Source organism: Xylella taiwanensis, from assembly GCF_013177435.1.
GTDB lineage: Bacteria > Pseudomonadota > Gammaproteobacteria > Xanthomonadales > Xanthomonadaceae > Xylella > Xylella taiwanensis.
This window is the reverse complement of record NZ_CP053627.1, coordinates 2,615,740-2,673,410: the sequence shown is the minus strand read 5'-3', so window position 1 is coordinate 2,673,410 and position 57,671 is coordinate 2,615,740. Positions and strand designations below refer to the sequence as shown.

Here is a 57,671-nt window from a genome sequence, read left to right as displayed (position 1 = left end):
GCGTCAATCCTTTCCCACAGGAGAGGAATTCACTGACTGGGCCATTACGTCCGGTGATGATGGTGTATTCGAAGGTTATAGCGGTGCTTGAGCTGCCTGCCGGCGAGCCGGTTGGCTATAGTGCATGCTTCGTGACGGAGCGCCCGACCCGGGTTGGGGTGGTGGCGATGGGCTATGCGGACGGCTACCCGCAGTTTGCGTCAAATGGCACGCCGGTCCTGGTCGATGGTCGTGTCTGTCCGCTGGTTGGCCGGGTTTCGATGGACATGTTGACCGTAGATCTGACCGATCATGTGCAGGGGAAGGTTGGCAGCCAAGTGCAATTGTGGGGTGTGCAGCCGAGTGCGGCTGAACTTGCGGCACGCGGTGATGTGAGCGCTTACCAGTTGTTGTGTGGGCTCAAGCGGGTACGTCGGTGCTACCTGGGTGAGATGGGGCCAGTCTGAGTGTTGTTGCTGATGGAGCAGCTGTAAATTTTGCTGGTTACTGGTGGCAACGTTCACCACTGTTGGGTTTCTAATGGTGTTCAGACTGTTTTGGAGAGACGCTTTATACCGCCGGTTGGTTCTCTTTGCACCTGTGTTGCGAGCATACGTCGTGTGGTGATCGGTGGCTGATGTATCACGTTGCTTTACTACGGTGGTGGTGGTTGTGGTGGTGCGACTGGAGGAACCGTATGGGTGCAGCCTGTTGTCCGGGTTAAACAGCAAAGCGGTTGCCTGTTCAGGTTAAATGGGTGTCTGACTGGCTAGGTGACGTGGCGTTTTTACGATGGCGTGGGTGTGACCTGTCAGTGTCGGGTTTGACAAGGGTGAGGAGGTAGAGGTGATGCATTGACATGGGTTGAATATGTATGCTTGGGTTTTTCGGGTATCTTTGCTGTAGCGATCTAAATTGTTATGAATTTCGCGTGATTCGTGTGACATGTGTTGGAGGCCATCGGATCATGTTCTCGACTTGATATCGACACGGTGCGTGCTTGGATAGTGTGTCGCCCGGTGCAGATCAGTTCCGGAGTCAATGGCCGCCACTGCAGGTTTTACCTAGTACGGATTTTCCCTTGGACACACCGCTTCCGCTTGCTTCACACCCACTCGGCATTCCATCGGATGTCTACCGGGAGATGCTGCACACCCTCGACGCTGGCTTTTGCATCGTGCAGGTGGTGCTGGAGGACGATCATCCGGTTGACGGTATATTCCGCCTGACCAACATCAGTTTTGGTCGCCATCTCCGGCTTGGTTCGGTGGTTGGGCAATCCCTGCGCGACATCATGCCCGAGTATGAGCCGGAATGGATTGAGCGTTATGCTGGGATTGCGTTGACTGGGCAGCGTGTGCACTTTGAGGCGCGCGCGCGCGCGCTGCGCCGTTGGTACTCGGTAGAAGTGATGCGGGTGGGACCACCCGACGAGCGGTTGGTGGGGGTCCTGTTTATGGATATCACCGAGCACAAGCGCATGGAACGTCGGTTGGCTGAGAGCGAGTTGCGTTTCAACATTCTGGCGGATGGGTTGCCGATGCCCGTGTGGGTATTCGATGCACAGGGCGTCATGCGGTTCGTCAATACGGCTTATGGAGAATTCTTCGGTGTCGATCTGACCAGTGGCACGGTTCCAGGTTGGGATGCGGTGTTGCATCCGGAGGATGTGCTGATATTCGAGTTCAAGTTGAGTGCAGCACTGAAGAAACAGAGCGCCCTGCGTACGTTGGTACGGGCACGCCGTTACGACGGGCAATGGCGTTGGATTGAGATGAGCGCCACGCCGCGTTACTCGCACGATGGTCAATTTATCGGTCTGACGGGGACCAGCCCGGATGTGACCGAGCGTCGCGAGATCGAGCTGGCGCGTGAGCAGTTGCTCAAATCCGAACGCACTGCGCGTAACGAAGCTGAGAATATGGCGCGGTTGAAGGATGAGTTTCTGTCCACGCTCTCGCACGAGTTACGTACCCCGTTAACGACGATCCTGGGTTGGAGTGAACTACTGCTGCAGCGCATTGATGAGCATCATCCCAGCTATAAAGGGTTGTCGGTCATTGCCAGCAGCGCCAAGGTTCAAAAGCGTTTGATCTCGGACATGCTAGATCTGAGCAGCATGCTCCTAGGCAAGATGCAGTTGGAAGTAGAGGTGCTGGATTTAGTGGAGCAGATCCGAGAGGTGATTGGGTCGCATGAGCAGCTTGCCGAGAGTAAGGGTCAAACGTTGCTTCTGAGAGCGCCGGAGATACCGTGCTTGGTGTTGGGCGATGCAACGCGTTTGCGGCAGGTATTCGAAAATTTGCTGTCCAACGCGATCAAATTCACTCCAAACTATGGCTCCATTGATGTGGAGATCCATACGGATGGTGACTGTTTTCGAGTATCGGTGACTGATTCTGGTGATGGTATCGCTGCCGAATTTGTACCGCACTTATTCAGCCGGTTCCGTCAGGCTGACGGTACGACGACACGTTGCCACGGTGGGCTTGGTCTGGGGTTGGCGATTGTGCAGAATCTGGTGGACATGCATGGTGGCCATGTTGGTGCGACCAGCCCGGGACTTGGCAAGGGCGCGACTTTCACGGTGTGGTTGTCGCGTTACGTATGCGCTGTCAATGTCACCGATACTGCGACCTGCGATCGATGGGTTGAATGAGTAAGTGATCAAGGTGGGTGTATTGCAGGGCTTTCATGTCCCGGTTGTTCAAGATGAACCGGGCAGGTGTGAGTCATAGAGGTTGAAATAACCTCGCTATTTAATGCTGCTGCTGTTTGTGTTGTTGAATGGGTACGTGGCGCATGTAGGGTGAGGCGTTGCTATACAACATCGATAGGAAACCCGCGTTTATCCCTTAGTGTTGTTAAATCGATGGTGATGACGGGGTCAGTTTGCAGCATTGATTGAATGTCTTCGAATCCGTTTGCTTAACTGCCGGAGTGGGGTGTGGAGACAGGATTTGAATCGGTGCGCTCTACTGAGTTCATGTTGCTGTTGATCCACCTAGCCGTGTTGCTTTCACGGATCGGCGCGTCGTTCGCTGATATTAATGAGCGCTGGCGGATTGATCGGGATCACCACAGGAATATCTTCCCGTGTGAGTGTGGCCGTCATCGACATGAAAGTGCTGAGTGTCGATGGCGCTGCGTTGTTTGGTGGGTAGGTGAGTGGATCTTGCCTGCTGGCTTGGTGAACATGGATGTCGGTAGATCTAAATGGCCCATGTTGTAGTGAACTGAATATCGGTCATGAGTCAGCTTGAAGAATGGTGTTCAGGCAAAGAAGGATGCAGGGAAAAATCAAGTTTTATTTCGCAGGCAATGTTGAGGTTGGCGGCCGCCAAGATTAGAGTGTGCAAGTTGGTGCGGCGTGGAGCGTCATGCACGTGTAGATGGCGAACGTTGGTTGGATTTTATTGATTTAATGAGCCGTATCTGACGACTGGTTTGGCGTTTCCATATAACGCTGTGCACAAGAAAAAAGAAAGGCATCCACCCTTTCAACCTCGGAAAATGCTTTGGCTTTCTCTATGTAATGCGTGTTGGTGTTGGCTCACGCGATTACTTCCATATTGGCTTTAATGATGGAGGCGTGACACTCGTCATCTGGAAATAAGCGCAATGCTAAGAATCTGCTGGCTCATACTGTGAATCCAGGAGCTTTTGCGCTGTTCTGGCCGTTGGTCGGGGAGACAGGATTCGAACCTGCGACCTCTACGTCCCGAACGTAGCGCTCTACCAGACTGAGCTACACCCCGAAGTAAGCATTCAATCGTACGGGGATTCTAAAATATTGACAAGCACTTCGAATGATTCGGATATATTGCCGCAGTTTTTAAAAAGCACACTGTATCTATTGCTTGTTGTGCTCATCCGATGGAGTCCCTGAAAGCCGTTAAAAAACTATTTGAACAAGGTCATGCCGATGCAAGATACCCGCCTGACTTTGTTGGTATGGAGCACGTGCTGCTATCCAGTCTGCTATTCGGAACTTTGCAGGCTGTTGTGAGCCGCTCTAATGTGTTGTCAGCCACATGAGGATCTGTATCTGCGACAGATGGGGAGAGTCAGAAAAACAGGGTGATGAATACAGTTTGGAAGCAGAGCGCTATTAAGCTTTCGATGGTCAGCCGTGCTGGAGCAATATCGTTGCACGATGTGGAGTCAGAGCAGTGTATGTTGAATCGCAAAGCGATCCCGTTGCCGATCTAATGCTTTTGCTGTATCCGTTGCAAGCGTAAGAAGGTGGTCTCGCGTTACTCACTGCAAATGACAGTGACTCATAAACATTGAGCACTGCGGTGGTGTTTTTTCAATAGGCGGATGCTCCAAAAAACACCTTCAACCAGAACCATTGGTATTTGCACTCGTTTCCTTCGGTTTCTTAGGTAGATAAAGCAGTGGATCGACGGGTTTGCCGTTGTAGCGGATCTCGAAATACAGCATACGGCCCATCTCGGCGATTTGTTGGTTTGCTTTGACTGTTTGTCCCTCATTGACCAGGCGTTTACGATTATGGCCGTAAGCAGAGATCCACTGCTCATTGTGTTTGATGATGATTAATTCGCCGTAACCGACCAGTGCTGATCCGGAATACACCACCATGCCGTTGGCAGCGGCACGAATGGCTTGACCGTTGTTGCCGTTGATGCTCACGCCTTGTTTGGTGGTTTCGCCGGCGGCGAAATTACTGACGACAGTGCCATCGGCTGGCCAGGACCAATTGAAACCGCTGCTTGGCGGAGCGGTGCTGGCTGTCGTCGGGGATGGGCTTGAGTTTATTGGTTGGGGCCTGGTCGCTTGTGTGGGCGGGCGGGTGCTCGATACAGCGGTATCTTGTGGATACAAACGCAGTACTTGGCCCGGGTAAATGGTGTTGGATGAAGGCAGCCGGTTCCATGTGGCGAGATCTTGAGGTGTAACACCAGTGCGGCGTGAGATCGCGTACAGTGTGTCGCCCTGTTTCACAACCACAGTTTGGTCGGGTTTGACGATGGAGGTGGAGGGCGTGCGTGCGTTGTTTGTATTGTCGGAACGCATGACAGTGGCCGTGCCGCATGCAGTGAGCCCTAGCACGAGTGCTGCTGACAGGAATAGCTTCGATCTCTGCATTTACTTCTCCATCATCCAAACTTGGTCTTCCATACGGCCCAGCCAACCAGGCCGATCAGGATCGCGCTGGTGATCCAGCCAAAGGGTTCAATCCATCGATGCAGTAGGGTTTCGGCGCGTTTGCCGCCAAGTTTGATCGCACCAGCGACTAAGTAGACCCGCTTACCGCGGCCGATCAGCATGCTGCTCAGGAATGGCAGGAAAGGCACGCCGACAATTCCGGATGCCCAGGTGAATACTTTTAACGGGATCGGGGTGAAGCCGACCAACACGAGCAGCCAAAAGGCACGCCATGGCGACTCGAACACGAGATGTTGCAGTTGGTGTACTTGCGTATCTATCTTTTCAGTCCAGCCCAACCATGCGATCAGTGGTTGCATGGCCGCGAACGCAAAGTGGCCGAGTAAGTAACCCACCATGGCGCCAGTGAGTGAGCCGAGTAAACTCAGTGTGGCGAACCACAGTGCCTGACGTCGGTTGGCGACTGCCATCGGTGCCAGCATGACTTCTGGTGGTACGGGAAAGATAAATCCTTCGAAGAAACTGAGTCCTGTGAGTAATACGGGGGCGTAACGATGACGGGACCAGATGATCGCGCGATTGTACAAAGGACCGAATATTTTCATCGACGATGTCCTTAAAAAGTGGATTTAATCCGACATCCCTGACAGCAGGGATACAAATGTGACAGGTTCTAAAATCTCTTGGGTGATGCCACCGTGGATGGCTCGCGTGAGTTGCACGAGCGATTGTCCTGAAGCGGTGCCGACAGGAGCCACCAGGCGCCCGCCCACTGCAAGTTGTTCGACCAGAGTGCCGATCAGTGTGGGTGCTGCTGCTGTCACCAAGATGGCGTTATAAGGAGCGTGTTCTGTCCAGCCTATGTGCCCATCATCGTGCTTGCTGCGTATGTTCATGCCAAGCTGGCGGAAACGCTTACGTGCTTGACGCAGCAGTTTGCCGATACGCTCAATGGTGTACACCTCTAATCCCAGCGACGCCAAAATGGCGCTCTGGTAGCCAGAACCGGTACCGATCTCAAGTATCTTTTTTGGGGCAACGCGCAGTATAGCTTCGGTCATCCGTGCGACGACCCAGGGTTGCGAGATGGTCTGTCCATGGCCGATGGGCAATGCGGTGTCTTCGTAAGCGCGTAGTGCCAATGCTTCATCAATAAACAGATGGCGTGGCACCGTGCGAATTGCATTGAGTGTCCGTTCGTTTTGGATGCCGGATTCGCGCAGGCGTTCGACCAAGCGGTCGCGGACACGCTGTGAGGTCATGCCGATCCCCACGGCTTTCGCTTGCAGGCACAACCGTGCCGTCATGTTGGCCAGTCCATGTGTGCGGTGAGTCCGTCCACCCATCGGGTGACGTTCTCCAGGGCTTGGTAACGTGTCAGATCGACGTGAATTGGGGTAATGGAGATGTGTTTGGTACGTACCGCGTGGAAGTCGGTTCCTGGACCAGCGTCCTGTTCAGGGCCGGCGGGGCCAATCCAATAGATGGTACGCCCGCGTGGATCGGTCTGTGTGACACAGGGGGCCGAGCGGTGACGATTGCCAAGCCGGGTCACTTTGAAGCCTTGTATCTGCTGCCAAGTCACATCGGGGACGTTGACGTTGAGGATGGTGTCGGCTGGGAGCGGGTCGGTTTTCAGGTGCGCCACGATGCTTATCGCGGCGTGTGCGGCGGTTTCATAATGATGCGCTTCCTGCACTTCGTGGCGGAGAGTGACCAACGATACGGCAACTGCAGGTAGCCCGAGGAAGCGTCCTTCCATGGCTGCCGAGACGGTGCCAGAGTAAATCACGTCGTCGCCGAGGTTGGCAGCGTTGTTGATGCCGGAGACGACGATGTCTGGGTCGTAGTCCAGCAGGCCGGTCAGTGCCAGATGCACGCAGTCGGTTGGTGTGCCCGCCACACTGTAGGTATGCATATCGATTTGCTTGGCTCTGATCGGCACGTTCAAGGTCAGTGAGTTGCTGGCACCGGAACGGTCGCGATCCGGGGCAACGACCATCACCTCGTGTCCGGCATCGCGTAGGGATGCCGCTAAAATCTTGATGCCGGGAGCGTCGACACCGTCGTCGTTGCTGACAAGAACGCGCATTAATGTTGTCTTGAGTTGAAGGTCATGCTGTTACACGATCGGGCCATGTACCAAATTTAGGGGCCAACACCGCGATGCAGTGATGCTGTGTGTTTGGCACGGCTTTACATGATGCCTCGCACCCGGTTCCCAACGCTACTCGATCATGGACTAAGCTTGTGTTTGGAGCTGCTGGATGAGCCTCACAACGCCAATAAGCCCGCGTGTTGTCAGAGTGTGCAAATGCCTTCCAGGATTGGCATGTTTCAGGGATGCGCTGCATCGAATGTTTCTTCAGAGGCAAGATTCTAAACGTATCGTCGTGTGGTTGCTCAACACTGCCAGTATGGCGGTTGGCACTTCGGTGGGCGATGACTCAGTACTGTGGCAATGGCCTGGTTCCAGTGTCTGGACATTTAAGCCGTGCTTCCCAGAAGGTTGCTTCGTCTCCGCCACACCAGGACCAACACGAACAGCGTATGCATCGGTGCCGTGTGTTTCGCCTGTTGGCTTTGATACGCGCGAGCTGACTGCTGAATGGGATGGAAGAAAGGGAAAAACATAAATATCCCATCATCGTACCGTGAAGTTGCATCAAGCCGCTTACTGTGGAAGGAGACGTCATGATGGATGCTACTGAGGGAATCGTTTCGCGGCAATCGCAGAGCGTTTTTTCTGCTTGTTCTTAATGGTGCGGTATTGCTGAAGTGGTTGGAAAATCGCTCGATCAGATGCTGTGATGGGTGATAGAGCGCGGTTGTCGTCGTGTACTGCATTTGGGCTTAAATTTTCAGGGAATCACGGTTGGTTTCATTGACCTGTTGCAGTGATTCGACCGTATAGCGACTCACATTGTAGGTGTGATTGCTGGTAACTCTTGCAGCGTTCGAATCCTGCAACGATGTTAGTGTTGCTTTCAGAGTGCGCACGTGCCTCGATATCACATGTCATGTGTGGCGCCAAGCCTATTCGGCTCAGTGTATCGATCGTGCAGTGAAGATGGAGTGCTCAGACCATTGAGGCTGTGTCGCGAATAATATGCAGCGTTTCTGCTTTGACTGAGTGTCACTGCTGAGATATCCATCTGTGCTGATATACAGCGCTGCTTGGCGAAGCAAGGCGGAGTTCATACTGTCATTCAGAAATAGCGTTTCTATCTGCAAATAACAGTCCAATCCATGATCGCCGCTGCTTTCCAAGAGCACCGTGGTAGCAATGGATGGTGTATCGATCAACAGGAAGAAGCTTGGCAACGTTTCCTGCTTCGATCCACGGGATGCCCTACTCAGCGCAAGGCCATGCAGGGGGTTGAACATGCGTTGCAGGCCAAGTCTGAGCCATACGGAGCAGCGTGTATGACCTGCCAGTAGGTGAAGTCTGAATTGGTTGCGTGGCTTCTGGTGGTGATCGGAGGCCAATGCATCGTTGAGCGATCACGCGGTGGTCTGACGATTCCGGACGAACAGAAATGTCATTGCAGCGCATCTTTGCAACGGCAAGCCAAGTTGCAAACAGTGGTTGCCGATCGCCTCTGGATCGAGGCATTGCCCAAGGGTAAGGGGTTACGCCCATGCGTGTCCGTAACCCTGTGCCCGGCATGGGATGTTCATCAGGGTGGGTTGCATCCGAAAAGGCGGACCACGGCCACGCTCGAGAAGGGCATATCGTGCATTAACTAAATGCCAGCACGGTGTCTATGGTGTTGGAGTAGATATTGATCACTCGGTGTGCAGCGTGTCGCTGCGTCATGACGTGCTGCATTCACGGAGTGACTCGATGTTTTAAGGTGCCAGTCAATCCGATGCATGTGCAGCGCTAGGCTGACCTACCTATCCATTATTTATTTATATAGATCCATTGGCAGAACAGGTGCGTCGTGCCATCAGCCATTGAAGATTTAAGCATCATGCGTGTTCACACTCACTGATCTCAGGGGCAGCACCGAGCCCTGCATCGGATGGATGATTGGATCAGGTGACGTGAACGGTAACCGTCGCATCCAACATGAGGAACGAGGATAGCTAAAAGGAATGGCATCACTGCATGCACGGCATAGTCTGCGTAGAAAGAGGAGGTGACCATGTGTGTCTCGAATCATGGTGCCTAGACGCGGCGTGACACACACGGTGATGCCCCAGGTGCTGCTTCATCGGGGACCTGCGTCTCTTGCTTACCGTCTTACCGTTTTTTGTTTGAGTGATGGCGTGCAGTGAGAGTTGAACTTTCAAGCAGCGAAAGAAACGCTTGGAACGGCGATATACCGATGTAAAGAGACTGACCGATCTTTATGGGCATGTGCATCTTGTGTCATCCGTCTTTGGAGTCTTTCCCGCTTTTGGTTCGTCGTTCTTAGTTTTATCGTGTACCACGATGTATTGATGGCTGCTTCCGAAAGGTGTCGGATGGAAAGCACCGCTGTCCTGTCGTCGTGGAGTTCTACTGTTTCCGCGGGAAGCGTAATTCGCCCAGAGGGCTTGCCATGCGAAACGGTACTGATACCAGATGCAGATTGCGATTCAGTTGTACTGCGAAGTGCAGATGGGGAGCGGTGCTGAAGCCGGTATTGCCTGACAGTCCTAAGCATTGCCCGGTCGTCACACGGTCACCCTGGTGCACGGCGATGCCGTCCGGGGAGAGGTGTGCGTACACGGCCATGCTGCCGTCTTCGTGCAGGATCCGAACCAGGTTGCCACCCCCGGCATGGCGACCATTCGCGGTTGCTTCCTGAAAGCCAGTTTGAACTTCCATGACCAGTCCCGCACGTGCAGCCAGGATTGGGGTGCCCTTGGGCAGGGCAAAGTCCAGCGCATAATAGTTGGCATCGTCCTGGTGGCTGAACAGGCCGCCAAAGCCCTGGTCGATTCGAATGGGAGTGGTGTCGAACGGCACACGGTAGACGCTGCCATCGGCGTATCCGCTCGGATCCCCTGGAACGACCTCTAAGTGAACATCCACGCCCTGTTGCAGAGTGTCTTTACTCGGATACAGATAGGCCAGTGCAATGCACTGCCCTGGGCGCAGCAGTGCGGTGCTGGGTAATGCGGGGGCGGCCTGTAACGGGACTGAGCCAGTTGCGATCAAGCGTACTTGCGCCGGTCCTGCCAGTGGATTGCTTGCCTGTGCGGTGTAGCTATCACCGTTGCGGCGCAGATCCAGCCAGGCGTTGGGTGCGGCGGTGCATGAGGTGGTGGACACGGCGCTCCGTGGCCACAATGTGGTGCGCCAGTCGGGCCGATGTTGGGCCGTGACGGGTGTCGCAATCATCGCGATCACGACGACAGCAGGCAGGTGGAACCGAGGCGATGGCATGGTGTCGAGTGTGAACGCGCGCAAGAGAATGGAGGGATGATAGGTGCCGATTTCCAATCGAATAAAATATATCTTTCTATCCGTATGGAGCGATTGACATGAGTGTGGTGGGCTGGCATTTTGGCAGAGCCATCGAGACCGGCGGAGGGATAGGGACCGTGATGCTGGAGTAGTCAGTGAAGCGCGTAAAGCGCCAGGGTTTGGTGCCACATCCTGCGGGGACTTTCGTGTCTGCCAAAAGAGAGTTCGAACCGTGCCCTTTCCACGACGCACCCGAGTTTCCGCCAAGCTCGATGGCCGTTGCATTGCTGGATACCACCATGATCTCCGTAAACCATTCACCTTCATCCACTCCGTGCGCCTATACGTCCATTCCGGATGCCGACGGCCAGATTGCTATTCGTGGTGAGATCATGGTGACTCTGTCGATGTGCCATGCTGGATGGATCAATCTACGCTTGCGTTATGAGTTGATGGGCTGCGCTGATGCGCCGGTGGTGTTCGTACTTGGTGGTATTTCTGCACATCGCCACATTGCGGCTACTGCGCGCTTTCCGGAGAAGGGCTGGGTTGATGGGTTGGTCGGCGCTGGCCGTGCGTTGGATCCGGGGTGTTTCCGCCTGCTTTCGTTTGATTTTCTGGGTGCCGACGGCCAACTTGATGTGCCGATCGATACTGCTGATCAGGCCGATGCCATTGCTGTGTTACTGGATAGGCTAGGTATCACCACGTTGTATGGTTTCGTCGGTTACTCATACGGGGCGCTCGTTGGTTTACAGTTCGCGATCCGTCATCCGGGGCGTGTGCATCGAATGATCGTGGTGAGTGGCGCACATCGGGCGCATCCTTATGCGGCGGCTTGGCGCGCGCTCCAGCGCCGCGCCGTGGCGCTGGGTCAGTTGCAGTGTGCTGAGCACCAGGGTTTGGCACTGGCACGACAGTTCGCGATGCTCAGTTACCGTACCCCGGAGGAGTTTGGCGAGCGTTTTGATGCCGCGGCGGAACTGATCAATGGTCGGGTGCGTGTGGCGGCTGAGGACTACCTTGACGCTGCCGGTGCACAGTACGTCGCCTGTACCCCGGTCAACGCTTACCTGCGTCTGTCTGAATCGATTGACTTACATCGTATTGATCCAACGAAGGTGGCCGTGCCTACGGTGGTGGTTGCTGTCGAAGGAGATCGTTTGGTACCACTGTCCGATCTCGTCGCGCTGATTGAGGGCTTGGGCACGCGGGGCAGTCTGCGTGTGTTGCGTTCCCCCTATGGCCACGATGCCTTCTTAAAAGAAACCAATCGCATTGATGCGATCCTCACGACTGCGCTGCGTTCCACTGGAGAATCCATATGAGCATCCATGATACCCACCAAGGCGCGTGCCGCGTCGCCACTTCCGCGGTACGTGCTGGCATTGATTCCGACACTGCTCATGGTGCAGTGACACCGCCGCTTGTGCTTTCATCCAACTTCTCGTTTGAACGTTTCGGTCATAAGCGTAAGTACGATTACACCCGCAGTGCCAACCCGACGCGCGATCTGCTCGGCGAGGCGCTAGCGGAGCTGGAGGGTGGTGTCGGCGGTGTGGTCACGGCCACGGGGATCGGTGCGATTACGTTGGTGTTGAATACATTGCTTCAGCCGGGTGATCGCTTGGTCGTGCCACATGATGCTTACGGTGGTAGCTGGCGTTTGTTCAATGCGTTGTCCCAAAAGGGGCACTTCGAGCTCATCACGGTTGACCTGACCGATCCACGGTCGTTGGTTGAAGCGCTGGCAACACCGCCGAAGCTGGTACTGATCGAAACTCCCTCCAACCCATTGCTGCGTATTACTGATCTGCGTGAGGTGATTGCGGCGGCACATCGTGTTGGCGCGTTGACCGTGGTCGACAACACCTTCATGTCGCCGTTGTTGCAGCGTCCTTTAGAGTTCGGCGCCGATTTAGTGCTGCATTCGACCACTAAGTACATCAACGGTCACAGTGATGTGGTGGGCGGCGTTGTTGTCGCGCGTGATGCGGAGCGACATCAGCAGTTGGTGTGGTGGGCGAACGCGCTGGGCCTGACGGGCTCGCCATTCGACGCCTTCTTGACGCTGCGGGGGTTGCGCACGCTGGAGGCGCGTTTGCGTGTGCATCAAGAGAACGCCCATATGATTGCAGCGTTACTTGAGGGGCATCCTGTGGTGAAGCGCGTGTATTACCCAGGTTTAGCCTCGCATCCGGGACATGCGCTAGCGGGGCGGCAGCAAAAAGGCTTCGGTGCAATGATCAGCTTCGAGTTGAAGGGCGGGGAAGAGGCGGTGCGTGCCTGTGTCAGTGGCTTGCGCTATTTCACCCTGGCTGAGTCGCTGGGTGGCGTTGAGAGTTTGGTCGCCCACCCGGCTTCGATGACGCATGCCGCAATGACGCCCGAAGCCCGGGCTAAGGCAGCTATCTCTGACGGACTGCTGCGCTTGTCGGTGGGGATCGAGGCCAGTGAGGATTTGATCGCTGACCTAGTGGCTGGTTTGGGGCGTGCCCAGGCCGTATTCGACGGTGCGGAACGTCAATAGAGCAAGGCGTGAGTACGCGTATGCGGACCGTGTGTCCATCGGTGTCGGTGGTAGCTACTGCCATACTGATGTACACAGCGTCTCTGGTAGCGGTGTCATGAGCGGCATAGTGACGGTATGCGCTGCGCTGGCATTGTCGTGCTGATCTTGCTGTGACGCAGGTTCCGATGTGCTACGCGGTGCCATGCACACTTGGCGTAATCGGGACATGTGTTTTGCCGATGTTATTGGCAGCGTCATCCTGGTGATGCCGATACAGGGCTTGCTCTAGTGTGCATGCTGCATCGCGTCGCAGGTTTGGTCAGGATGCGGTGTTGGAATGTATGCAGGCTATCTGCGACGTGCGTGATGTGCATGGCATCCACGGCCCTGCCTGCATGCATCTGATCGTAGGTGTATTGCTTTAAAGTTCCGTCGTTGCAACGTCCGTGCGTCGTATTTAGCAACGTTATCTTTGGCTTGAGATGCGAGGTTTCTTCAAAGTGTCCTGGGCGTGATCTTTGAATGATGGATCGGCGCATCCAGGGATGGAGAACGTTTTGGATGGTATCTCACTGTATTTGTGGGTGTGTTGAGTCAGAAAGTGAAAGTAGCCGGTGGTGCGATGGGCGCGTGATGCGGTGCTTCGGACCTGTGTTGGAGCAGAACACGGTTGATACCCGGATGCTGCGCAGTGTCAACATACGACTTGCAGCGCTGGATCTCATGTTCATGTGTTGCACGATCGTCGCTGTTGCGTTGCATGCAAGATGTTGGTGAAGTCGTTGACCTGGCGTGCGCCATCACGTGTCATCTGGGAGTACCAGTTGAGCGTGTTGCTGCGCTTTTTCTTCGTCGAGCGTTGCTTTGCTTTTTTTGTTATGACGCATGACGACATGTGCAGTGGGTCGTGAGGCGAATTTCTCAAGGCACGATGTGCCATCTGCCAATCCACTGGCTGCTTTTGTTGCAGGATGTTGCGGATGCATCGCGCGTCACGGCTTCTTTGCGATATCCGGCCCATCTTGCTTCATGGCGCATGATCAGGTTGTACGAAACTTGGATCTTGGGGATGAGGAGCGATGGTTGTGTTTTGCATCAATCTCTTCAGCATGTCGCCAGTCAATTTTTTAAATGCCAGCGCTGTGTTTTCGTTGTGTTAAATCATGGAAGTTGATACGTGCTTTAACGGTTTCTTTGGTTGCTGAATACGGCGTTGTTTTCGGCATGGTTTGAGTTGAATGATGCATGCGGGGTTGATCAGGACATGCGGTTTTCTCTTCATCTGGAGAGGGCCTCTGAATGATCCAGGTGTAGCATGCCAGCGTGACCTGCATGACTGACGTGCAGGGTTTGGTGTCCGGCGTTGCGGAGTGACCGATCTATCTTCCCTGTGTTCGATCCGGTGCAGGTATGTGCAGGGTAGTGAGGCGGCTTGTTGATCCGTGTGGAGTGGATCAGGGCGGTGATGCCATGTGCTGACACCATGGTGTTATACCTTCCATCAGGTGTCGAAGGTAAGCTGCACGCATTGCAAATGGAGATGTGTCATGGGACACGACCATACCCATGTACCGAGTGAGATCCGTCACGAGCGCCCCTTGCGGTGGGCGCTGGGGCTGACGTCGGGTTTTCTGCTGGCCGAAATCGTTGCTGCGGTGCTGACACGCAGTTTGGCACTGTTGTCCGATGCTGCACACATGGCCACTGACACGTTCGGGTTAATGATCGCACTGGTTGCCGTTCGCTTGAGTCGGCGTCCGCCTGACGCGCGCCGTACCTATGGCTACGCACGGTTGGAGGCGCTTGGGGCGCTGGCTAACGGTGTATTGCTGTTTGGTGTCGGTGGTTACGTCTTGTGGGAGGCTGTGCAGCGCTTTCGTGCTCCGCAGGAGATTGCGTCCAGCGGTATGCTCGTCATTGCTATCTTGGGTTTGGTCATCAATCTGATCGCAATGCGTTTGCTGCATGCTGGCAGTGGTGAGAGCCTCAATATGAAGGGCGCTTACCTTGAGGTGTGGAGCGACATGCTCGGTTCGGTGGCTGTCATCCTTGGTGCGATCGTGATCCACGTGACCGACTGGTACTGGATTGATCCTGCGCTGGCTGTTTTGATCGGGCTTTGGGTGTTGCCGCGGACTTGGGTGCTGCTACGTGAGGCCGTCAACGTCTTATTGGAAGGTGTACCGAAGGGGTTTTCATTGCCGCCCATACGTGATGCGCTCAGTAACCATCCTGATGTGGCCAGCGTGCATGATGTGCATCTGTGGGCCGTGGGATCCAGTACGCCGTTGCTGACGGCGCATATTGTTGCCGCCCAAGGCAGTACACCGGATGCGTTGCGTCGCGTGTTGCAGGATCTGCTGCATGAGCGCTTTAGTATCGATCATGTGACGTTGCAGATTGAGATCGAGCATTGTGGTAGCGAGCCTTGCGAGGCAGGGCGGCTCTAGCGCTTCAATGGTTGACTGTCGTCGTGATTGCACGTGTGACGGGTGCCATCTTTTGGGGAATACGATGCCGTGTGCCGAGGCACTGTCTGAAATATGGACCAAGCTGCCTTCATCAGTGCTTGATACTGGAAAGTTTCAGAGAAACGCCTGGGACGACGTGATGCTTAGGGGCAAGATCGAAAAGGGGCTACTCACTCGGGATTTAGATCATGGCGAGCTTTTTTCAATCTCATGACGGGGTTGAATATCTTTGGATTTGACAAGGTATCTTTTTTTTAATTGCCCCGCTGGGGACTCAACCAGATGCCATGAGAGAAGCGCGAATATTATCGTGACGGCGGTCGAGAGAGCCAATGCACTCCACATGGTCAGGTGATCCCCAAATAGAAAAATGATGGTTTGTTGTACTGGGAACGCATAGAGGTAAACGCCATATGAGAGGTCCCCATAGCGTCCAGCGTGTCTGATGAATGGTGTCGCAGCTATTCCGAAACGGATCACCAATGCAGGGAGGAGTAAAAACAAGGCGGTATATTTTTGACCGATAGAGAAAAGTAAACTGCTGACTATGCTGAGAGCGAGCAATATTGATGTTGTGTGTGCAGTGAAGAACGATCGGAAGTAATACAGGCATATTCCATAGCAAAAAAATACGCCAAGTTGTAAGTGTAATTTCCAATCCGGGTTATTTTGTGCATCTTTGATGACGAAGACGAATATAGCCAATGCGGTGACAGCGATCAGTAAGAGAAAGCGATTGCGAAGTAAGCCAACGACGCCAAGTGCCATCAATATCAAATACCAACGGAATTCTATCGGTAGTGTCCATAAGGAACCATTGACTGCATTGGGAAATGGATTCGTCACGAACACCCCAGGAAGCTCGTAGCGAATGATCAATTTCAATACGCGGAAATAATCCCAGGTCTTATGGTTAATAAAATAGTGATTGATAGGTTCTGTCGAAACAATGGGCCCAAGAAAAAGGACTGTAATGCAGGTCACGACAATCAATGCGGGCCAAATACGCAACATGCGTTTTGCCAGAAATCGCCAAATGGATGGATCATGGTCCCAGCTTTGAGTAACTAGATATCCGCTGATCGAGAAAAAAATAACAACTCCCAGCTTTCCAAGATCAAAAGACGTAATGTTAGGTCCACTGTTCCCAGTTAACACCAATTGATGGCTAAACAAAACCATATAGGCTGCAACAAAACGGAGGAAGTCGAAATTATTCGATATGGTGTTTCTTGGCATACAGGATTGTTTTTTACGGGGCGGTATGATGCTGCACGATGACAGGAACTTTTTTGATGCTTCTGAATAGTTTAGATACTGATATGAATCAATCGATTTATTTTAGAAGCTATTGAGTACTCAATCTTCATGGCGGTTGGGCAGCGTCTGTCCGGTCATAGAGTAAGGATCATTCTCCCTCACCTATTTTGAGTTGTTCATGAGATCTGTTTCTTCCTAGCTATGCCGAGGGGAATCGTTTTTTAATGTCCATAGCGATGCTCAGGCTATGGAGATGGGTATGGCATCGTTGGCAGTCACAGCAAAAGGACAGGGCGCACGTAAGTGGGACTTGCTGGAACATGTTGGTATCACATCGGGGGAGTCAATCGGCTTTGAGACGCTGTCCGATGGTGAGTCTCAGGTGTGAGCAGTGCAATCGACCGAAATGGCTGACGATTTCTTCCACGTCTTCGACGGTAACGTGAAGAAGAGAAGAGATGAACAGCATGATCGCGGGTGGGTAGGCCAGTGCACTGGACCACCAATAAAGATGCCTGTGGATGTTAACGTGCTGGTGGTCCGTTTGGGGATGTCTTGCGCTACTTCATGACACCCCGCTGTACAGACGGACATCGACCATCTGGCTCGGTGATGGCCGAACCAGAAGGTGTTGTTTGAATGTCGATAGGCTGGTTGGGTGGGGCGGCGGGCATGTTGACTTCACTTTGGTGAAGAGACCGGCTTCTTGGGGAGATACAAGTCGGTGATGGTGCCATCGTAGACTTCGGCGCTCATGCCAATGGATTCGCTCAACGTTGGGTGTGCGTGGATGGTATGGCTAATGTCCTCGGCTTCGGCACCCATCTCGATGGCCAATCCGATCTCAGCCAACAGGTCGCCCGCATGCACGCCGACGATCGCTCCACCGACGATTCGGTGTGTGTCTGTGTCGAAGAGCAGTTTGGTGAAGCCTTCGGTGCGGCCGATACCGATGGCGCGACCGCTGGCAGACCAAGGGAATTTAGCGACGCCGATCTTCAAGCCTTTAGCCTTCGCTTCGGTTTCAGTCATACCAAGCCAGGCGATTTCCGGGTTGGTATAGGCCACCGAGGGGATCACGCGTGCGACCCATTCTCGACGCTTGTCGAGTCCGGTGTCACCCGCGGCGACTTCGGCGGCAAGTTTGCCTTCGTGTGTGGCCTTGTGCGCTAGCATCGGGTGACCGACGATGTCGCCGATTGCAAAGATATGCGGCACGTTGCTGCGCATCTGTCGATCGACCGGGATGAAGCCGCGCTCGGTGACGCTGACGCCCGCTTTTTCGGCACCGATGTTGTTACCGTTGGGTGTACGTCCGACGGCAACCAGGACTCGATCGTAGGTCGATGCCTTCAGTGTCGGTTGCTCACCCTCAGTGGCTGCTTCGAACGATACGGTAATGCCTTTTTTGTCGGTTTTGACGTGCGTCGCTTTGGTCTTCAGGTGTATTTGGATGCCCTGCTGCTTCATACGGTCAGCCAGCGGCTTGACCAGATCCTTGTCGACGCCGGGCATGAGTTGATCCATGAATTCGACGATGGTGACCTGGCTGCCCAGTGCGTTGTACACGGTAGCCATTTCCAGACCGATGATGCCGCCACCAACGACGAGTAGTTTCTTCGGTACTTCGGTCAGTTCCAGTGCGTCAGTGGAGTCCATCACGCGAGGGTCGTCCCACGGGAAGTTCGGTAACTTCACTGGGTGTGAACCAGTGGCAATGATGCATTGTTCGAAATGCAACCGTTGGGTCTTGCCGTCCGCACAGGTGATTTCCAGCGTCTTTGGCGAGACGAAGCTTGCTACGCCGGTCACGGTGCGTACCTTGCGTTGCTTGGCCATCCCTGCCAAGCCGGCAGTCAGCTTGCCGACCACGTTCTGCTTGTGCTCGCGCAGTGTATCGAGGGTGATTTTGGGTTTGCCAAAATCGACGCCAAATGTGCTGGCATGTGCGACTTCGTCGATGACGGCCGCGGCGTGCAGCAATGCTTTGGAAGGAATGCAGCCGACATTGAGGCAGACACCGCCCAGGTTCGGGTAGCGTTCAACGAGCACTGTATCCAGGCCGAGGTCAGCGGCGCGGAATGCGGCGGTATAGCCTCCGGGACCGGCACCGAGTACGACCATGTGGCACTCGATATCGGCATGTTTGCGCTCGGCGGATGCTGGCTTGGGAGCTGGTGTTTGGGGTGGTGGAGGCGGTGGTGACGTGTTGTCCGACGTGACCGTGTTGGTTGGTGAGGTGGCAGCAGCTGTGTCCTCGGTGTCCAGCAGCAGGATGACATCGCCTTGTGAAAGCATGTCGCCGACGTTGACTTTCAGCTCCTTGACCACGCCGTGACTCATTGACGGCACTTCCAGGGTGGCTTTGTCCGACTCCAGTGTGAGCAGCCCTTGATTCTTGGCCACGTTGTCGCCAACGGTGACAAGTACTTCGATGACCGGCACGTTGCTGTAATCGCCGATATCGGGAACCTTGATTTCAATCACCGCCATGTGTGTCTCCTGTTGCTCGGTGGGTAATTTCGGTCAGTGTCTTTTGGAATGCTTCGAGGAGCATATCGAGGTGTTTCCATGACGTTGGGGTGTTTTTTTATCTTTACTGTTCCGCGACTTCCATTGGCATAGAGGTTGACTTTGAGCGGTGTTCAAGGGGGCGTGTGACTGGGGCGTTGATCGTTGTCACGCATTCTGCTGAGCATGGGATACGCCATGCACGCCACAGTGTCCTTGAAAGGGTGGCATCGACCAACACGGCCTGTACGGTGCTCCAGTCTGTCGCCCGGCCGTAGGGATAGGGGGCTGTTTGAGGATTGTTTGCTGCGCAGGTCTCTGTTGGGACCTGGGTTGGAAATTTGAGCATCAACACATGTGCCATGTGGGGGGCATTCCTTTTGGCGTCATTGCTGGCACTGCATCACGGTATTTGGTGATTTTCTGTTCCCTGGTGTATTGATGATGATTCATTGGCTGCGTTGCACGCTGGGCTAAACTGCGCATGCATTGGTACGTTTCTGTTGACAGCAGCCAAGTGCAGGCCAGGTACGGTAATAACACGGGCTGGATCACAGCAGTACACGCCGCATGTCGGCGAGCATTTGGCTCAGGTAGGTGGTGAAGTGTGCGGCCAAAGCACCGTCGATGACGCGGTGATCGTAGCTCAGTGACAGTGGCAACAGCATTTTTGGCACGAATTGGGTGCCATCCCAGATCGGCTGGATTGCCGATTTGGATACACCCAGGATCGCCACTTCGGGTGCATTGATAATGGGAGTGAATGCGGTACCTCCGATGCCACCCAATGAGCTGATTGAAAAGCCGCCGCCACTCATGTCTGCTGGACTGAGCTTGCCGTCGCGTGCCTTCTTGGCGAGTTCGCTGGTTTCTTGTGCGATCTCTACCACACCCTTTTTGTCTACGTTGCGAATCACCGGGACGACGAGCCCGTTTGGTGTATCGGCGGCGAAGCCGATATGGAAGTATTTTTTGAGTGTGAGTGTTTCGCCAGTGGCATCGAGCGAGGCGTTGAATGTGGGAAATTTCTTCAGTGCGGCTGCGCTTGCCTTGATCAGGAAAGCGAGGACAGTCAATTTGATGCTGGTCCCGTTCTTATTGGATGCGGCATTTTCCTTATTAATTTGTACGCGAAGGGCTTCCAGTTCAGTGATGTCGGCCTGATCGAATTGGGTGACGTGTGGGATCATGGCCCAATTGCGAGCAAGGTTGGCGCCGGAAATTTTTTTGATTCGGGATAAAGATTGGGTTTCTATTTCGCCGAATTTGCTGAAATCCACATTCGGCCAAGTCAGTAGGGCGAGGCTACCATTCGCTGTGACTGGAGCGGGAGGTGTCCTGCTCTCAGGGATACCAGTACTTAAGCTGGTCTTGACGGATTTTTGTACGTCTTCGCGGGTAATGCGTCCGTGTTTCTCGCTGCCTTTGATCTGACTCAGATCTACGCCCAGATGGCGTGCAAGCAGGCGTACTGCAGGGCTGGCATAGGGCACCTTGGACGGTAGAACGGTGTTGGCATCGAAGGTGATCGGTGGGGTGCTTGGTGTGCTTGTCGAGGATGGTGGTGCGGCGACTGTATCGCGCGCAGGGCTGGAATTGGGTGGCAACACTGGTTGGCTTGGGGCTGGGGCAAGGGTGGTGCTCTCCCCGCTTTGAACCACTGCGACGACATCGCCCTGCGACAAGGTGTCTCCGACTTTGACATTGACCTGTTTGATGACACCCGCTACGGATGAAGGCACTTCCATGGTTGCTTTGTCCGACTCCAATGTGAGCAGGCTTTGGTCTTTGGAGACGGTATCGCCAACGGTCACCAGCATCTCTATGACCGGTACATGGTTGTAGTCGCCAATATCGGGGACACACACTTCGATTAAGTTGCCGCTGACCAGGGGCGACTTGCTGGGGGCGCTCGTGGTTGACGTGCTGGCGGCCATCGGTATGGTGGACCCGGCAGCGTCTTCGGTGACTTCAATTAATGCAACGACATGGCCTTGCGATAAGGTATCGCCAACCTTGACTTTGATTTCTTTGATCACACCGGCGGTTGATGAGGGGACTTCCATGGTTGCTTTGTCAGATTCCAAGGTGATCAGGCTTTGGTCCTTGGAGACGGTATCGCCAACGGCCACTAGGACTTCGATCACTGGGACGTTGCTGTAGTCACCGATATCGGGGACAAAAACTTCCTTGATTTCGGTCATTACAGTGCTCCGGCTACAAACATTAGGGATGTCTATTGTGGCTGGGTCAGGGCGCAGCGCCAACCAGTGTTGCTGGGTAATAAGGTCAAAAATTAAGTTCGGTGTCGGCCAGGAAAACTTTTCTATAAAAAAATTGCGCTGTTCTCCGTGAGCGCATCCGGTGTTGAGTGGTATGGGTGCTCAGTTTGGCTTCAGTGCGTCGGCTGGCTCAGCCCAGGAGGGGGTGCTGCAAGACGCTGTTGATGGTCATGGCGGTTGTACTGGCGTTGACGCCAGCGGTTTAGGGTGGTCGAACGCAGTTTCTTGTTTTCGATGGGGTTATCCGTGGTATCGATCGCAGTATAGAGGCTGCCATTCAATGCATCATCAACATGGCGTTTGGCTCGCCAGCCGATGCTGGGTAAGTTGAGGTCTGGCAGCGCATATATCGCTGCTTGAGCTGCGCTTGATGTGATGTATGTGCGCGCTTTGTGCTGATGTTGCTGTGTTTGCTTGGCGTGCATAGCACGCTCTTTGCTTTAATCATTGCACATGTCGCAGTTGGCTTGCGGCGTCGAGGATTTGGAGGACACGCAGATGGTCGATCTTTTTTAGGACGTGGACTTCATTGGATGGCTTGCTCGCAGGTGGTGAGGGATATCAGATGTATGTCTCTGTTGGCAGCATGCAAATGAAAAGAAATGCCTTGTTGCGGTACCGGAGTCGGCATGAATCAGGTGGCAGGTATCCTTGGAAGCACATGGTGATAGCGATTGTCTCACTCGGGTAGACAGATTAGGCCTGCGGGTACGTATATGTTGTCCATCATGTAAGGGTTGTTGCTGGAAATGCAGATCCGTGTATATGTTGGGCTGTATATGATCATCAGCGTATCGCCTGCACATTGCGTAGGCCAAAGGGGCGCACGAATCCAGCCGGTTGCCGGCCCCTGTTGGATGTGACGCGTAACAACAATATAACGAGACGGGTTGCATTCATCTGGTGCGGTAAGATCGCGTCGCGGCAAACTTTGCAGGAGCAAATGATTCGCTTCAGGGAGCAATTTAGCGAGATGACATGCTCCGGTTATGTATCATTATGCTTTTGATATTTTTGCTGAATTAATTTCAGTGTACAGTGTCACGGTTGATAAACATTCATCATTTGGATCGGAAGCGTTGCACTTCCCCATTCCAAGGGTGAAAATGAACAGTTGAGGAACTAGGAGAAACCTTCACCATGCGTAAAATTTCACTGATCGGCCTAGCTGCTATGAGTATGCTGGCCTTTACCCCGTCAGCCTTTGCGTGGGGGACGGCGTCTTCCAGCGACAACGCCTCCGGTAAGCACTGGGCACTGGTTGGCGGAGCGACGATTCTGCAACCAAAGAAAGGTTCCGGGCAGAATGGGATCAAGTTTGATGGCGATGTTGCACCAACGCTCAGCGCTAGCTACTACATTGATGATCACTGGGCAGTCGAGCTTTGGGGCGCTGCTAAAAAGTTCAATTACCGCACAAAGACAGCAACACTGGGTAAAGTTGGAAACTTGAGTCAACAACCGGTGGCGTTGAGTGCGCAGTACCATTTTGGTCAAGCGGAAAACGTGTTCCGTCCGTTCGTTGGTGTTGGTTACTCTCAATCTAAGTTGAAATTCACTCCGGAGGGAGCAAACGTTAGTACCTATACGGACAGGAATTTTACCCTCCGTGGTGCAATCGCCACAGCCGGTTTAGATATGAATATTAATTCAACTTGGTTCACCCGTGTCGATACGCGTTACATGCGTTTTGGAAAGAACTTGTTAGTTTCAGGTTCAGGTATCGATCAGAACCGCAGACTGGATCCCTGGTCTTTCGGTTTCAGTTTAGGCGCGCGCTTCTGAAAGTTGTAATGCTATCTAATGACAGCGTAATAAAACGGGCCCTTAGGGCCCGTTTTGTTGTGTGCAACGTGTGCTTTGCAGACAATTTTTGACTCATCTAGAACGCGGGTAACACGGCGCCGCCATACTTCTTATCGATGAAGCGTTTGACTTCTGGACTGGTCAGTGCTTTTGCCAGCTTTTTTACCCGTGGGTCGTCTTTGTTGTCTTGACGTGCGACCAGATAATTCGCATACGGAGAGTCTTTATTTTCGATCACCAATGCATCTTGAGTTGGTTTCAAGCCGGCACCCAGGGCGTAATTGGTGTTGATCAGTGCCAAGTCGACCTGGTCAAGCACGCGCGGTAGCATTGCTGCATCCAACTCACGGAATTTCAACAGCTTAGGATTGGCGAGGATATCGCGCTGAGTGGCCAGCATGTTGTTAGGGTCCTTGAGTTTAATCAGTCCAGCTTGATGCAGCAGGATGAGCGCACGGCTGTTGTTGCTTGGATCATTTGGGATCGCTACGTCGGCTTCTTTCGGCAATGCGTTCAGTGATGTATAGCGGCGTGAGTAGGCACCGAATGGCTCGATGTGCACACCAACGACGGCCATCAGATGAGTCTTACGGCTCCGGTTGTATGCCTGCAAATAAGGCTCGGTCTGAAAGTAGTTGAGATCGATTTGTTTCTGAGCCACTTGGTCATTGGGTTGCACGTAATCGTTGAACACATGTATGTCGAGTTGGATGCCCTGCTTGGCCAGCGTTGGTTTGACAAATTCCAAGATCTCAGCATGTGGCACCGCGGTGGCAGCAATGCTGAGGTGATTGTGGTCGCCGCCAGAAGGACCACAGCCGACCAAGATGAAGGCGGCAGTAAACAGTAGGAAATGCTTCATTGCATAGAGTCGGTTAAATGAAAGATGTTTGGAAATGCCCGCTCCACTGTAGCAGAGCGCATGTAAGCGATACTTGATGTGCGATGTGCAGTGAAGTTCAGCGCCTGCTGTAGTGCGCAACCAACCAATCACCGAACATCTGCATCAGTTGCACCACCATGAGTAGCGCAACCACAGTGACCAGCGCGACGTCTGTGTGCGAGCGCAGATAACCTTCACGGTAGGCGACGTCACCCAGTCCCCCCGAGCCGATAGCGCCACCCATTGCGGTGAAGCCGACTACTGTGATTACGGTGATCGTGGCGCCGGCAATTAAACCAGGACGTGCTTCCGGTAGCAGTACCCGCCAGACGAGTTGCCACGTGGTTGCTCCCATCGCTTGGGCAGCTTCGACGACGCCACGATCAACCTCGCGCAGCGCGCTTTCGACGAGGCGTGCGTAGAACGGTGCTGCACCGATCACGAGCGGCAGGATCGCACCACGAATGCCCAACGAGGTCCCCATGATCAACAGGGTCACGGGGATCATCGCAATCATCAAAATGATAAAGGGCACCGAGCGCAATAGATTCACGGATAGCGCCAGCATGCGATACACCAGTGGATGGTGGTGTTGTGGTGATGTATTGCACAAGTACAGTGCTATTCCTAAGGGAAGGCCAATAGCTAAGGTTGGTGGCAATGCGCCGCCTACCATGAGCAATGTATCCAGTGTGGCGCGACCGATGTCTCCCCACTTATCAGCGTCTAAGTTGACGAAAAAGCCAGGAACAGTGATTGAAGCCAAGATCATGGCGGTATTCATGTACGTAGTTCCTCAATATGTATGCCAGCAGCGGCAAACGCTGCTTGTGCAGCGACCGGGTCGCCGCCAGATAGCGCTACAGTCAGTTGACCGTAGGGTGTTTCTTTAATACGGTCGATACGGCCTGACAGGATGTTGTAGTCCACGCCAGTGTCTCGTGCCACGCGTCCGAACAGTGGCAGGTAAGTGTCAGCTCCGAGGAAGGTCAGACGCACGATGCGGCCGTTGACTGAGGCAAAATCGTCATTCAGCTTGCTTGCGTCGATGTGTTCGGCTTCCAGAACGAAGCTGCGTGTCGTTGGGTGCTGCGGATGCAGGAAGACATCAGTCACCAGCCCGGTTTCAACCAAGCGCCCGGCATCAAGCACGGCGACGCGGTCGCAGATGCGGCGGATCACATCCATCTCGTGAGTGATCAGCACGATGGTCAAACCGAGTTCGCGGTTGATCCGTGCCAGTAGCTGTAACACGGCTGTAGTGGTGTGTGGATCCAGTGCGCTGGTGACTTCGTCGCATAGCAGGATCTGCGGGCGTGTGGCCAGCGCACGAGCGATGCCGACCCGCTGTTTTTGTCCTCCCGATAGCTGTGCCGGATAAATATGGCTATGTGCTTCCAGACCGACCCAGGTCAACAGTTCAGCCACGCGTGCGTTGCTTTCGGTATCCGGCATACCGAGCAGTTTTAGCGGGAAAGCCACGTTGCCAGCGACGGTATACGAAGACAGTAAATTAAAGTGCTGAAAGATCATGCCGATCTCGCGACGCAGCGCGCGCAAACCGATACGATCCAGTGCGGTGATGTCTTGTCCGTTGATCAGCAGATGTCCGCCGCTGGGTTCTTCTAAGCGGTTGATCAGGCGGATCATTGTTGATTTGCCTGCCCCGGAATGACCGATGATGCCGAATACCTCTCCGGTGTGGATATCCAGATCGAGAGGCTGTAACGCGGTCACTTTACGACCATCTACACCATAGTGCTTGTACAGACGTTTAAACTGGATCACCGTGGTTGCAGCGATATGAAAGGGAATCAAGCCTATCAGGCTTGGTCGATCGTTGTTATTTCATAATGGTGTTGAGGTTATGCAGGCACCGCAGCACTGTTGTGTTGTCTGCCGTTTTCCTTCACTCATTCTCTGGTGCGATGTGCCATCGCGCTGCGATGATGTTCTGGGCGTCCATACGTACTACTTTTGCATGAGTGGTGTTGTGGCGTGATTATCAACGTTGGTGACCCTTCCGTACGTTGTTGCACATCCCAGTGAGATCTACACTTGAAAGTGATGCATTCCTCGCATACATTCCTCAATCAGCAGCTTTTAGTAGGGATGAGGTACATGGGAAAGCTCACTGCCGTCAAAGAGGATCCATGTCCCCAGGACAATCTTGAATATCAGTATGGGCATGGTCACCTTGAAGTCAGTGCTGAAGTAGGTGGCCAAGACAGGACTTAACTGAGGCATTGTTCCGCGGATATTGCGGTTGTGGTGACGGATCCGAACACCATGAGCACATGAATTTAATTGGTATTCGAGTCAAAGCACATAGAAAACAAGATGGTGTAGTTTCCCAGTCTCAGCCTTCGCAGCGTATTTCTGATACAGCGGCCATTATTGCTGGCTAGTCTGTAGCTGGTGTTCACAGACGTTGCTGGAGACGCTCCCAATACAAAATCCTAAATAAGATTGCCGGTGCGCTGTGTGAATTGGATTATCTGGATAGCATCCGGATGCGATCAGGGTATGTTGTGTGATCTGCCCGTTGCCAGGATTCATGCCTTGATGCATCAATTCTCTCACCTTTCTGGTCAATCAAGGGCTGTAAGGGACCAAAAATGGCAAAAGGTGGGGGCAGTTATTGATGTGTTCCGAGTGCAGTGTGTGGGTGACCGACCACATCAGACGGTGTTCGATCATGGCGCTGACTCAAAGATTTCACGGGCGATGGCTGCTGACAGGGAGGGCTGAACGACGTGGTGTGCCAATCTGGGATGCTGGCGACAGTGATTGGGAATCCTGTGTGCCGCTGCCAGTTGCAAGGACGTCACAGGAGGATGCATTGTTATTGCAGTTTCACCAACGGGGACGAGCCGGGTGAGTCAAGCGCTCGGAGGGATCCGCCAGCAGAATAGTGGTGGTGCCAATGCAGCACGTGGGTCCACAGTGGCCGGTGTCAGCGCCGTGAGGGGTCAACCAGAGCGACATTCAACGTCAGCGATTGGCCTCGCACGGCTCGATACTTGAGTAGGGTTGCGTTTCGTCTTGTGGCGTGGAAGTCACTTCACACGCGGTCATCAGACGTTCGGTCAGTTTGTACAGCGCGGTTGCTTCCTGTTCCAGATGGGTGAGGATAGTCGCTGGTAAGTCGTGCATATCATGAACTCCAATGCTGATTAGCACTGAACAAGCAAATTTCAGGCCAACTCATCGGCGGATCGTGTCAGCTTGTATTTGAGGCGTGTTGTACTCCGAGACGCAGCAACGTGCCTACATTGACGTATTGATATTGATGCTGGTCAGGAGACAACGGCGTCAGCCAGCGTGGCTAACACGAACAGTCGGCTGCGTCTTGCGCTTTTGAGATTCCAGAGGGCAGATTACAGGAGCCACTCTTTACCCGTCCGTTTATTCTTCGAATTAAAAACTTGTGTGGTAACGCATGAGGAGCGTGCGGGAGGCCAGAAAAACATTGGGTAGAATGGATCCTGGGCAGGCGACTGAATATGGACGCTTGGAATTTCAGATGGCTATCCCGATTCTGATGTATCACAACATCGCCAGGGTACCGAAGCAGGTGCGACATCTGCGCGGATTGTATGTGACACCGGCGGCATTCGCGCACCAGATGTGGTTGCTGCGGCGCCTGGGCTATACCTGTCTGTCGATGTCTGCGGCAATGCCGTATCTGCGCGGTGAGTGCTCAGGCAAGGTCATGGTGGTGACCTTGGATGATGGTTACCTGGATAACCTGCAGGCGGCGCTTCCGGTGCTCCAGGAGCACGGTTTCAGTGCAACCTGCTACGTTGTCAGCGGCAGTCTCGCTCGTTTCAACACCTGGGATGCGGAACTGCTTAAAGTGCGTAAGCCGCTAATGAGTCCCGCACAGGTCCGCCAATGGCATACCTCTGGGATGGAGGTCGGGGCGCATACACGTAGCCATCCCCGTCTCAGTGACTGCACCGCAGCGCAATTGCACCAGGAGATCGCCGGTTGCCGGGACGATTTGGAGCAGTGTATCGGTGCACCGGTTACCCAGTTCTGTTATCCATACGGTGATTTGACGCCGCCGGTGGTCGATGCAGTGTGCAATGCGGGCTATGCTGCGGCGACTACGACACGGCGTGGCCGCGTATTTCCCGGCCAACATCTGTTGACATTGCCGCGTGTGCCCGTGTCGTACCGTCACACGCTCCCTCAGTTTGCGTTACGTACATTGACCGGCTATGAGGATCGTCGGGGATGAAGCTATTGTTCGTGGGTACCTCGCGTGGAGGGGGGGGGGCCGAGAGTCATTTCGTCGGATTGGCGCGCGCGATGGCTGAGACCAATCACGAGATTGCTGCGTTGGTCCATCCGGACGGATTGATTGCACGTCAGTTGGAACATAGTCCTATCAGGCTGTTCCCTGCCAAGTTCCGTAACGTCATGGATTGGCGTGGCTACGTAGCGATCGAGCGCGCGCTGCGTGTGATCCATCCTGACGTGTTGGTGGGCGATTTTGGTAAAGAATACTGGCCTTTGTTGTTGATGGGTCGCCTTTACCGCTTGCCGGTGGTGCTGTTCCGGCATCGCTTGCCGCCGATGAACCGTTTCTCAACCTATTGGGTGCCGCGCTTGGCCGATCGGTTCTTCGCAGTCTCGGACTACGCGCACCGCCACTATCTGGCTGAAGGCATGCCGCCAGAACGGGTGCAGGTGTTGTATAACCCGGTGGATACTGACGCGTTTCGTCCGGATCCGACGTTGCGTAGGAGAATGCTGCACGAGCTGGGTTGGGATGAGGAAGCCATCGTGGTGGGTTGCTTCGGACGGATCCACGAAGGTAAGGGAGTGTTCGTACTTGCCGAAGCGATGGAGCTGGCCATGCAGGAGGAACCGTGCTTGCGCTGCTTATGGCTGGGCACTGGCGTGCACGCGCTGCGCTTAGCAGCCACCGTTGCCGGCAGCCGGTTTGCGTCGCAGCAGCGTATGTTGGACTGGGTGACTGATCCGGCAGGTTATTTCCAGGCGTTGGCGATGCTGGCGATGCCTTCTTTGTCGCCGGAGACGTTCGGACGTGTCTCCGTAGAGGCACAGGCATCCGGTGTGCCTGTCCTTGTCAGTGACGTTGGCGGGGCTTCGGAGACATTGCAGGACGGCACGACCGGGATGCTGCTGCCGGCCGGGGATGTTCATGCGTGGCGGCACGCGATCCTGGCATGCTGTGATCCGCAACGCCGCGCTGCGATGGCGGCAGCGGCGCCGGGTTTTGTACAAGCACGTTTCAGTAAGCGAGTGATCGCAGCGCAATTTGCCCGGGAATTGGAGCGTGTGATTTCTGAGCGCAATCAGCCGATCGCACCACTGACTTGACGCTCTAAGTGATCTCATCCAAATATCCCTATATATTGCCCTTTTTTATACTTTGTCTTGTATTTTGGTGGTGAATGTGTTGCTGGGGCATGGACCAGTGGAGCCGGTGCGTGTTTAAAACACATGACGAGAAAATGGTCACCATAACGTGAAGATGCATCCCAGCGGTAAAGTGTCCACGCATGCATTGCCGCAGTGCGATCGCGGTGTGGCCGTCTGTGGATGCATCTTCAATGTGTCCGTCTCTTCAACAGGTTGATGTCACGTGCCTGGAAGGCTTCCTCAAATGGCATTAAACGTTTGTTTTCTTCGAGGTTTTCACATCCCTACGGCCTGACGGTGCCATGACCCCTAGAATGGATGCTGCTTGAGCTTGCTTTGATGAATCACTGGAACTGGTTCAATGCTCAACAGGAATATTTCGTATCCAATTGTAATGAAAAAGATTCCGACACTAGAAGCAGACGTGAAAAGTGTTGCAACAGCGTATTTGTACTGCTGTTGGTTTTGTTGTAATGGGACGCTGCTGCATCCTGAATTCAGTGACTGAATCACGTATTTTTCAAGTGTTCTTGGATAGACCAATACAACGTGTCTTGAAGGAGGAGATGTCGATGCCAAGATATCCCCTTTGCCTGTTGTTATCGGCAGTCACTATCATTCATGTCCGGCAGCTTTCGTCATGTTTCTTAGCGGCTCTTAAAACCTTTGGGATCAATACTTAAGATGCATTCACTTGACCATCTGCTTCAGAACAACCGCAATTGGTCTCATCGTATTAACCATGAGGACCCGGAGTTCTTTTCCCGTTTGTCCAAGCAACAGTCTCCTGAGTATCTCTGGATTGGCTGTTCAGATTCGCGTGTACCGGCGAACCAGATTATCGATATGGCGCCAGGTGAGGTATTTGTACACCGCAATATCGCTAACGTGGTGGTACACACCGACCTGAACTGCCTGTCGGTGATCCAGTTCGCAATCGATGTACTCAAGGTCAAGCACATATTAGTGGTTGGTCACTATGGTTGTGGTGGTGTACTTGCCAGTCTGACTCAAGCGCGCTTGGGCCTGGTCGATAACTGGATCCGCCACGTCACCGACGTGGCCGAAAAGCACAATCCCTACTTGGATGCGGTCGGTGCACTTCCGATGCAGCATGCACGTTTGTGTGAGCTGAATGTGCTTGAGCAAGTGGTGAATGTATGCCGGACTAGCGTTGTGCGTGATGCGTGGAATCGTACGCAGCCGCTGACTATACACGGCTGGGTTTATAGCTTGTGCAATGGTCTGGTGCATGATCTTGGCATCGACGTGGATCGCTTCGACATGCTGCAGTCGTGCTATGCCGCCGCATTGGCAAGGATCCAGGCTGACCATGTCGTGCGTTGAAGCATTTTCCATAGAAGCCTTCCCCGAAGCCGCCGTAGGATGAATCGATAAACACATGCTTGGATTGGCATGCATAGCGAACGACTCTGATAACAAAGCGTTACAACATGATGATTTGATGATCATGTTGGGTGATCGTCATGCAAATACAGACATTGCAGTGTCTGTCTCATATGGTAACCATTGCAGCATTCGACCTTGCCTGTCGTAAATGATGGTACATCCAGACGCTAAGGCGGCATCGCCAGCAACGTCCAGACTGGTTGCAACCGTTTATGGTTCAGAACCATAGGCGCTGCGTTCGGGCACTAATGAGTTTCATGAATAGCACGCTATTCTGATGCAACATCACCCGCTTTCATCGAGCTCGATCGATGACACCCAGAGGATGTGCGATGTGTCGCAATCTCGGTGTGTGGAAGGCATAGGAAGGTGGTTTGCGTTGTCGCGTGCGTATATTGTATCAATACACCCTGAATCAGTGTTCAGGTGCTACACCGTATCGAGTGACTGGTAGCAGCATCTTTAGATTCATGCTGATGGTGATCTCTCCTCGCCTTCCTCACAAGAATGTTCCAAAACCATCAGGGAAACGGAAGGCTTTGTTGTACGACATTGCACTGATCGTCGCTTTGACCATTGCTTTTCTTGTGGTATCAGCAAGTTCGCTGGGTAGTGATGGTGTTCGTGGTATGCAGCAAGTAGCATCACTACTTATGAATGCATCCAGCGCCAACGGCGACACACTGAATGAGTCTGACACCCTGTCCCCATGTGCACAGCTCAGGGACGATCCCCCGCTATCGCTGAGCGAATTGAAAACCAGGTTGTTAAAGCTTGGCATCAATGCGGATAGATACGCTCGCACGACTGGTTTATCAATCGAGTCAGAACCAGCCGCGCTTACCTATGCTGGCCGTGACCGCTACAAACGTCCGTTATGCCTCACCATCAATGCAGCCCGTGCTTGGCATACGATGTGCCAAGCCGCTGTACGCGATGGTATCCTCCTTGATGCGATCTCCGGCTACCGCAGCTACGCTTATCAATTAGATATTTTTGAGCACAAGCTTGCACAAGGGCAAACGCTGGCACAGATCCTCACTGTTAACGCAGCCCCTGGCTTCAGCGAACACCATAGTGGTGAGGCTCTCGATATTGGCATGCCTGGGGAGCCCCCTGTCGACGAAAGCTTTGAACGTACTACCGCTTTTGCTTGGTTGCAGAGACACGCGAGGACATTCGGCTTCCACCTTAGCTTCCCTCGCAACAATCCACATGGGATTGTCTATGAGCCTTGGCATTGGCGCTGGCGTGCGGGTTGAGTATTCAACCCTGTATCGCTTATCGGCTCTGTGGAGTTGAGGTGTCGTGCGGTGATTCCGTGAGGGCGGTATCGCTGCCGTTGAAAAACGCGCGTACCGCAGCAATGTCACGGGTATGCGGAAACGATGGCAGCGAATCGAGAAATATCCGTCCGTAGCCTTTGGACAGCAGTCTCGGGTCACATAGCACCAGCACGCCGCGGTCGGACTCGCTACGAATGAGGCGGCCGACACCTTGCTTCAGTGCGATGACCGCCTGCGGCAATTGTTCATCGAAGAATGGGTTGCCACCTTCGTGGCGAATGGCTTCCAGCCGCGCTTCGAATACAGGGTCGTCCGGTGCGGTAAACGGTAACTTGTCAATCACTACCACGCTCAACGCTTCGCCTGCCACATCCACGCCTTCGCGGAAGCTTGCTGAACCGAGCAATATCCCATTGCCGGAGACCCGGAAGCGGTCCAGGAGTATGGCGCGCGGAGCCTCTCCCTGCACGAACAACGGCCACGGCCCGCCACGTAGCGCTGCGGCGGCCTCGCGCAAAGCGCGATGTGAGGCGAACAGTAAAAAGGCACGTCCGGCGGAGGCTTCCAACACCGGAGTTAATGTTGTGATCAAAGCAATTCCGAAACCGCACGCCGCTGGATTAGGCAACCCTGGAGGCAGATAGCATAATGCTTGCCGCGCCCAATCGAATGGACTGGGTTGCAGCAGGGTCATGGGGTGGCTCAGGCCCAGGCGTCGTGCGATATGTTCGAATGTGCCATCCACTGCCAATGTTGCTGAGGTGAACACCCAGGCGGCCATTGATGCTTGACGGTGTGCCTGCAATTGCGCTGACACATCCAGAGGGGTGCGCTGACAGCGAAAGCTACGTGGGGTCAGTTCATACCAGAGTACGTCGTTGTTGGGGGAGGTAGGTGGTTCAGACGCCGTGATTTCCACAGTCTCACCAAGCCAACGTGACAGTCGGGACAGTCCCTCCTGGGCACGTGCGGCGCAGGCATCCAAGCCGGGTGTGGCTGTGCGCAGCGGGACCAGCATGGATTGCAGACATGTCAGTGCAGTGACAACGGCCTCGAATCCGTGGCGCACCTCTGGGTTAGCGAGTAGGCGCCATTGTGTGCCGCGTGATGGTAAGCCTTCCATCGCCCCACGTAGCGTGCGCAATGTGTGTTCCAGGCGCCAGACGGAATCTTGCAATGTGGCTTGGGCACCAGCGACCGACCGTGCTTCGACCATGCAGTCGCGTACCAGTTCTTGTAACGGGCGCATGCCGAAACTCTCGCCAAAGAAGTTGGCAGCCAGTCCTGGCAGTTGGTGCGCCTCGTCAATGATAAATGCTTGTGCGCCGGGCAATATCTCACCAAAACCCTCCTGTTTGAGCGCTAAATCGGCCAGCAACAGGTGATGGTTGACCACGACCACGTCTGCAACCTGGGCGCGCTGACGCGCTTGTACGACAAAACATTCGTCCCAGAATGGGCAGTCCGTGCCCAGACAGTTGTCAATCGTGGAGGTGACCAGCGGTAATAGCGGTGAATCGTCTGGCAACACGTCCAACTCGGCGATATCGCCGAACAGCGTGTGGTCGCTCCAGGCGACGATGTGCTGGAATTGAGCGGCCTGCTCTGCTGTGCCCAGGTGGGGCTCACCGCAGGCCTGCTGTAGACGGTATTTACACAAATAATTGGTGCGGCCCTTAAGCAATGCACTGCGTAGGTCAACACCGAGCGCAGCGCGTACCCGTGGCAGATCGCGATAGTAGAGTTGTTCCTGTAGCGCGCGGGTGCCGGTGGAAATGATGGTCTTCAGTCCTGATAGCAACGTCGGTACCAGGTAAGCAAAGGTCTTGCCAGTGCCGGTGCCTGCTTCAGCCAGCAGTATGTTGCGTTGCTCAAATACCTCGCCGATCGCTGCGGTCAGACGTTGTTGCCCCAGACGCGGAACAAATGTATCGATCTGGCGTGCCAGCACACCACCATCGCTGAGTGCCTCAATGCTAGTTTGGGCAAGCAGGGACATCGCTACGGCACAGGATCAGGAAATACGCGGGAGAGCGACATTGTGGCGGAGGACAGGGGAGTCGCATCAACGTCCGGGAACACCATGGTAGACCAAGCGTACCTATCTGTTGGTACGGTTCAGTAACGTTTGATACCTGGCACAGTGCAGCGTTCAATCTGTGCGTATGCCGAGGATGCATTCTCTGTCTCGCCACGCGCCAGTCGTGCTTGCTCGATCGTGGCCCAGTGGCGGCGGCAGAGCGGACCGGTCTTCGAGCCGAGTCGGATCGCACGCTCGGCGTAGTGTTCGGCACCCGCCCAGTCACCTTGCAGCAGGGCGATCTCGGCACGTTCCTGCAGCATTGCCGGATCGTTGGCGACGAGTGCCAGTGCGTGGTCAAGCTCAGCAGCGGCTGCAGCCAAATTGCCGGCCTCGCGTTTGACTTTTGCAGCCTTACGCAGGTCGTCAATTTGCAGGTCATGGAGCGGCTGCACCAACAACTCGGTGTCGTCAACGCTCGCAATTTTGGTGACTGCAGCCAAACGCTGCGCTGGAGTTGTGGTGTCCGCAGGTGTCGGTGTCGCGGCTGGTGGTATCGACGGTGGTGGTGTGCTGATACAAGCAGCAAGAGCCACAGTCATGATGATGATAATGAGCCAGGTGCGGAACCGAACATACGATCTTTTCATTCTGTTGATTGCTCAGGAGGAGGCGTTGTGGGGGGCGGTGCTGGGTCCCCCTTCTGCTTATCCAGCCCGAACCAGTTGCGCCAGCCGACATTATGCCCGGCCTCAGATGTTCCACCAGCACCAGAACACGGTGCATAAGCCGGAGCGAAGCCGGCCACGAACGGAAACCGACGCGCACCTGGGCAGTTTGCGTCTGTGCTGCCAATCCCCATGGGCTCGACCGACTGCCAATCCAGCCCTTTGCCGTTGACCTGTAATCTTGTGCTTGGCAGTTGCGAGAAGATGTTCGACCAGACGCGCATTGCACCAGTGGCACCGTATAGGCCAGTTTGCTCGTTTTGGTCGTTACCGACCCAAATGACAGCCAAGTGGTTCCCGGTGTAACCCGCGTACCAGCTGTCGCGGCCATCGTTAGAAGTCCCGGTCTTGCCGGCAGGCGACAGCCGGCCCAAGCCGTCGCTGAGCAGTTGTCGAGCGGTACCGCTGTTGACCACTTCCTGTAGGGCGACGCTGATCACGTTGGCGGCGACGGAGTCACCGGGCTGTGCGGGTGCCGGTGTATTGTCATAGCGCTTGAGCAGTTTGTTCTGCGGATCAAGGACACCGCGTACGGCGTGCAACGGTTGGATTTCACCCCCTGAGGCTAGGAACTGATAGAGCTGCGTCATCGCATAAGGACTCTGGTCGGTTGCGCCAAGGATAAGCGATGGATTGGCGTCGGCCTTTAATCCGGCCAGAACGTTAATCAGTTGAGCCACACGTTCTGGGCCGACTTGCATGCCGATGCGTACGGTTGCTTGGTTGTACGAGTGTGCCAATGCATCGATCAAGCGCACCGTCCCGTGGCTGATGTTGTCCGAGTTGCTTGGTGACCAAATACGCCCATGCGCCAGTGGCACACTGACGGGTGTGTCTTCCACCCAGCTGGATAAGGACCAACGATCCGGTGAGGCCAGTGCCAGCAGGTAGACGAACGGTTTGAGCAGCGAACCTACTGGGCGTTGGGCTTCGAGTGCGCGGTTAAAGCCTGACTGAGTTGCGTCGCGACTGCCGACCACGGCCAGTACGTCACCGTTATGCACGTCGGTCAGTACCAGTCCGGCTTGCAGCGGTGGACGCTTCATGCCCTTCACCCTCTCCAGTCCATTAAGGGTATTTCGCACCCCGTTTTCAGCGTAGGTCTGCGCCGCGGGTGACATGCCAGTGAGGACGGTCATGCCAGCTCCACGCAGCACGTTCTCGGGATAGTCGTGGGCGAGCTGGCGGCGCACCAGGTCGAGGTACGCCAGGAAGCGGTTGGCTGCAACCAGCCCAGGTTCCTTTGGTACACCGAGGGGTGATGCCTGTGCACGCATGTATTCAGCATCGTCGATCAGCTTGCTTTGATGCAGCTTGCCAAGCACGAAATTGCGCCGCGACAGCGCGCGATCAGGGAAACGGCGTGGATCGTAGTACGACGGCCCTTTCACGAGTCCGATCAACAACGCCACCTGCTCAGTGGTCAGCGAGCCGAGCTCACGTCCGAACCAGAACTCCGCGCCGGTGGCGACACCATGCACGGCTTGGCTGCCACGTTGACCAAGGTAGACTTGGTTGAGATAGGATTCCAGGATAACGCGCTTGGAATAGCGTGCCTCTAGGATCAGCGCATACAAGATTTCATTACACTTGCGCCGCAAAGTCTGTTCTTTGCCAATACCAAGCAGGCCGCTACGTGCCAGCTGTTGCGTCAGGGTGCTGGCACCTTGGCGAACGCCACCACCGGAACGCAACATCACCCAGAGTGCGCGCACAATACTGCTGACGTCGATGCCGTGGTGATGTTGGAAATCACGGTCTTCCACCACCTGTAAGCCGGTGACGAGCAGTTGCGGAACCTCTTGTAACCTGACCAAACGGCGTTCTTCCTGCTTCTGGCCGTACAGTGTGGCAATCCGTGCTGGGTCCAGCCGCCCACGCTTGATGGGTTTACGTGTATCTGGGTTCCGCAGTGCGGAGACTTGGCCGTTACTCAGCGTGATCATCAGACGGCGTGCTGGTATCTCACCATCCACGTCAACGTAGCCACGGCTGGAGACAGTGAAGCGGCCATTCTGTTGTTGATAAGTGCCTGGCAACTCACCACGGTTGTCGTCACGATAGGAGGCTGCATCCAGTTCGATCTTCAGCGTGGGTGCATCTAATGCTATGCCCGGTTGCAGCACCAAGGGCCGCGCATAGACCCGGGTCGGGATCTGCCAGCGCAGCTCGCCAAAGCGTGCGGTCACCTGCTGATTAAGGTAAAGCGTGTAAGGGATCAGGAAGCCCAGGGCAAGCGCCAAGCCTGCCAAGCCACAAGCGATCAGCCAGCCCCACCAGGGGGAATCCCCCTGCATGTCGCCATTTGCCGCTTCGTTGAAATCATCTTCTGCGTGGTATGCCACGGGTATGTGAGAATGAGAATTCCAGGGAGTCTAGCTCAACACCCACATGTCTGTTGACACTGTCTCACGTAAGCATGATCGGATTCCGTTTACGCGTTTTCTCGGCGTTTACCTACCGTTTCAATGGCGACGTCAGTGCGCCAGGTTACATCGCGTCCGTATCGCACTGTATTCCCGCCGTCTTGGGCCGTTGATCCGACGGCGCGCTGATATTTCTGCCGACCAGTCAGCACCGGCTAGTGTCACTCCTGTAGTGCCTGTCAGTGCAACGCAGGGCTCCAATGACCGCTATATTCTGATCATTGATACGGTGCCGCCGCGCCCAGATTGCGACGCAGGCTCATTGCGCTGCCACCATTTGATGCGTTTGATGGTGTCCCTCGGCTACACGCTGGTGTTGCATTGCGAGGAACGCCTGCCCAGCGCCGCTGAGGTCACGGAATTACGTGCGATTGGTATCGAAACCACCCCTGTCGCCGGTGGCTTCCCCTCCTGGCTGGTCACCAACCCGGAACGTTATTGTGCCGTTGTCGTCTGCCGCTACCACCTTGGTCTGTTTTGGCTGCCGTTACTACGTGCACTATTGCCTCACAGTCTGTGCATCTTGGATACAGTTGATTTACATCACCTGCGTGAGCAACGCGAAGCCGAGTTGCGTAATCTTGCTGGTCTGCGTGCTGCCGCAGCCATCACGCGCCGTCGGGAGTTGCATGCGATGAGTCATGCTGATCTGGTTTGGGTGGTCAGTCCGACCGAACGCGAATACTTAGCCATGTCGTTGCCAGAGGCGCGTATCGAGGTGGTACCGAGCATCCACGACATGGTTGAGAATATCCCTCCGTTCATGTCCCGAAACGGTTTCCTGTTTGTCGGCGGTAGCCGTCATCCACCGAATATCGATGCAGTTCGCTGGTTGCTGCGCGAAATCTTCCCACGCATCCGCGAGCTTCTGCCTGACGCACAGTTGCACTTGGTTGGTGCCGGGCTGGCCGAAGCGATACGGAGTCACGAGCCAGTATGTCCTGGAGTCAACTTCCACGGCCATGTGCCACAGATAGCTCCTTTGCTTCATGCATGCCGGGTCAGCCTCGCTCCACTGCGCTTTGGTGCCGGTGTTAAGGGTAAGGTCAGTGAGGCGTTGGCATACGGCTTACCTGTTGTAACGACACCTAGCGGTGCTGAAGGCATGTATCTGCGTTCTGGTATAGATGTGTTGATCAGGTGCAACGCGGAAGGTTTGGCCATGGATGCGGTGTGTGCTCACGAAGATCCGGAGTTGTGGCAACGCCTGTCAGACAACGGCCAACGGATCATCAAGCAGCACTTCTCGCTGAGCAGTGCGCGCGCTGCATTGGCAGTCATGCTTCCCCATTGAAGGATCAGGCCAGAATTATTTATGTCACTGTTACGGATCAATGCGTGGCTTGCTCGCAACGGTCGTCTCAAGCGTCTGATCGTGCGCTTGCTCTCCTTCGTTCCGCCTGTGGATGTCTGGCTCAGACATCGAGTGCATGCTCGCACGTATCGTCGTGCGTTGCTCGACATCGGTGAGGCCGATGTGCCGGAGGTGGCTGTATCGATCTACCGTCAGTTGCTCATTGCAACAGGGAAGGACGACCGTCCGTGAAGTTGGTCATCGATTTGCTTGGTGCGCAGACGCGCAGCCATCTGCGCGGTATCGGCCGTTATACCCGTGAGCTGACGAAGGCACTGCTGCGCCAAGCCAGCGAGGCGCACGACATTCACCTCGTGCTGAACGCGCCACTGGAACAGACCATTGATGCATTAATTGCCGAGTTTGGCGCCGTGGTGCCACGTGCACGCATCCACCTGCTACGCCTCCCGCACCGTACGTCTGAACATCTGACTGGCAACGCCTGGCGTCGTTATGCTGCCTCACGTTTGAGCCGCTATGGTCTCAGCTGGTTGGACGCAGACGCGGTTTGGCACAGCAGTGTGTTTGAGGGGTACGACGAGGATGCGGTGCTGCCAGATGCGCCACTGCCTGGGACGTACCGCGTCGCCACTCTCTACGATCTGATTCCGTTGCAGGATCCGGAAGCATTCTTGCAAGGACCGCTGCCCAAGGCGTGGTATGCGCGGCGCAGTGCTTTTCTGTCCAGTTGCGACATGCTGTTCTGCCTTTCCGAATGGACGGCGCAAGAGGCAGTACGGCGGCTGCATCTTGATCCGGAACGTCTTGTCGTGATCGGTGGTGGTGTTGACTCAAGTTTCCGTCCGCTTGGATTCGATGCTGAGCAGCGTGGCGGGCTGCTTGAGCGTTTCTCGATCACCCGTCCTTACGTGCTATACAACGGTGGCTTGGACCAGCGTAAGAATGTTCCTGCTTTGCTGCGTGCTTTTGTGCTGCTACCAATCGCGTTACGTCAACGCCACCAGCTGGTCATACTCGGTGACGATCGTGAAGTCCGCCGGTCGATGGTTGCGTTGTGCCGGCAGCTGGGGTTGCATCAGCAGGAGGTGGTGTTCACCGGACGTGTCAGCGATATCGATTTGGTTGCGCTCTATGGGCAGTGTGCCTTGTTCGTGTTCCCATCGCGTTTGGAAGGTTTCGGGCTTCCTGTGCTGGAGGCGATGGCCTGTGGTGCGCCCACATTGTGCAGTGATGCGACGAGCTTGCCAGAGGTGGCGGGTCGCCAGGACATCCTGTTTCCGCCTGATAACCATGTTGCCTTGAGTGCACGCATGCGCCAGGTGCTTGATGATCCAGCGTGGTTGCAGTCACTGCGTGACTATGGTCTGCGCCGTGCGGCTACATTCACTTGGGATCGTGTGGCGCAGCGTGCATTGGAGGGCTTGGCACGATTACAAGTGCGATCTTCCGGAATGCCGTCTCGCCGTGTCAGTGGTACACAGAGCGACACAGCGGTAGCCGAGACGTCACCGACTGCTGAGAGGCAATTGGTGGCCGATCTGGCGGCATTGCCCGGTCACCCGGAACGTAACGATCTGGCTCAAGCGGCGTTCTCAATTTGTTCAATGCGCGTTGCACCACAGCCGCCACAATGGTTGGTCGACGTCAGCAACATTGCCCAAACTGACATCGGCACCGGAACGTACCGTGTCACCCGCAGCATCCTGCGTGAATGGTTGAACACACCGCCGCCGGGGGTCTGCATCGTTCCAGTGTGCTTACGCGACGGTCAGTATCACTATGCACGGCGTTTCGCTGCACAGTTACTTGGTGTCGTGTCAGACATGCCGCAAGAAGGAATCGTGATGGTGTATCCCGGCGACGTATTCGTTGGTCTGGATTGGGCACCGGAGGCGATCAACGCCGCGCGTGCACGCTTGCAAGACTGGCGCCGGGCTGGAGTGGCGACCTGTTTTGTAGTTTATGACCTGCTGCCGATGACGTTACCTGACTGCTTCCACCCGTATTCGCGCAAGCTGTTCGAGGAATGGCTGCATACGGTGGCTCATCTGGCCGATGGGATCGCCTGCATTTCGGCCACCACTGCCGATGAACTGTCCACGTGGTTGCAGTACACCATGATTAACTACCAGTTCGGTGTACGGCCGCAGGTGATGCATTTTCCACTCGGCGTCAGCTTTCCCGAAGTGTCCACGTCGCAGCTGGCGATCCGTGAGGAGCTGCGTGCAGCACTGGCGATGCGTCCTACCCTATTGAGCGTCGGTACCTTGGAGCCACGCAAAGGTCATGCGCACGCGCTACGGATTTGTGAGCAACTCTGGGAGGATGGTGAGGACGTGAATTTGGTGGTGGTGGGCCAGCGTGGGTGGTCCGAGCAAGCGTTGGTCATGCGGCTGACCCGGCACCTTGAGGCAGGTCGTCGGCTATTCTGGCTCAGTGATGCCACCGACGTGGAGCTGTCCGCACTTTACATCCATGCCACTGTCCTCTTAGCACTTTCCGACGGTGAAGGTTACGGCTTGCCGTTGTTGGAGGCAGCGCATTTCGGGTTGCCAATTTTAGCCAGGCCACTGCCTGTGTTCCTGGAAATCATGGCTGATTATCCACATTACTTTGATGGCACTGCTCCGGATACTTGGCCGGCGACAGTGGTGCAATGGCTTCACGCGCCAAACAGACCCACGCCCGACCGTGTGCGTATTGCTTCCTGGAGGCATAGCGCTCAAAAACTGGCGGATGTGGTGAGTACCTGCCGTCTCTTACTTGATCCAGATAGGCTGGCTGTCGCTGTCGGATGAAATGAAGGGAGGGGCATGCCGATGCGACTTTAAGCAGCTTTAATATGCTGCTGGTGCATTGTAAAGGCGATGTGCGTGAGCCGAAGTCACCTCACGTTGTGCCCGCTTGGATTAGAGAGTGGTCAGGGTGTTTCATGAAACGAAAGCATGAAATATTGCTGGTGTCTTTCCTGAGTGCGTTGGCGATTGTTCTATAACATTGGTATTTCCTTCGAAAACTTTGATGAAGACACATTGGACGAGTGCCACCGAACAATCACGGTGATGCTGCGGGATATTGCGGATGACCGTATTGTCGACGATCAGCGATGACACACGTGATCAGTTCTGTCTCTTTTCTCGGTTGGCTGAATTTATAAAAGTTTTCAGGTTCAGCAATGCTTGGGCTAGAGGCTTGAGAAAGCGCTGTTTTTACGGTTGATGTGCGTGACTGGTTGGAACCCCCGCAGTGTGTGCAGGGAGAGGCTTTGCGCCCATATGTGCTTCAACACGTCATGTCTGCTGATCGTATCGGGTGCTATATCGGGGCGATGTGCTGGAAGAGAGCCAGTGCGTGGTATCCGCAATAGGGCAGTGGTGTGTGCAGGCAAAATATTAGTTTTAGCATGAGGTGGCTGCGGACTGGATACAACTCGCCGGTGAATGGAGAATATTCTCCATTCACCGGAAGAGCGGATATTTCTGCTGGGAAATGATGCGCGTCCTCGAATGACAAGCAGCCCCGATCTGGATAGGTCCGGCTGTATTGAGCATTTCTGAAATTTCCCGTGCTGATACCTGACGCTGAATTCAGGTCAGTGTTAATGAAATCGGTAACAGAGGGTCTCCAACGGATGCCACGCTGTCTGTGGTGAGCAGGAAAATAGCGAATGCTGATGTAGGCAGGCTAAGCAGCACGTATTGCCGTTGTACATTGAGGGAACACGATTTTTTCAATTTAAGTTGGTTCGCGGCCTGATGGTGGTGGTCAGTCAAGGGTTTGAACATTGAATCTCACTCGGCTCTTGATGAAGAGTCGATGCCATTTTCTTGCCTATCAGCAGCTTAAGTTTTTTCAATGTCCCCAAAGAAACATCCTCGGACGCCCATCGTATTTGTGTCAGATGAGGTCGTTTCCCCAATGCCCGTGACGAAGGAATAGCAGCTACGCATTGAGGGTGATCGGATGCGTTAGCCTCTATAGAGTGTATCTACTCACGGACATGCTGGGAGTCCATTGATCTTTCGCAAGCTCCTGTCAAATAGCGACTCTGGAAGGAAGCGGCGCAGGGTGCGTACTTGGCTAGCCTGCTGGCCAGCGTGATAGCGACGTTTGGGAGTGGTTGCCAATGCTGCTTTCACCACTGTTGCGGCGACCACTTCGGCAGAATCGCCCATGTGCACCATCTTCCGCATGACGGCTTCCATTCGCGAACGTTCTACGTCGTAGCAGGGAAGCGGCCTGTCAGGCCGGGTGATATTTTCCTCAAATGATGTACGTGTAGCGCCTGGTTCGACGAGAACGACTCGAATGCCGAACGTACGCAATTCGTGGTCGAGTGATTCGGAATAACCTTCTATCGCATGTTTCGTCGATGAGTACAGTGCGTTGTAGGGAGCAGGGATCAGGCCAAGTACGGAACTGATGTTGATGATCCTTCCCTTCTTCTGACGGCGCATGACTGGCAATACGGCGTTGGTGACGCGATGTATGCCGAACACATTCACATCAAATAGCGCCTGTGCTTGAGTGGCAGAAGACTCCTCCGTCGCGCCGAGTAAACCGATGCCGGCATTGTTGACGAGTAGGTCGATACGGCCTGTTTGCTGCAGCACCTCTGCGACGGTCTGCTGTACGGATGCTTCGTCGGTGACGTCGCACTTGAGCATGGTGATGTTGTCACAATCTGTGGGAACTTCCTTGCGGCTAGTCCCGAACACGCGAAAACCGGCATGCTTAAGGGCCAACGCTGTCACCTGACCAATACCAGAAGAAGCGCCTGTGATGAGAGCTACATTTGTGTTGTTTTTGTTCATAGATGTGGTTTCCTTGAGGATAAACTTGGGAGAGACTATGCTGTTACTATCATTTCGATAGTAATATTAATATCTCCAAACACAAAAGTCACTATCGAAAGAGTATGAATAATCGGAGCGTCTTTGATGACCCTTGTCCAATTGCACGCAGTCTTGCTCTAGTCGGCGATGCTTGGAGCATGCTGATCCTGCGGGATGCCCATGCCGGCCTCACCCGTTTCGACCAATTTCGGAAAAGCTTAGGTATTGCTCCCACGATCCTGACCCGACGATTGGCAGCGTTGACGCAAGGAGGACTGCTAGAAAAGCGGCGCTACTTGGAGCACCCACCTCGCGATGAGTATCTATTGACTGTCGCCGGACACGACTTTTTGCCAATTCTTTTCGTGATTGGCGCGTGGGGACGTCATCACTGTGGTGGAGGTAAGTGGGTGCGTTTTCTGGATGCCCAAACGGGTACAGAAATAAAAGCGGTTGCTGTGGATGAGGTTACGGGTGCAAAGATCGGAACTCGCCCGATACGGATCGTCATACCAGATAGCGATCAGGGTCGAACCGGCACATGACAAGTGGCTAACGATCCCATTGGAATAAAAGTGGGCAGTTTCATTGCCACTCTGCGATGCAATCTCTTTACCTACCGATACGAAAGTTTCAGTCGGATAGCGCACTCAATCCTGGATGCAATGAGTGTACTTGCCTGGAGTACGAAGGCCGGCAAGCCTTCCACTGTGTCGGGCCTCATCCTTTTCCAGCGATGTCAGGGAGTAAAGCTAAGGGAGCGGTGGCCAGTACATTGACATTGCAAAGCATCTTTTTTGTCGATCATTTCGGAAAACACAATGATGTGTTTGTTGATTTGCTTGAGCTGGATCTGGTGATGATGCATCTGTTGATTGTTGAGAAATCGCGTGTGGAACACCGCCCAATCGGATTCAAACGCTGTCCGATCTAAGCAGTTTGCATCAGACTCAACACGCCGGCATTCGGGAAGCGATGGACTTGATCGACCGCGAATGCCTGTTTGGCTTGGGCTGTGGTTTTGTAGATCTGTTAATGCTTGCCTCCACGTTGATGACACCGGGAGTCCAATTGTGGACGTTGGATCAGCGGCTGTGCGCCTTGGCAAAGCAGTTTAGCGTGATGTACCAGCCTACCCTGCACTGATCCTGAAGTGGTTGCTTTGAAGGACACAATCCGCACGTGTCGGCTTCAGGTACATTTCGATTCGACGTTGATTCTGAGAAAGTCGGTGCGGTCACCATGTCGATTGCTGGCCGTCGTGAGAGCGGCGTATACGGCGGTCTTTGCGGCCTTGAGAGTGGCGGCAGTTCATTTCTTGTCGATCGGTTTTATTACCTTATTTGGTTTCGCATTGATCATCATTGGGCGGCGGCCACCGTTGCACTCCTGAGTCTTAACCGACACCAAAACCGGCTTGCAAGTTGAATACCAATTTTCGGCGAGTGAAGGTGGTATCTCTGTTTGTACATCAAGGTTACCGAAGAACATCCCCGATCACGTAGGGCTTCGATGTCATGTACTAAACGGGACATTGACCTGCCAAGCTGGTCAGTTTCCCAGGCTACATCAAGGTGTTACCGGAATGCAGATATGCCGCGTATTTTCTAATTACTGTAATACTGACCTTTCCGTTTTCTTGCTGTTGAGCACCTCAGTAAAAACGCGATGACATTCAGCCTTACTGAGTGCTTCGATCTGGATTACCACGCTTTGATCGCCGGTTGAAATACGTCCACCGAAATCAGGCGTCCCGTTATTGGGTCTATCACTCATCAACAAGTGCAGCACACCCGCGTTTCACGATAATCTCAAAATCAGTCTTAAAAGGTTAAAGACGGGATGAACCTGTAGCCGGTCCGCGCCAAGAGATGCGACTCATCCAGAGACAGCCACCATATTGTCGGCAATAGCATGCTCCACACCCTTACCAAGAGGTTCCAGATTGTGTGACATGCGCCACAAAATAGGGGCCGATGCTATCGGCCGCAAGCAGAAGTCGACGCTCAAAATTTACGACCACAACATGCCCGCCGGCGAGAAGATGTCTGTTGAATTTTCTGGAGCACCAAATTCTTGCAAAAAATCAAAGGGACTTGATTTCTCGCCTAATTTCATGATTTTCTTTAAAATTTTACCACTTTGAAAGTGGTGGGCCGTCAAGGATTCGAACCTTGGACCTATTGATTAAGAGTCAACTGCTCTACCAACTGAGCTAACGGCCCGAAAATCGATCAAGATGCTACACCATGATAGTATACTTTGTTGCTGATGCAACAGACTGAGAAGCAAACCCAACGCTGATGTTTCGGTTCAATGCGTTCAGTGGGGTGGCTGAGGGGATTCGAACCCCCGACAACTGGAATCACAATCCAGTACTCTAACCAACTGAGCTACAGCCACCATTGAAACTGCTATCTACCTGCCACGTTCGCGCTTCTATGGCGCACCCGACAGGACTCGAACCTGTAACCGCCGGCTTAGAAGGCCGGTGCTCTAATTCCGATTGAGCTACGGGCGCTTGGAACTGGAGCCCCCACCTTACTTACCCACATTTACCCACCATGCATACCAACCATACATAGCTAAGCAACATGGTCGGGGTAGAGGGATTTGAACCCCCGACACCCTGCTCCCAAAGCAGGTGCGCTGCCAGACTGCGCTATACCCCGGTAAAATGACCCTTTGATTCACCAAAGAGGGCTTAATATCCCGAACATTATCATGAAGTGATTCGTTTGCTGTCAACGCGCCATTGTGTTCGCTGCATCCGCTATGCTTACAGGGCGTCGTCACGATAGCGACGGATGCATGTTAGAGACTATTTAATTTAAGGAGAACAAAGATGCGTAGCGGAAATCCTGCTCTTAAGGAGTCCACCTTCCTTGATCTGGGTACTGGCTCGGTTGTCGTCCGCGACGGTAACGCGATGACTTTAAACGGCACCGTCAACAAGACTGGAGCACTGCTGCTGTTAGCGCTGGTCACTTCCGTCTTTGCTTGGAATCAGTCGCTTGGGGTCGATGGCATACCAGTGCTAGCGGCGCGTGGCTATATGATTGCTGGAGCGATCGGTGGTTTGGTGCTAGCGCTGATCACTGTTTTCAAAAAAGAGTGGTCACCCATCACCGCACCGCTGTACGCACTTGTAGAGGGATTTTTCCTCGGTGCAATCTCAGCAGTGTACGAAGCGCGTCTTGGTGGAATCGTATTCCAAGCGGTGCTACTCACCTTCAGTGTATTACTAGCAATGTTGCTGGCGTATCGTAGTGGTTTCATCAAGGTTACAGAGAATTTCAAGCTCGGCGTCGCGGCTGCCACAGGTGGTATCGCTTTACTCTATCTGATCTCATTCGGATTAAGCTTCTTTGGGATACGCATACCAATGCTCCATGAAGCGAGTACTTTCGGTATCGTGTTCAGCCTGTTTGTGGTTGTGATCGCCGCATTGAACTTAGTGTTGGATTTTGACTTCATTGAGAGCGGTGTCGAGCGCGGAGCACCAAAGTACATGGAGTGGTATGGTGCATTCGGCCTGATGGTCACGTTGGTGTGGTTGTACCTTGAATGCTTGCGTTTGCTGTCCAACCTTCAGTCCCGCAACTGAGGTCCTGTGGTGGTGGGGGTCGGTACACTGCGTGCTTGGCCCCCAACCGTCGATTAGGGATACTGACTCGCGGAAACCCAAGCAGCATTGATTGAAGACTGCGTCAAAGCTATCTGATATTCCCTTAGCGTCTTTCAGAGTCATTTCCCAATATCTTTTGCCCGTGTAAATAGAGCGGCGCAGCGATCAGCAGCCGTTATACAGAACCCATACCGCGCCGTTTGCATGTGTCGCTGACGTTTTCCATATGATGTGCATGGGCTTGTAATGTTTGACGATCCATGTGCTCGTGAGGACGCGACCCCATGATGATGCAGGACACGTGCGAGTGATCTTTGACCTTCCGCAAGTACAGCATATGCCTCCAAGCTGCAGGGCTGATGGTGGTTCATCGCAGCCCGCAGACACTCGGCAAGCGCGTCACTGCTTGCAGCTTTGCGTTGTGTCATACGTTTCCTTAATGCGCAAGCCTGGCGCGTCGTACCGAGGACAATATGCTTTTCTTGGTGATACCCATGACGCCGTCTCAGAGTGACAATGAGTGATAGCGGTTATTCTTCTTGGACGTTCTGCAGCTGCGTCAGCAGTGGAGCGTTGCTTCCCGAAGGCTTAGCCCGTGACTTTTAGAACATCGCTGTATCGATGCTCGGCTCGCCGCGTAACACCATAGCGGCAACGGCCAACCCGATCTCAACGTAACTTATGGTCATCCATGATCTGGATGCCTTTGGATCGGGATGGCGCCTTTTCTATTCTGTTTCTATGTGGAAATACACCTAAACCATGCCTGCTTTGCACCACATTGGGGTTGCTGGGTGGAGAGGATGATGACTGCAACTGAGCGGCGTGCCGCTTGGAGCAATCATCGTCAACGCTGATGGATATGGCCACGCCGCCAATCGTATACACGACCATCTGTGCCACAGTCCCATAGACCATTGAACCCAAGCGCATCCACTTGCCTGGCGCATTGACCTTCACATCCTCCTGCTCCAGCCTTGCCTGCTGTTGCGAGCCATTGCCGATGCGGTCGAGCGTTACCTGGCACGTCTTGGTCCTGAGTGCCTAGCGTTGCTCCCGGGCTGCGCTTCATGAAATGTGGCTTCTCTTTCCTTCGGATCATTGTTCGCTGGTGATCCGATGCACGCGTGTTCCCGCTTCAAAGCACCATACCCGGATATCACGTGTCGAGTGACCAGAGGCTTGAAATCTTTGGTTTGCTGTTGAGCAATCGGCATGGTCTGTTGCAGTGTTCACACTAGCTCCAGCGTGAAACACAATGCAGCGTTTCGCCTCGTCACCTCAGCATGGCTGCGTCTTGGTTCAGAGAAGTGATTACATTCCTGATCCTGCCAGTACCCTGCGCGTCTCGCTTCCACACACTGCATGTCCCTCACCTGCTCTGGCAGTGCCCCTTGGGTACACCCCCTGTGCCGATAGCGACAAGCATCGCTTGATCGCAGACCATGACGAACCGCAGCTCAGCTCATGTGCATCACAATCTTTTCCGGCGTAAGGCGCGACCTTGTTGAGCCCAAACAACACCTCTCAGGTGCCTGCCGCTGATAAGCGCACATTGGACCGCGGCTATTTCAAAAGGCTGGATGTGCTTGATGTAGCCGTTGCTATCACCTGGTCTGGACAATGACTAAGACATTGACATCACCGAACACCGCCCACACCAATTCCAGCGCAGCAAAACTCAGCAACATCCATATGATCACCCGTGCCGTTGACCCGGTGGAAACGCCTTAACGACAGCCCGGCAAGGAAGAACGCACCTCATACGGCCATCGTTCCGTTCGCACCATCTTTGCCCCATGTCATCAACAATGCTGCTGCATCGTCGTGCAACACATCGTTGCAAACAGCCCATCACCACTCAACGGGTCAGACCAGCGTCAACCTTCCTTGTGAAACGGTCCGCTTCTGGCCATGGATGAAGACGCCACACCCATCACATCCGGATCAATCCTGCCGTTGTGAGGGGTGTGCCTGTTGTTCCCTGCATCAATATGAACCCTCCCGCACCCCATCCAGAAAGCGTTTCTGAGCGGGGTGCAGCGACTAAATCCAGGATGCTTACTTCCAGTGCGCAGCAATCACCGGATGTAACGCCTTCTGTTCATCGACAGACAACGACATGTGTCCAAGTGCTGGCGGCGCAAAGGCCGCCATCGCTGAGACCAGCGCATTGACTTCACCATCAAGCAACACCTTGCCATCGGATGTCTTGAACTGCTCGACATGATATGCAGCATCGGAGTACCAATTGCTGATCGTGATCTGATCGCTCGTACCCATGATGCTGACTTCCAGATCGGCACCAACATGCCGGAACCAAAGCTGATCGGTTGTCACCCCTGGGCCGATGCAAACCACATCGGTATTGCCCGCAGTAGTGTCGTAATCGTAGATGCGATCCACCCCGGCACCGCTGGCGAACCTGTAGGTATCGTTGCCGCTGCCACCGTCGAGCACATCATTGCCGGTGCCGCCATCCAAGATGTCATTACCTGCGTCACCGTGTAGCGTGTCATTGCCGGTCCCGCCGTCCAGCAGGTCCGCACCACTGCCACCGCTGAGCACATCATTACCATTGCCGCCGTACAGCGTATCGGCCAATGCACCACCGTAGATCTCATCGTTGCCGTCCAGGCCATAGATACGGTTGTTGCCGTCGTTATAGCCGACGATATAGTTGTTGTTGACATCGCCCTTGGTGATAACACGTGCTTTGATCGCGGCGTCATCCCAGGTCACACCATCGCTGAACATGAACTGCTCGACCTTGTAGCCTGAGGTGTAGGGGTTGAAATAATTGCTCACAGTCAGTTGGTCGCTGCTGCCGTACCTGATCACCAGGTCATTCCCCTTGCGCTCCAGCGCAGTCAGCGCGGTGGAGGCGACATCGGCAAACCTCACCACGTCGCTGTTGCCTGCGGTGGTGTCGTAGTCTTCGATGCGATCCACCCCGGAACCGCTGGCGAACCTGTAGGTATCGTTGCCGCTGCCGCCGTCGAGCACATCGTTACCGGTGCCGCCATCCAAGATGTCATTGCCTGCGTCACCGTATAGCGTGTCATTACCGGTCCCGCCGTCCAGCAGGTCCGCACCGCTGTTGCCGCCGAGCACGTCATTGCCGGCACCGCCAAGCAAGGTGTCATCCCCCCCATTGCCGATCAACGTGTCAAACCCATCGCCGCCGTACAGCGTATCGGCGAGGGTGCCGCCGTAGATCTCGTCGTTACCATCCAGGCCATAGATACGGTTGTTGCCGTCGTTGTAACCGACGATGTAATTGTTGTAGGCATCGCCGTTGGTGATGACGCGCGCTTTGATCGCGGCGTCATCCCAGGTCACACCATCGCTGAACGCGAACTGCTCGACCTTATAGCTTGAAGTGTTGGGGTTGAAATACTCGCTTACGGTCAGTTGGTCGCTGCTGCCGTACCTGATCACCAGGTCATTCCCCTTGCGCTCCAGCGCAGTCAGCGCGGTAGAGGCGACATCGGCAAACCTCACCACGTCCGTGTTGCTTGCGGTGCTGTCGCAGTCTTCAATGCGATCCACGCCGGCACCGATGGCGAACTGATAGATATCGTTACCGCTGCCGCCATTGAGCACGTCGTTACCGGTCCCGCCATCCAGGAGGTCCGCACCGCTGTTGCCGCTGAGCATGTCGTTGCCTGCGCCGCCGTACAGCGTGTCGGCCAGTGCGCCACCGTAGATGGCGTCGTTGCCGTCCCAGCCATAGATACGGTTGCTGCCGTCGTTGTAGCCTAATATCGTGTTGTTGTTGGCGTCGCCCTTGGTGATGACACGCGCTTTGATCGCGGTTTCATCCCAGGTGACGCCATCGCTGAATTTAAACTGCTCGATCTTGGCGCCCGAGTCCCCGGGGTAGAAATAACCGCTGACTGTCAGTTGGTCGCTGGCGCCGTACTTAATCACCAGGTCATTGTCCTTACGTTCCAGCGCGGTCAGCGCGGTGGAGGCGACATCGGCAAACCTCACCACGTCCGTGTTGCCTCCGTAGTCTTCGATGCGATCCACGCCGGAACCGATGGCGAACTGATAGATATCGTTACCGGCACCGCCGTTGAGGGTGTCATTGCCGGTCCCCCCGTCCAAAGTGTCGGCCAGTGCGCCACCGTAGATGATGTCGTCACCCTCCAGGCCGTAGATGCGGTTGCTGCCGTCGTTGTAGCCGAGGATGAAGTTGTTGCTGGCGTCGCCCTTGGTGATGGCGTGCATTTTGATCGCGACGTCATCCCAGGTCACCCCATCACTGAATTTGAATTGCTCGACCTTATAGTCTGGAGCAATGAAGTAGTTGTTTATGGTTAATTGATCGTTGGCGCCGTACTTGATCACCAGATCATTCCCCTTGCGCTCCAGCGCGGTGAGCGCGGTGGACGCAACATCGGCAAACCTCACCACATCCGTGTTGCCTGCGGTGGAGTCTTGCTCGTAGATGCGATCCACGCCGGAACCAATGGCGAACTCGTAGGTGTCGTTCCCGCTGCCGCCGTCGAAGGTATCGTTCCCGCCTTTACCAATAAATACGTCGTTGCCTTGCTCTCCTATGATGCTGTCATCACCTGATGTGCCCACCAGCAAATCCGAGCCCAAGGTGCCAGGAAGGTAATGTTCGTTGGCGGCGGCAAAGATCACCGTCCAACTGCTTGATTCCTTAATGAACGCTCCCAACTCCGGGGTCGCATTGAGTTGGTCGGTGAGGAAGCCGATCCCATCCCAGCCCATCTCTGCGGCGGTCTTGTATCCCAGTGCACTGACAAACTCAATGGCATCCAGTATTCCCTCACGTGGATTGCGTTGAATCCCCTGTTTGAGCGCCTGTTCTACGCCACTCCAGTCCGTGACCCATGCGCCATTGACAAAATTCATCTCCGCCAGGGTGTAGATGGGCGCCAGCCTGGTTGTCAGCAACAGCGATTCATAAATATCTGTTTTGAAGCGCTCATACGCCAATGCAATGTTAGTCACCTGCGCATCCGACAACGTCACCGTCATCTTGCCGGACGCCGCATCCAATGGCGTAAAACGCGCCTCCCCCTGACGACCGCCATACGTGAAGCCCATCAAGCGCTCCACAATGCCCAGCTTGCGCAAAAAATCCTCATAGGCCGCTGTTCCCGGCGCTAATCCAGACAGCACGTAAGTCAGCGTAACGCCATTGCGTTTCAGTGCATCGGCTTGCGCCTGCAGAGACTTCATGTCAGAGGTGTTGACCCATCGCTCCATCAAACCATCCAACCGCTCAAGCTGCGCTTGCCGCGTGGTTTGCTCACTGTAAGCCTGCACCCAGTTGCCCAGATCGCTAGACAGACTGATCGCCTCGTCCAAGTCGCGGACCCGCCCAGACCCGCGCAAAAAGGGAAGCGCCTTGGCTTGATCCGTCAGCGCCACCCGTTGCGTGAAATCCCGGTAAAACGTATCGGCTAGCACATCCAGATTGGCGGCGGTGCCATTGCTGGGGTTGGCGGTACCCGTGGTGCCGTTAGAGCGGGTAAACGTCCCCGTCGCCGTTTGTACATTGCCGTGACCTAGATCAATACGCCCTGCTGTCGCATTGACCCCAATCGAAATGATCTTGTTATCCGCCAGCGTACTGAGTTCGTTAGCCTGGCTGACGCCGTCTTGATTCAGATCACGCCAAATCCGCAGATGCGCAAACACACTGTCGGCCGCGTCGATCGTGCCATCCTGGTTGCTATCCTCATCGCGCAACGCATCAAAACCGTCCGTGGCTCGTTGCCCGTTGCGTTTCAGCGTGTCGATACCGAAGAGCTCGCGCCCGGAATCAATCGTCCCGTTGCCATCGCGGTCCAGCACCAGCCAGCCATCATCGGGCTTCACCCAGCCAGTGCCCGTCTTGACGCCATCACCATCGTGGTCAAACAGGATGACGCGGCCATTCTGCGTGCCATCTTGCGTACTAGTGGTTTCGATGCCGTCACCGTCCAAATCCAACGCCAGCGGATCGCGGGGCGCCAGGTACGTATTCCGTTTGCTGACACTGGCGCCGCCCGCCCCGGGGCCGCCCGCCGCGCCTGTCCCGTGGTTTGAGTGGCCAGCGCTGTCGCTACCACGAATACCACTACCTCCGTTGTCCCACCAATCTTGTGGATTAATACGGCGCCCTTGTGGGTCTTTCATTTGGTAATGCACGTGCTGGGCGAATTCATTGATACCGTTTGGCCCACGGCCCCCCATGGTGCCTATGGGGTCCCCAGCATTGATCTGTTGCCCCACCGTGACCGCTTGAGAATGTGTATGGAGAATTTCATGACTGTTGCCATCTGCATCTCGAATTTTGATCGTTGCAAATTGTCCGCCAACGAATGTCACCGTACCGCTGATCGGTGAGTAGATTGTTGGATGAGTCAGATTAATACCGGTTTGTCCCCCCTGATAATTAAAATCAATGCCGCCATGCGGTGGTTTCCCGGGTCTGGTTTCTCGATAATTTCCGGTCACATGAGGTGGTGTTCCGTCTTGTGGTGGAAGCATCCTGTTCATTACGTCATTAAAGTTCATTTAATGTGTCCTTAGTTTATCTAAAGTGATTGATTGTGAATTTTGACAAGTTTCCAACAGCCCTTTTTTCTGAAGAAATAGGAAATTTGATAATCAGTGTCTTCCTTGAATAAACGAATGTGTGCTTTGTTTGAGGTGAGTTTAAGGACTTCAATGTTTAAGGGTACCTTGCTGCGCTCTTGGCTCAGTGGCATGACGGGGAATTGAATCTGTTCACGCTGCAGAATTCGCCGGAATTCTTTTGGTTCGGGCTCAGCAGTAGTATCATATTCATCTTGTATCAGCGGATATGTGGTGAAAGCTCGCTGGATATTTTCGTCATTGGAGAATTTTTCAAGAAACGATACAAAATCCTTTCCGGGACAGGGCACATTTGGTACGGCTGAGTGATGCAATTGATTTGCCTGTGCATCAGGTGGTACCGCATAGACGGTTTGAGCCGTGAAAAACAAAGATATTGTGAATAATGTCCAGACTCTTTTCATTTTTGAACTCCATTTAAAACTTGGTGAGATTAAATACATAGATATTTGGACGTGGAAACAACATCAATAGTGCTAATCAAGGGTGCCATCACCAGCATTATTAAGCCTTGTTCCTGGGGCAGCAATATTAATCGTTACGGTATACATGTAATCTCCTTATTTTCCAGTGTAGGCTCGGCTAAACCATATTTCAGCGGGGAACGGTGCGAGTTCAGGCGCGCCTTCCAGATAGTCGATGCGGATGGTATATCTTCCAGCCTGGAGCGTTTTGTCGAACAAAGTGGCATTTCTTCCCATGTATGCCGATGAACTTTCGGGATAAGCCACCACTTCATCCAGAAGTATTTTGTTGTCTGCCTGTTGTATAATTTGCACCCGCAACTTTACAGGCATTCTTGGCTCATTATCATTATTCAGTTCCTTGTTCCCCACGATTTTATAAAAACGGTCTTCTTCTTGAGGGCCTGGGTATTTATCAAGAAGATAAGACCATTTATTTAGAGCGACAATGTAAAATCTTAGACTCAAATCGCAAGTCACTGGCTCGAGGAGATTCACGTCGAATGAATACGTTTCTCCCACTTTTTTAGGGTCAAAAGCTAATGTAATGCGTGGTTCACTTGGGTCATTGCCCCTAAAATCAGGACCAAACCAGTAAATCAACAAGACGACAACCCCCAGGAATAACGTGCCCAGGAGAAACAAGATACAACGCTTGACTATTTTCCTTGACATATTACGGCTCCAGCTTCTCTATCTTGACCGCGTGCCCTTGCTTGAAATACACCCGAAATGGCACCTCGCCTTCATCAGGGAACTGATACGCGTTTTTAAACGTCATCCAGATTTCACTATGATCTGGTTTTATCGATTGCCCCCACATCACATCCATCGGGTCGCTATGTTCCGGCCATCGGGTTCTGTCGGCACTCACCTTATAAAAAAAGCACCTCCGGCTAATTTTGCTTCAAAAGGCGTCATCCCTATTAATATAATCCCATGTAATATCGATGACCGCCTTTCTTTTGGGAAAAGCTTGGGATATTCCTTAAACATCTGTTCGGCATATTCTCTGTTTTCGTCGGCTATCATGTGTGAACCCTTGATCGGTGGGGTGTGTGGATGACCTGCATGGACGCTCGAAAAAACTCCAAAAGCAATCACCGCCAGCAGCACAGCCATACGGGGATGAAACGCGCTTGTTAACATCATGAATACTCCAATTGATTTGTTTTTACAGCGTGACTTTTATTTTCGCCATGAATGGTGTGCTCTATAAGGACCATGTTTCCATCTCCCTTAAGAGCGCCTGATGTATTTAAAGTGATTCATTGTCAATCTTGACAAGTTTCCAACGGCCTTTTTTTCTGAAGAAATAGGAAATTTGATAATCCGTGTCTTGCTTGACTAAACGAATGTGTGCTTTGTTTGAGGTGAGTGTAAGTACTTCAATGTTTAAGGGGACCTTGCTGCGCTCCTGGCGCAGTGGCATGACGGGGAATTGAATTTGCCAGCGTTGCAGTATTCGCTTGAATTGTTTTGGTTCTGGCTCAGCAGTAACATCAACTTGATATTCTGTAAGTGGATACTTGGTAAAAGCCCGCTGGATATTTTCGTCATTAGAGAATTTTTCAAGAAACGATGCAAAATCCTTTCCGGGACAGGGCACACTCGGTGTCGCTGAAGTGTGCAATTGGTTTTCCTGTGCGCCAGGTGCCACCGCATAAACGGTGTGAGCCATAAACAACACAGACACCATCAATAATGTCAAGACTCTTTTCATGTTGAACTCCATTTAAAACCTGATGGGATAAAACGTATTAACGTTTCGACGTAGAAACAACAGCAACATTGCAAACATCTGGAAACTCATTGAATAGGCCTCTCCCTAGAACCATAACCAGAGCCTGGGCGAAAATCAGGGCCGGGGTTGTAAATAGGCATGATTAAAATCCTCCTTCTTCGTCAGTAATGCACACAACACTCGATTTGTTTTTCCCTTCCTCTACAAGGTAGGCTACCCCGGATTGAGATTTGAACGTTGGGGTGGCAATGGCCAACTGATAGCCGGTTCTTTTTTTAATCGCAGCGGCAAGACGCTTTGCACTCACTGGTGTCGTGACCATATAAATTGGATATGTGTTGGATGGAATCGCGATTTCCGTGGCATCCAAGCCCATAAACTTTTCATGTACTTTGTACCTTGCAAGATATTCCTCGATCTTATAAGGAGAATATCCTTTGCGTTCTAAAACACCATTGCTGGTGCGCTTAGATTGCGGGTCCCAATAAAAATCATTTGGCATACAATCCTCCATGGATGGGAAAATATTATCCACCCATATGTAGTGTGGGATGGCCACCAGTGAACGATTGATTATCGATAGACGACAAATACCAACAGCCATTCTTAACAAATTTGTACGCCATTAAATAATCCTTTCCTGGCTGAATTAATATTCTTTCATTTAAATTTCTACTGATAATCTCCAATGATTTCTTTTCCCGTTCGGCGCGCAAAGGAAACACGGGGAACTGGATTTGATCGTGTCTTAAGTGTTTGACCACTTTCTTTACTTCTGGTGCCGCAGACAGATCCAATTCCTTTATTCTCAGCAGAGACTGGGTGAAAGCCCGTTGGATGTTTTCATCATCGGAGAATTTCTTGAAAAACGATGAAAAATCTTCTCCAGGACAGGACACACTCGGCACGGCTGCGGCGTGCATTTGATGTGCTTGTGGAGCAGGCCCTACCGCAGCGACGGGGTGCGCCAGAAACAACACAGACACTACGAATAATGTCCAGACTCTTTTCATGTTCGAGCTCCATTTAAAGCTTGGTGCGATAAAACGCAGAGACGTGAGCATTGCAAACCAGTGGAAGCGCCTTGCGTTGGCCGCTCCCTGGCGCCAGAGCCAGAGCGGACATCGGGGCTAGGGTGGGGAATGAGCATGATTAAAATCCTCCTTGATCATTAACTCTGCAAACAACACTCGATGTGTGTTCCCCTGCCTCTACAAGGTAAGCCACTCCGGATGGGGATTCGAATGTTGGTGGGGCAATCGCCAAGCGATGCCCGGTGCTTGTTTCCACCGCCGCCGCAAGACGTTGTACGCTGACCGGCACCGCCACCATATACATAGCGTGTGTGTTGCTGTTGGATGGGATCGCAATCTCCGTGGCATCCAGGCCCATAAATTTTTCATGCACTTTATATCGTGCAAAAGATGCATCAACTTTATAAGGAGAATACCCCTTACGTTCCAATACGCCATTGCTGGAACGCTTGGATTTTTCATCGAAATAAAAATGATATGGGGTGCAATCATCCATCGCTGGGAAAATATGATCCGCCCAAT

At 53.9% G+C, this 57,671-nt stretch carries 43 protein-coding genes, 5 tRNA genes and 4 pseudogenes (2 of these 52 only partly in view); 20 read left to right on the top strand and 32 right to left on the bottom strand.

Going from position 1 to position 57,671, the window contains the following annotated elements; genetic code table 11:
* Both alr and PLS229_RS11240 read left to right on the top strand, forming a co-directional pair.
* Positions 1 to 446: the end of an alanine racemase gene (gene alr, locus PLS229_RS11245; RefSeq protein ID WP_038269820.1), read on the top strand. The gene continues 643 nt to the left of window position 1, outside the view; only the last 446 of its 1,089 coding nucleotides appear in the window; its start codon lies beyond the left edge, outside the window; it ends in the stop codon at positions 444 to 446.
* 677 nt (positions 447 to 1,123) lie between these two features.
* Positions 1,124 to 2,638, top strand: a complete 1,515-nt coding sequence (locus PLS229_RS11240) for a PAS domain-containing sensor histidine kinase (RefSeq protein WP_081755387.1) — start codon at positions 1,124 to 1,126, stop codon at positions 2,636 to 2,638.
* A 1,022-nt stretch (positions 2,639 to 3,660) separates the two neighbouring features.
* Here PLS229_RS11240 and PLS229_RS11235 read toward each other — a convergent pair.
* From PLS229_RS11235 to PLS229_RS11210, 7 genes and pseudogenes are all read right to left on the bottom strand, one after another.
* Positions 3,661 to 3,737: transfer RNA gene (locus PLS229_RS11235), tRNA-Pro, on the bottom strand.
* A 583-nt stretch (positions 3,738 to 4,320) separates the two neighbouring features.
* Positions 4,321 to 4,965, bottom strand: a pseudogene (locus tag PLS229_RS11230) (peptidoglycan DD-metalloendopeptidase family protein); the annotation flags it as partial.
* A 137-nt stretch (positions 4,966 to 5,102) separates the two neighbouring features.
* On the bottom strand, positions 5,103 to 5,717 hold the full coding sequence (locus PLS229_RS11225; RefSeq protein ID WP_038269827.1) for a YqaA family protein: 615 nt from the start codon (positions 5,715 to 5,717) through the stop codon (positions 5,103 to 5,105).
* Between the two features lie 24 nt (positions 5,718 to 5,741).
* Positions 5,742 to 6,419 (bottom strand): protein-L-isoaspartate(D-aspartate) O-methyltransferase, encoded by a 678-nt coding sequence (locus tag PLS229_RS11220; RefSeq protein ID WP_038269829.1) that lies wholly within the window; start codon positions 6,417 to 6,419, stop codon positions 5,742 to 5,744.
* The gene (surE, locus tag PLS229_RS11215) at positions 6,416 to 7,204 is read right to left on the bottom strand and encodes a 5'/3'-nucleotidase SurE (RefSeq protein WP_038269831.1); all 789 of its coding nucleotides are present in this window, start codon (positions 7,202 to 7,204) and stop codon (positions 6,416 to 6,418) included. Before surE ends, PLS229_RS11220 begins: the two co-directional genes overlap by 4 nt.
* Positions 7,205 to 8,157: 953 nt before the next feature.
* The gene (locus PLS229_RS12050; protein WP_038269832.1) at positions 8,158 to 8,499 is read right to left on the bottom strand and encodes a hypothetical protein; all 342 of its coding nucleotides are present in this window, start codon (positions 8,497 to 8,499) and stop codon (positions 8,158 to 8,160) included.
* A gap of 1,120 nt (positions 8,500 to 9,619) precedes the next feature.
* A complete protein-coding gene (locus PLS229_RS11210; protein WP_038269928.1) occupies positions 9,620 to 10,492 on the bottom strand; it encodes a M23 family metallopeptidase in 873 nt (290 codons plus the stop codon).
* A 320-nt stretch (positions 10,493 to 10,812) separates the two neighbouring features.
* Here PLS229_RS11210 and metX point away from each other — a divergent pair, with 320 nt between their 5' ends.
* Both metX and PLS229_RS11200 read left to right on the top strand, forming a co-directional pair.
* The gene (gene metX / locus PLS229_RS11205; protein ID WP_038269931.1) at positions 10,813 to 11,841 is read left to right on the top strand and encodes a homoserine O-succinyltransferase MetX; all 1,029 of its coding nucleotides are present in this window, start codon (positions 10,813 to 10,815) and stop codon (positions 11,839 to 11,841) included.
* Complete coding sequence (locus tag PLS229_RS11200) at positions 11,838 to 13,043, top strand: O-succinylhomoserine (thiol)-lyase (protein ID WP_038269836.1); 1,206 nt, start codon at positions 11,838 to 11,840, stop codon at positions 13,041 to 13,043. Before metX ends, PLS229_RS11200 begins: the two co-directional genes overlap by 4 nt.
* 1,109 nt (positions 13,044 to 14,152) lie before the next feature.
* Here the strand turns inward: PLS229_RS11200 and PLS229_RS12045 are convergent.
* The gene (locus PLS229_RS12045) at positions 14,153 to 14,359 is read right to left on the bottom strand and encodes a hypothetical protein (RefSeq protein WP_152536559.1); all 207 of its coding nucleotides are present in this window, start codon (positions 14,357 to 14,359) and stop codon (positions 14,153 to 14,155) included.
* A gap of 213 nt (positions 14,360 to 14,572) precedes the next feature.
* Between PLS229_RS12045 and PLS229_RS11195 the strand changes: the two are divergent.
* A pseudogene (locus PLS229_RS11195) lies at positions 14,573 to 15,457 on the top strand (cation diffusion facilitator family transporter); the annotation flags it as partial.
* A gap of 225 nt (positions 15,458 to 15,682) precedes the next feature.
* Here the strand turns inward: PLS229_RS11195 and PLS229_RS11190 are convergent.
* Complete coding sequence (locus tag PLS229_RS11190; protein WP_051482233.1) at positions 15,683 to 16,735, bottom strand: acyltransferase family protein; 1,053 nt, start codon at positions 16,733 to 16,735, stop codon at positions 15,683 to 15,685.
* A 280-nt stretch (positions 16,736 to 17,015) separates the two neighbouring features.
* Between PLS229_RS11190 and PLS229_RS12510 the strand changes: the two genes are divergently transcribed.
* Complete coding sequence (locus tag PLS229_RS12510) at positions 17,016 to 17,144, top strand: hypothetical protein (protein WP_267903163.1); 129 nt, start codon at positions 17,016 to 17,018, stop codon at positions 17,142 to 17,144.
* A 293-nt stretch (positions 17,145 to 17,437) separates the two neighbouring features.
* Here PLS229_RS12510 and lpdA read toward each other — a convergent pair whose 3' ends face one another.
* The 3 genes from lpdA to PLS229_RS11175 all read right to left on the bottom strand — a co-directional run bounded on the left by lpdA (position 17,438) and on the right by PLS229_RS11175 (position 21,974).
* Positions 17,438 to 19,249 (bottom strand): dihydrolipoyl dehydrogenase, encoded by a 1,812-nt coding sequence (lpdA, locus tag PLS229_RS11185; RefSeq protein WP_038269840.1) that lies wholly within the window; start codon positions 19,247 to 19,249, stop codon positions 17,438 to 17,440.
* A 569-nt stretch (positions 19,250 to 19,818) separates the two neighbouring features.
* Complete coding sequence (gene aceF / locus PLS229_RS11180; protein WP_038269842.1) at positions 19,819 to 21,471, bottom strand: dihydrolipoyllysine-residue acetyltransferase; 1,653 nt, start codon at positions 21,469 to 21,471, stop codon at positions 19,819 to 19,821.
* A 191-nt stretch (positions 21,472 to 21,662) separates the two neighbouring features.
* Positions 21,663 to 21,974: a hypothetical protein gene (locus tag PLS229_RS11175; RefSeq protein ID WP_038269844.1), complete on the bottom strand. Its 312-nt coding sequence runs from the start codon at positions 21,972 to 21,974 to the stop codon at positions 21,663 to 21,665.
* A gap of 715 nt (positions 21,975 to 22,689) precedes the next feature.
* Here PLS229_RS11175 and PLS229_RS11170 point away from each other — a divergent pair.
* On the top strand, positions 22,690 to 23,334 hold the full coding sequence (locus PLS229_RS11170; protein ID WP_038269846.1) for an OmpW family outer membrane protein: 645 nt from the start codon (positions 22,690 to 22,692) through the stop codon (positions 23,332 to 23,334).
* Positions 23,335 to 23,431: 97 nt separating this feature from the next.
* Here PLS229_RS11170 and PLS229_RS11165 read toward each other — a convergent pair whose 3' ends face one another.
* From PLS229_RS11165 to PLS229_RS11150, 4 genes are all read right to left on the bottom strand, one after another.
* On the bottom strand, positions 23,432 to 24,217 hold the full coding sequence (locus PLS229_RS11165; RefSeq protein ID WP_038269848.1) for a MetQ/NlpA family ABC transporter substrate-binding protein: 786 nt from the start codon (positions 24,215 to 24,217) through the stop codon (positions 23,432 to 23,434).
* 97 nt (positions 24,218 to 24,314) lie between these two features.
* On the bottom strand, positions 24,315 to 25,022 hold the full coding sequence (locus tag PLS229_RS11160) for a methionine ABC transporter permease (RefSeq protein ID WP_051482234.1): 708 nt from the start codon (positions 25,020 to 25,022) through the stop codon (positions 24,315 to 24,317).
* On the bottom strand, positions 25,019 to 26,026 hold the full coding sequence (locus PLS229_RS11155) for a methionine ABC transporter ATP-binding protein (RefSeq protein ID WP_038269940.1): 1,008 nt from the start codon (positions 26,024 to 26,026) through the stop codon (positions 25,019 to 25,021). The genes PLS229_RS11160 and PLS229_RS11155 overlap by 4 nt, the downstream gene beginning before the upstream one ends.
* Positions 26,027 to 27,232: 1,206 nt before the next feature.
* Positions 27,233 to 27,394, bottom strand: a complete 162-nt coding sequence (locus tag PLS229_RS11150; RefSeq protein ID WP_171898068.1) for a hypothetical protein — start codon at positions 27,392 to 27,394, stop codon at positions 27,233 to 27,235.
* 370 nt (positions 27,395 to 27,764) lie between these two features.
* Here PLS229_RS11150 and PLS229_RS11145 point away from each other — a divergent pair, with 370 nt between their 5' ends.
* The 4 genes and pseudogenes from PLS229_RS11145 to PLS229_RS11130 form a co-directional block, all read left to right on the top strand.
* The gene (locus tag PLS229_RS11145; protein WP_038269943.1) at positions 27,765 to 28,484 is read left to right on the top strand and encodes a polysaccharide deacetylase family protein; all 720 of its coding nucleotides are present in this window, start codon (positions 27,765 to 27,767) and stop codon (positions 28,482 to 28,484) included.
* Positions 28,481 to 29,593: a glycosyltransferase family 4 protein gene (locus tag PLS229_RS11140; protein WP_038269853.1), complete on the top strand. Its 1,113-nt coding sequence runs from the start codon at positions 28,481 to 28,483 to the stop codon at positions 29,591 to 29,593. Before PLS229_RS11145 ends, PLS229_RS11140 begins: the two co-directional genes overlap by 4 nt.
* A gap of 726 nt (positions 29,594 to 30,319) precedes the next feature.
* Positions 30,320 to 30,982 (top strand): carbonate dehydratase, encoded by a 663-nt coding sequence (can, locus tag PLS229_RS11135; RefSeq protein ID WP_038269855.1) that lies wholly within the window; start codon positions 30,320 to 30,322, stop codon positions 30,980 to 30,982.
* Positions 30,983 to 31,671: 689 nt separating this feature from the next.
* Positions 31,672 to 32,307, top strand: a pseudogene (locus tag PLS229_RS11130) (M15 family metallopeptidase); the annotation flags it as partial.
* Between the two features lie 19 nt (positions 32,308 to 32,326).
* Here the strand turns inward: PLS229_RS11130 and yoaA are convergent.
* The 3 genes from yoaA to mrcB all read right to left on the bottom strand — a co-directional run bounded on the left by yoaA (position 32,327) and on the right by mrcB (position 37,376).
* A complete protein-coding gene (gene yoaA / locus PLS229_RS11125; protein ID WP_038269857.1) occupies positions 32,327 to 34,330 on the bottom strand; it encodes a DNA repair helicase YoaA in 2,004 nt (667 codons plus the stop codon).
* Positions 34,331 to 34,449: 119 nt separating this feature from the next.
* Complete coding sequence (locus PLS229_RS11120) at positions 34,450 to 35,001, bottom strand: hypothetical protein (protein ID WP_038269860.1); 552 nt, start codon at positions 34,999 to 35,001, stop codon at positions 34,450 to 34,452.
* Positions 34,998 to 37,376 (bottom strand): penicillin-binding protein 1B, encoded by a 2,379-nt coding sequence (mrcB, locus tag PLS229_RS11115; protein ID WP_051482236.1) that lies wholly within the window; start codon positions 37,374 to 37,376, stop codon positions 34,998 to 35,000. The genes PLS229_RS11120 and mrcB overlap by 4 nt, the downstream gene beginning before the upstream one ends.
* Before the next feature lie 94 nt (positions 37,377 to 37,470).
* Here mrcB and PLS229_RS11110 point away from each other — a divergent pair, with 94 nt between their 5' ends.
* Genes PLS229_RS11110 through PLS229_RS11100 form a run of 3 tightly spaced genes read left to right on the top strand, consistent with a single transcriptional unit; the run spans position 37,471 to position 41,618 of the window.
* Entirely contained in the window at positions 37,471 to 38,799 is a 1,329-nt protein-coding gene (locus PLS229_RS11110; protein ID WP_038269863.1) for a glycosyltransferase, read from the top strand.
* Positions 38,800 to 38,820: 21 nt separating this feature from the next.
* Positions 38,821 to 39,051 (top strand): hypothetical protein, encoded by a 231-nt coding sequence (locus PLS229_RS11105; RefSeq protein ID WP_038269866.1) that lies wholly within the window; start codon positions 38,821 to 38,823, stop codon positions 39,049 to 39,051.
* Positions 39,048 to 41,618 carry a glycosyltransferase family 4 protein gene (locus tag PLS229_RS11100; protein WP_038269868.1) on the top strand — a complete coding sequence of 857 codons (2,571 nt, stop codon included), beginning with the start codon at positions 39,048 to 39,050 and terminating at the stop codon, positions 41,616 to 41,618. Before PLS229_RS11105 ends, PLS229_RS11100 begins: the two co-directional genes overlap by 4 nt.
* 1,194 nt (positions 41,619 to 42,812) lie before the next feature.
* Here the strand turns inward: PLS229_RS11100 and PLS229_RS11095 are convergent.
* On the bottom strand, positions 42,813 to 43,634 hold the full coding sequence (locus PLS229_RS11095) for an oxidoreductase (protein ID WP_038269871.1): 822 nt from the start codon (positions 43,632 to 43,634) through the stop codon (positions 42,813 to 42,815).
* Between the two features lie 104 nt (positions 43,635 to 43,738).
* Between PLS229_RS11095 and PLS229_RS11090 the strand changes: the two genes are divergently transcribed.
* From PLS229_RS11090 to PLS229_RS12030, 5 genes are all read left to right on the top strand, one after another.
* Positions 43,739 to 44,200 carry a winged helix-turn-helix transcriptional regulator gene (locus tag PLS229_RS11090; protein WP_038269873.1) on the top strand — a complete coding sequence of 154 codons (462 nt, stop codon included), beginning with the start codon at positions 43,739 to 43,741 and terminating at the stop codon, positions 44,198 to 44,200.
* A 191-nt stretch (positions 44,201 to 44,391) separates the two neighbouring features.
* The gene (locus tag PLS229_RS12040; protein WP_200866175.1) at positions 44,392 to 44,589 is read left to right on the top strand and encodes a hypothetical protein; all 198 of its coding nucleotides are present in this window, start codon (positions 44,392 to 44,394) and stop codon (positions 44,587 to 44,589) included.
* 5 nt (positions 44,590 to 44,594) lie between these two features.
* Positions 44,595 to 44,801: a PIN domain-containing protein gene (locus tag PLS229_RS12035; RefSeq protein WP_200866176.1), complete on the top strand. Its 207-nt coding sequence runs from the start codon at positions 44,595 to 44,597 to the stop codon at positions 44,799 to 44,801.
* Positions 44,802 to 44,837: 36 nt separating this feature from the next.
* Positions 44,838 to 45,083, top strand: coding sequence for a hypothetical protein (locus PLS229_RS11080; RefSeq protein ID WP_152536560.1), 246 nt, complete (start codon positions 44,838 to 44,840; stop codon positions 45,081 to 45,083).
* A gap of 526 nt (positions 45,084 to 45,609) precedes the next feature.
* Complete coding sequence (locus PLS229_RS12030) at positions 45,610 to 45,801, top strand: hypothetical protein (RefSeq protein WP_038269875.1); 192 nt, start codon at positions 45,610 to 45,612, stop codon at positions 45,799 to 45,801.
* A 3-nt stretch (positions 45,802 to 45,804) separates the two neighbouring features.
* Here the strand turns inward: PLS229_RS12030 and PLS229_RS11070 are convergent.
* From PLS229_RS11070 to PLS229_RS11055, 4 genes are all read right to left on the bottom strand, one after another.
* Positions 45,805 to 45,880: transfer RNA gene (locus tag PLS229_RS11070), tRNA-Lys, on the bottom strand.
* A gap of 101 nt (positions 45,881 to 45,981) precedes the next feature.
* Positions 45,982 to 46,058, bottom strand: a tRNA-His gene (locus PLS229_RS11065).
* A gap of 39 nt (positions 46,059 to 46,097) precedes the next feature.
* A tRNA-Arg gene (locus tag PLS229_RS11060) sits at positions 46,098 to 46,176 on the bottom strand.
* A gap of 74 nt (positions 46,177 to 46,250) precedes the next feature.
* Positions 46,251 to 46,327: transfer RNA gene (locus PLS229_RS11055), tRNA-Pro, on the bottom strand.
* 173 nt (positions 46,328 to 46,500) lie between these two features.
* On the opposite strand from PLS229_RS11055, the gene PLS229_RS11050 reads away from it, so the two are divergent.
* Complete coding sequence (locus PLS229_RS11050) at positions 46,501 to 47,262, top strand: Bax inhibitor-1/YccA family protein (protein WP_038269876.1); 762 nt, start codon at positions 46,501 to 46,503, stop codon at positions 47,260 to 47,262.
* A gap of 868 nt (positions 47,263 to 48,130) precedes the next feature.
* Here the strand turns inward: PLS229_RS11050 and PLS229_RS11045 are convergent.
* The 8 genes and pseudogenes from PLS229_RS11045 to PLS229_RS11010 form a co-directional block, all read right to left on the bottom strand.
* The gene (locus tag PLS229_RS11045) at positions 48,131 to 48,355 is read right to left on the bottom strand and encodes a hypothetical protein (RefSeq protein ID WP_152536561.1); all 225 of its coding nucleotides are present in this window, start codon (positions 48,353 to 48,355) and stop codon (positions 48,131 to 48,133) included.
* Between the two features lie 989 nt (positions 48,356 to 49,344).
* Complete coding sequence (locus PLS229_RS11040) at positions 49,345 to 53,808, bottom strand: calcium-binding protein (RefSeq protein ID WP_160199316.1); 4,464 nt, start codon at positions 53,806 to 53,808, stop codon at positions 49,345 to 49,347.
* Between the two features lie 38 nt (positions 53,809 to 53,846).
* Entirely contained in the window at positions 53,847 to 54,311 is a 465-nt protein-coding gene (locus tag PLS229_RS11035) for a hypothetical protein (protein ID WP_038272796.1), read from the bottom strand.
* Between the two features lie 156 nt (positions 54,312 to 54,467).
* Positions 54,468 to 55,046, bottom strand: a complete 579-nt coding sequence (locus PLS229_RS11030; protein WP_038272794.1) for a DUF5625 family protein — start codon at positions 55,044 to 55,046, stop codon at positions 54,468 to 54,470.
* A 195-nt stretch (positions 55,047 to 55,241) separates the two neighbouring features.
* Positions 55,242 to 55,523: a hypothetical protein gene (locus PLS229_RS12350; RefSeq protein ID WP_230428256.1), complete on the bottom strand. Its 282-nt coding sequence runs from the start codon at positions 55,521 to 55,523 to the stop codon at positions 55,242 to 55,244.
* A 106-nt stretch (positions 55,524 to 55,629) separates the two neighbouring features.
* Positions 55,630 to 56,094, bottom strand: coding sequence for a hypothetical protein (locus tag PLS229_RS11020; protein ID WP_038272801.1), 465 nt, complete (start codon positions 56,092 to 56,094; stop codon positions 55,630 to 55,632).
* Positions 56,095 to 56,257: 163 nt separating this feature from the next.
* Positions 56,258 to 57,128: pseudogene (locus PLS229_RS11015) on the bottom strand (hypothetical protein).
* Positions 57,129 to 57,267: 139 nt separating this feature from the next.
* Positions 57,268 to 57,671, bottom strand: partial view of a hypothetical protein gene (locus PLS229_RS11010; protein ID WP_038272792.1) — the 3' portion only. It continues 487 nt past the right edge of the window; the window shows 404 of its 891 coding nt (coding positions 488–891); the start codon falls outside the window, past its right edge; its stop codon occupies positions 57,268 to 57,270.

What these genes read in the sequence shown, in the direction of transcription:
- lpdA (WP_038269840.1), bottom strand. Translation starts at nt 19,249, where the DNA reads ATGGCGGTGATTGAAATCAAGGTTCCCGATATCGGCGATTACAGCAAC.
- PLS229_RS11120 (WP_038269860.1), bottom strand. Translation starts at nt 35,001, where the DNA reads ATGAAAAGATCGTATGTTCGGTTCCGCACCTGGCTCATTATCATCATC.
- PLS229_RS11050 (WP_038269876.1), top strand. Translation starts at nt 46,501, where the DNA reads ATGCGTAGCGGAAATCCTGCTCTTAAGGAGTCCACCTTCCTTGATCTG.
- PLS229_RS11220 (WP_038269829.1), bottom strand. Translation starts at nt 6,419, where the DNA reads ATGACGGCACGGTTGTGCCTGCAAGCGAAAGCCGTGGGGATCGGCATG.
- PLS229_RS12040 (WP_200866175.1), top strand. Translation starts at nt 44,392, where the DNA reads ATGTCAGGGAGTAAAGCTAAGGGAGCGGTGGCCAGTACATTGACATTG.
- PLS229_RS12350 (WP_230428256.1), bottom strand. Translation starts at nt 55,523, where the DNA reads ATGATGTTAACAAGCGCGTTTCATCCCCGTATGGCTGTGCTGCTGGCG.
- PLS229_RS11105 (WP_038269866.1), top strand. Translation starts at nt 38,821, where the DNA reads ATGTCACTGTTACGGATCAATGCGTGGCTTGCTCGCAACGGTCGTCTC.
- PLS229_RS11140 (WP_038269853.1), top strand. Translation starts at nt 28,481, where the DNA reads ATGAAGCTATTGTTCGTGGGTACCTCGCGTGGAGGGGGGGGGGCCGAG.
- PLS229_RS12045 (WP_152536559.1), bottom strand. Translation starts at nt 14,359, where the DNA reads ATGCAGGTCACGCTGGCATGCTACACCTGGATCATTCAGAGGCCCTCT.
- PLS229_RS11210 (WP_038269928.1), bottom strand. Translation starts at nt 10,492, where the DNA reads ATGCCATCGCCTCGGTTCCACCTGCCTGCTGTCGTCGTGATCGCGATG.
- PLS229_RS11225 (WP_038269827.1), bottom strand. Translation starts at nt 5,717, where the DNA reads ATGAAAATATTCGGTCCTTTGTACAATCGCGCGATCATCTGGTCCCGT.
- metX (WP_038269931.1), top strand. Translation starts at nt 10,813, where the DNA reads ATGATCTCCGTAAACCATTCACCTTCATCCACTCCGTGCGCCTATACG.
- PLS229_RS11090 (WP_038269873.1), top strand. Translation starts at nt 43,739, where the DNA reads ATGAATAATCGGAGCGTCTTTGATGACCCTTGTCCAATTGCACGCAGT.
- PLS229_RS11160 (WP_051482234.1), bottom strand. Translation starts at nt 25,022, where the DNA reads ATGAATACCGCCATGATCTTGGCTTCAATCACTGTTCCTGGCTTTTTC.
- PLS229_RS12030 (WP_038269875.1), top strand. Translation starts at nt 45,610, where the DNA reads ATGCGCCACAAAATAGGGGCCGATGCTATCGGCCGCAAGCAGAAGTCG.
- PLS229_RS11110 (WP_038269863.1), top strand. Translation starts at nt 37,471, where the DNA reads ATGTCTGTTGACACTGTCTCACGTAAGCATGATCGGATTCCGTTTACG.
- aceF (WP_038269842.1), bottom strand. Translation starts at nt 21,471, where the DNA reads ATGACCGAAATCAAGGAAGTTTTTGTCCCCGATATCGGTGACTACAGC.
- yoaA (WP_038269857.1), bottom strand. Translation starts at nt 34,330, where the DNA reads ATGTCCCTGCTTGCCCAAACTAGCATTGAGGCACTCAGCGATGGTGGT.
- PLS229_RS11165 (WP_038269848.1), bottom strand. Translation starts at nt 24,217, where the DNA reads ATGAAGCATTTCCTACTGTTTACTGCCGCCTTCATCTTGGTCGGCTGT.
- mrcB (WP_051482236.1), bottom strand. Translation starts at nt 37,376, where the DNA reads ATGCAGGGGGATTCCCCCTGGTGGGGCTGGCTGATCGCTTGTGGCTTG.
- PLS229_RS11020 (WP_038272801.1), bottom strand. Translation starts at nt 56,094, where the DNA reads ATGAAAAGAGTCTTGACATTATTGATGGTGTCTGTGTTGTTTATGGCT.
- PLS229_RS11240 (WP_081755387.1), top strand. Translation starts at nt 1,124, where the DNA reads ATGCTGCACACCCTCGACGCTGGCTTTTGCATCGTGCAGGTGGTGCTG.
- PLS229_RS11145 (WP_038269943.1), top strand. Translation starts at nt 27,765, where the DNA reads ATGGCTATCCCGATTCTGATGTATCACAACATCGCCAGGGTACCGAAG.
- PLS229_RS11045 (WP_152536561.1), bottom strand. Translation starts at nt 48,355, where the DNA reads ATGAAGCGCAGCCCGGGAGCAACGCTAGGCACTCAGGACCAAGACGTG.
- PLS229_RS12510 (WP_267903163.1), top strand. Translation starts at nt 17,016, where the DNA reads ATGGCATCGTTGGCAGTCACAGCAAAAGGACAGGGCGCACGTAAGTGG.
- PLS229_RS11040 (WP_160199316.1), bottom strand. Translation starts at nt 53,808, where the DNA reads ATGAACAGGATGCTTCCACCACAAGACGGAACACCACCTCATGTGACC.
- PLS229_RS11200 (WP_038269836.1), top strand. Translation starts at nt 11,838, where the DNA reads ATGAGCATCCATGATACCCACCAAGGCGCGTGCCGCGTCGCCACTTCC.
- PLS229_RS11030 (WP_038272794.1), bottom strand. Translation starts at nt 55,046, where the DNA reads ATGTCAAGGAAAATAGTCAAGCGTTGTATCTTGTTTCTCCTGGGCACG.
- PLS229_RS11150 (WP_171898068.1), bottom strand. Translation starts at nt 27,394, where the DNA reads ATGCACGACTTACCAGCGACTATCCTCACCCATCTGGAACAGGAAGCA.
- PLS229_RS11035 (WP_038272796.1), bottom strand. Translation starts at nt 54,311, where the DNA reads ATGAAAAGAGTCTGGACATTATTCACAATATCTTTGTTTTTCACGGCT.
- can (WP_038269855.1), top strand. Translation starts at nt 30,320, where the DNA reads ATGCATTCACTTGACCATCTGCTTCAGAACAACCGCAATTGGTCTCAT.
- PLS229_RS11175 (WP_038269844.1), bottom strand. Translation starts at nt 21,974, where the DNA reads ATGCACGCCAAGCAAACACAGCAACATCAGCACAAAGCGCGCACATAC.
- surE (WP_038269831.1), bottom strand. Translation starts at nt 7,204, where the DNA reads ATGCGCGTTCTTGTCAGCAACGACGACGGTGTCGACGCTCCCGGCATC.
- PLS229_RS11190 (WP_051482233.1), bottom strand. Translation starts at nt 16,735, where the DNA reads ATGCCAAGAAACACCATATCGAATAATTTCGACTTCCTCCGTTTTGTT.
- PLS229_RS12050 (WP_038269832.1), bottom strand. Translation starts at nt 8,499, where the DNA reads ATGTTCAACCCCCTGCATGGCCTTGCGCTGAGTAGGGCATCCCGTGGA.
- PLS229_RS11095 (WP_038269871.1), bottom strand. Translation starts at nt 43,634, where the DNA reads ATGAACAAAAACAACACAAATGTAGCTCTCATCACAGGCGCTTCTTCT.
- PLS229_RS11170 (WP_038269846.1), top strand. Translation starts at nt 22,690, where the DNA reads ATGCGTAAAATTTCACTGATCGGCCTAGCTGCTATGAGTATGCTGGCC.